69 protein-coding genes (2 of these 69 only partly in view) are annotated in these 56,106 nt (G+C 35.3%); 19 read left to right on the forward strand and 50 right to left on the reverse strand.

The features are described 5' to 3' along the window. The 7 genes in view from FH036_RS08620 to FH036_RS08640 are tightly spaced (at most 56 nt apart) and all read right to left on the reverse strand, a layout consistent with a single transcriptional unit that may run on beyond the window. Positions 1-141, reverse strand: the 5' portion of a protein-coding gene (locus FH036_RS08620; protein ID WP_000332466.1) for a hypothetical protein. The gene continues 54 nt to the left of window position 1, outside the view; the window shows 141 of its 195 coding nt (coding positions 1-141); its start codon is at positions 139-141; its stop codon lies beyond the left edge, outside the window. A 14-nt stretch (positions 142-155) separates the two neighbouring features. Beyond that, entirely contained in the window at positions 156-959 is an 804-nt protein-coding gene (locus tag FH036_RS08625) for an ATP-binding protein (protein WP_074544102.1), read from the reverse strand. Then, entirely contained in the window at positions 928-1,803 is an 876-nt protein-coding gene (locus tag FH036_RS08630; RefSeq protein WP_080494087.1) for a DnaD domain protein, read from the reverse strand. Before FH036_RS08630 ends, FH036_RS08625 begins: the two co-directional genes overlap by 32 nt. A 6-nt stretch (positions 1,804-1,809) precedes the next feature. Further along, complete coding sequence (locus FH036_RS27040; protein WP_042512232.1) at positions 1,810-1,986, reverse strand: hypothetical protein; 177 nt, start codon at positions 1,984-1,986, stop codon at positions 1,810-1,812. Between the two features lie 29 nt (positions 1,987-2,015). Further along, complete coding sequence (locus FH036_RS27045; RefSeq protein ID WP_042512231.1) at positions 2,016-2,180, reverse strand: hypothetical protein; 165 nt, start codon at positions 2,178-2,180, stop codon at positions 2,016-2,018. A gap of 56 nt (positions 2,181-2,236) precedes the next feature. Continuing rightward, positions 2,237-2,437: a helix-turn-helix domain-containing protein gene (locus tag FH036_RS08635; RefSeq protein WP_000284333.1), complete on the reverse strand. Its 201-nt coding sequence runs from the start codon at positions 2,435-2,437 to the stop codon at positions 2,237-2,239. Positions 2,438-2,488: 51 nt separating this feature from the next. After that, complete coding sequence (locus FH036_RS08640) at positions 2,489-2,716, reverse strand: helix-turn-helix transcriptional regulator (RefSeq protein WP_000516834.1); 228 nt, start codon at positions 2,714-2,716, stop codon at positions 2,489-2,491. A 218-nt stretch (positions 2,717-2,934) separates the two neighbouring features. Between FH036_RS08640 and FH036_RS08645 the strand changes: the two genes are divergently transcribed. Next, positions 2,935-3,303, forward strand: coding sequence for a helix-turn-helix domain-containing protein (locus tag FH036_RS08645; RefSeq protein ID WP_074544101.1), 369 nt, complete (start codon positions 2,935-2,937; stop codon positions 3,301-3,303). A gap of 15 nt (positions 3,304-3,318) precedes the next feature. Here FH036_RS08645 and FH036_RS27375 read toward each other — a convergent pair whose 3' ends face one another. The 3 genes from FH036_RS27375 to FH036_RS08650 form a co-directional block, all read right to left on the reverse strand. Continuing rightward, positions 3,319-3,447 (reverse strand): hypothetical protein, encoded by a 129-nt coding sequence (locus FH036_RS27375; RefSeq protein ID WP_257469573.1) that lies wholly within the window; start codon positions 3,445-3,447, stop codon positions 3,319-3,321. Positions 3,448-3,565: 118 nt separating this feature from the next. After that, positions 3,566-3,715, reverse strand: coding sequence for a hypothetical protein (locus FH036_RS27050; RefSeq protein WP_074544100.1), 150 nt, complete (start codon positions 3,713-3,715; stop codon positions 3,566-3,568). A 12-nt stretch (positions 3,716-3,727) separates the two neighbouring features. Next, entirely contained in the window at positions 3,728-4,825 is a 1,098-nt protein-coding gene (locus FH036_RS08650) for an AimR family lysis-lysogeny pheromone receptor (protein WP_074544099.1), read from the reverse strand. 436 nt (positions 4,826-5,261) lie between these two features. Here FH036_RS08650 and FH036_RS08655 point away from each other — a divergent pair, with 436 nt between their 5' ends. After that, positions 5,262-5,606, forward strand: coding sequence for a helix-turn-helix domain-containing protein (locus FH036_RS08655; RefSeq protein ID WP_042512229.1), 345 nt, complete (start codon positions 5,262-5,264; stop codon positions 5,604-5,606). A gap of 87 nt (positions 5,607-5,693) precedes the next feature. Here FH036_RS08655 and FH036_RS08660 read toward each other — a convergent pair whose 3' ends face one another. Together FH036_RS08660 and FH036_RS08665 are read right to left on the reverse strand one after the other, a co-directional pair. Next, positions 5,694-6,557 (reverse strand): DUF3037 domain-containing protein, encoded by an 864-nt coding sequence (locus FH036_RS08660; RefSeq protein WP_042512228.1) that lies wholly within the window; start codon positions 6,555-6,557, stop codon positions 5,694-5,696. Next, complete coding sequence (locus tag FH036_RS08665; protein ID WP_074544098.1) at positions 6,558-7,367, reverse strand: HipA family kinase; 810 nt, start codon at positions 7,365-7,367, stop codon at positions 6,558-6,560. It abuts the gene before it with no gap. Between the two features lie 338 nt (positions 7,368-7,705). Between FH036_RS08665 and FH036_RS08670 the strand changes: the two genes are divergently transcribed. Further along, a complete protein-coding gene (locus tag FH036_RS08670; RefSeq protein ID WP_074544097.1) occupies positions 7,706-8,836 on the forward strand; it encodes a site-specific integrase in 1,131 nt (376 codons plus the stop codon). A gap of 134 nt (positions 8,837-8,970) precedes the next feature. Next, complete coding sequence (locus FH036_RS08675) at positions 8,971-10,212, forward strand: nucleotidyltransferase (protein ID WP_162837648.1); 1,242 nt, start codon at positions 8,971-8,973, stop codon at positions 10,210-10,212. 28 nt (positions 10,213-10,240) lie between these two features. On the opposite strand, the gene FH036_RS08680 is transcribed toward FH036_RS08675, so the two are convergent. Both FH036_RS08680 and FH036_RS08685 read right to left on the reverse strand, forming a co-directional pair. After that, positions 10,241-11,263: a SepM family pheromone-processing serine protease gene (locus FH036_RS08680; RefSeq protein WP_000476306.1), complete on the reverse strand. Its 1,023-nt coding sequence runs from the start codon at positions 11,261-11,263 to the stop codon at positions 10,241-10,243. Then, entirely contained in the window at positions 11,256-12,047 is a 792-nt protein-coding gene (locus FH036_RS08685) for a patatin-like phospholipase family protein (protein ID WP_139895613.1), read from the reverse strand. The genes FH036_RS08680 and FH036_RS08685 overlap by 8 nt, the downstream gene beginning before the upstream one ends. Positions 12,048-12,160: 113 nt before the next feature. Between FH036_RS08685 and ylbJ the strand changes: the two genes are divergently transcribed. Continuing rightward, the gene (ylbJ, locus tag FH036_RS08690; protein WP_000273105.1) at positions 12,161-13,390 is read left to right on the forward strand and encodes a sporulation integral membrane protein YlbJ; all 1,230 of its coding nucleotides are present in this window, start codon (positions 12,161-12,163) and stop codon (positions 13,388-13,390) included. Here ylbJ and coaD read toward each other — a convergent pair. Further along, positions 13,382-13,873 carry a pantetheine-phosphate adenylyltransferase gene (gene coaD / locus FH036_RS08695; protein ID WP_000200598.1) on the reverse strand — a complete coding sequence of 164 codons (492 nt, stop codon included), beginning with the start codon at positions 13,871-13,873 and terminating at the stop codon, positions 13,382-13,384. The genes ylbJ and coaD overlap by 9 nt on opposite strands. Then, positions 13,870-14,436, reverse strand: coding sequence for a 16S rRNA (guanine(966)-N(2))-methyltransferase RsmD (gene rsmD, locus FH036_RS08700; RefSeq protein ID WP_001266987.1), 567 nt, complete (start codon positions 14,434-14,436; stop codon positions 13,870-13,872). Before rsmD ends, coaD begins: the two co-directional genes overlap by 4 nt. 503 nt (positions 14,437-14,939) lie before the next feature. Here rsmD and FH036_RS08705 point away from each other — a divergent pair. Beyond that, a complete protein-coding gene (locus tag FH036_RS08705; RefSeq protein ID WP_000616011.1) occupies positions 14,940-15,329 on the forward strand; it encodes a DUF7147 family protein in 390 nt (129 codons plus the stop codon). 202 nt (positions 15,330-15,531) lie between these two features. On the opposite strand, the gene FH036_RS08710 is transcribed toward FH036_RS08705, so the two are convergent. From FH036_RS08710 to FH036_RS08735, 6 genes are all read right to left on the reverse strand, one after another. Further along, positions 15,532-15,798 carry a YlbG family protein gene (locus tag FH036_RS08710; protein ID WP_002080814.1) on the reverse strand — a complete coding sequence of 89 codons (267 nt, stop codon included), beginning with the start codon at positions 15,796-15,798 and terminating at the stop codon, positions 15,532-15,534. A gap of 126 nt (positions 15,799-15,924) precedes the next feature. After that, positions 15,925-16,377: a YlbF/YmcA family competence regulator gene (locus tag FH036_RS08715; RefSeq protein ID WP_044791463.1), complete on the reverse strand. Its 453-nt coding sequence runs from the start codon at positions 16,375-16,377 to the stop codon at positions 15,925-15,927. Between the two features lie 115 nt (positions 16,378-16,492). Beyond that, entirely contained in the window at positions 16,493-17,065 is a 573-nt protein-coding gene (locus FH036_RS08720) for a histidine phosphatase family protein (protein WP_001998138.1), read from the reverse strand. Between the two features lie 82 nt (positions 17,066-17,147). Continuing rightward, a complete protein-coding gene (locus tag FH036_RS08725) occupies positions 17,148-17,393 on the reverse strand; it encodes a YlbE-like family protein (protein ID WP_001200990.1) in 246 nt (81 codons plus the stop codon). Between the two features lie 11 nt (positions 17,394-17,404). Further along, positions 17,405-17,854, reverse strand: coding sequence for a YlbD family protein (ylbD, locus tag FH036_RS08730; RefSeq protein ID WP_001143335.1), 450 nt, complete (start codon positions 17,852-17,854; stop codon positions 17,405-17,407). A gap of 141 nt (positions 17,855-17,995) precedes the next feature. Next, complete coding sequence (locus FH036_RS08735) at positions 17,996-19,030, reverse strand: CAP domain-containing protein (protein ID WP_000735391.1); 1,035 nt, start codon at positions 19,028-19,030, stop codon at positions 17,996-17,998. Positions 19,031-19,237: 207 nt separating this feature from the next. Here FH036_RS08735 and FH036_RS08740 point away from each other — a divergent pair, with 207 nt between their 5' ends. Continuing rightward, positions 19,238-19,603, forward strand: coding sequence for a YugN family protein (locus FH036_RS08740; RefSeq protein ID WP_001160940.1), 366 nt, complete (start codon positions 19,238-19,240; stop codon positions 19,601-19,603). A 46-nt stretch (positions 19,604-19,649) separates the two neighbouring features. Here the strand turns inward: FH036_RS08740 and FH036_RS08745 are convergent, their stop codons facing one another. From FH036_RS08745 to ctaB, 7 genes are all read right to left on the reverse strand, one after another. Continuing rightward, positions 19,650-20,648 carry a formamidase gene (locus FH036_RS08745; protein WP_000535781.1) on the reverse strand — a complete coding sequence of 333 codons (999 nt, stop codon included), beginning with the start codon at positions 20,646-20,648 and terminating at the stop codon, positions 19,650-19,652. Between the two features lie 228 nt (positions 20,649-20,876). Beyond that, positions 20,877-21,782, reverse strand: coding sequence for a cytochrome c oxidase assembly factor CtaG (gene ctaG / locus FH036_RS08750; protein WP_000069012.1), 906 nt, complete (start codon positions 21,780-21,782; stop codon positions 20,877-20,879). Positions 21,783-21,867: 85 nt separating this feature from the next. Next, on the reverse strand, positions 21,868-22,200 hold the full coding sequence (gene ctaF / locus FH036_RS08755) for a cytochrome c oxidase subunit IVB (RefSeq protein ID WP_000985699.1): 333 nt from the start codon (positions 22,198-22,200) through the stop codon (positions 21,868-21,870). A 3-nt stretch (positions 22,201-22,203) separates the two neighbouring features. Next, positions 22,204-22,827: a cytochrome c oxidase subunit III gene (gene ctaE / locus FH036_RS08760; RefSeq protein ID WP_000557861.1), complete on the reverse strand. Its 624-nt coding sequence runs from the start codon at positions 22,825-22,827 to the stop codon at positions 22,204-22,206. Then, complete coding sequence (gene ctaD, locus FH036_RS08765) at positions 22,827-24,662, reverse strand: cytochrome c oxidase subunit I (RefSeq protein WP_011040617.1); 1,836 nt, start codon at positions 24,660-24,662, stop codon at positions 22,827-22,829. Before ctaD ends, ctaE begins: the two co-directional genes overlap by 1 nt. Before the next feature lie 60 nt (positions 24,663-24,722). Next, complete coding sequence (gene coxB, locus FH036_RS08770; protein WP_000745271.1) at positions 24,723-25,772, reverse strand: cytochrome c oxidase subunit II; 1,050 nt, start codon at positions 25,770-25,772, stop codon at positions 24,723-24,725. Between the two features lie 93 nt (positions 25,773-25,865). Next, positions 25,866-26,789, reverse strand: a complete 924-nt coding sequence (gene ctaB, locus FH036_RS08775) for a protoheme IX farnesyltransferase (RefSeq protein WP_001015058.1) — start codon at positions 26,787-26,789, stop codon at positions 25,866-25,868. A 498-nt stretch (positions 26,790-27,287) separates the two neighbouring features. On the opposite strand from ctaB, the gene ctaA reads away from it, so the two are divergent. Further along, entirely contained in the window at positions 27,288-28,223 is a 936-nt protein-coding gene (ctaA, locus tag FH036_RS08780) for a heme A synthase (RefSeq protein ID WP_001188736.1), read from the forward strand. 78 nt (positions 28,224-28,301) lie between these two features. Here the strand turns inward: ctaA and pyc are convergent, their stop codons facing one another. The 3 genes from pyc to FH036_RS08800 all read right to left on the reverse strand — a co-directional run bounded on the left by pyc (position 28,302) and on the right by FH036_RS08800 (position 33,677). Next, complete coding sequence (gene pyc, locus FH036_RS08785; RefSeq protein ID WP_074606308.1) at positions 28,302-31,748, reverse strand: pyruvate carboxylase; 3,447 nt, start codon at positions 31,746-31,748, stop codon at positions 28,302-28,304. A gap of 334 nt (positions 31,749-32,082) precedes the next feature. Continuing rightward, complete coding sequence (gene ftsW / locus FH036_RS08795; protein WP_000832780.1) at positions 32,083-33,264, reverse strand: putative lipid II flippase FtsW; 1,182 nt, start codon at positions 33,262-33,264, stop codon at positions 32,083-32,085. Positions 33,265-33,389: 125 nt separating this feature from the next. Then, positions 33,390-33,677, reverse strand: coding sequence for an Fpa/YlaN family protein (locus FH036_RS08800; RefSeq protein WP_000135695.1), 288 nt, complete (start codon positions 33,675-33,677; stop codon positions 33,390-33,392). 150 nt (positions 33,678-33,827) lie between these two features. Between FH036_RS08800 and FH036_RS08805 the strand changes: the two genes are divergently transcribed. Next, positions 33,828-34,325 (forward strand): molybdopterin-binding protein, encoded by a 498-nt coding sequence (locus FH036_RS08805; RefSeq protein ID WP_001289788.1) that lies wholly within the window; start codon positions 33,828-33,830, stop codon positions 34,323-34,325. 31 nt (positions 34,326-34,356) lie between these two features. Here the strand turns inward: FH036_RS08805 and FH036_RS08810 are convergent, their stop codons facing one another. Together FH036_RS08810 and FH036_RS08815 are read right to left on the reverse strand one after the other, a co-directional pair. Further along, positions 34,357-35,685, reverse strand: a complete 1,329-nt coding sequence (locus FH036_RS08810; protein ID WP_000358083.1) for a PhoH family protein — start codon at positions 35,683-35,685, stop codon at positions 34,357-34,359. 246 nt (positions 35,686-35,931) lie between these two features. Then, positions 35,932-36,387: a pyridoxamine 5'-phosphate oxidase family protein gene (locus FH036_RS08815; protein WP_044790726.1), complete on the reverse strand. Its 456-nt coding sequence runs from the start codon at positions 36,385-36,387 to the stop codon at positions 35,932-35,934. A 145-nt stretch (positions 36,388-36,532) separates the two neighbouring features. On the opposite strand from FH036_RS08815, the gene FH036_RS08820 reads away from it, so the two are divergent. Next, positions 36,533-36,733 carry a YlaI family protein gene (locus tag FH036_RS08820; RefSeq protein ID WP_001995040.1) on the forward strand — a complete coding sequence of 67 codons (201 nt, stop codon included), beginning with the start codon at positions 36,533-36,535 and terminating at the stop codon, positions 36,731-36,733. Between the two features lie 37 nt (positions 36,734-36,770). Here the strand turns inward: FH036_RS08820 and FH036_RS08825 are convergent, their stop codons facing one another. The 3 genes from FH036_RS08825 to typA all read right to left on the reverse strand — a co-directional run bounded on the left by FH036_RS08825 (position 36,771) and on the right by typA (position 39,364). Next, positions 36,771-37,046, reverse strand: coding sequence for a hypothetical protein (locus tag FH036_RS08825; protein ID WP_001258148.1), 276 nt, complete (start codon positions 37,044-37,046; stop codon positions 36,771-36,773). Positions 37,047-37,058: 12 nt separating this feature from the next. Further along, complete coding sequence (locus tag FH036_RS08830; protein WP_000893666.1) at positions 37,059-37,361, reverse strand: YlaH-like family protein; 303 nt, start codon at positions 37,359-37,361, stop codon at positions 37,059-37,061. A 158-nt stretch (positions 37,362-37,519) separates the two neighbouring features. Beyond that, complete coding sequence (gene typA / locus FH036_RS08835) at positions 37,520-39,364, reverse strand: translational GTPase TypA (RefSeq protein ID WP_000914763.1); 1,845 nt, start codon at positions 39,362-39,364, stop codon at positions 37,520-37,522. 140 nt (positions 39,365-39,504) lie between these two features. On the opposite strand from typA, the gene FH036_RS08840 reads away from it, so the two are divergent. Then, positions 39,505-39,684 (forward strand): DUF5325 family protein, encoded by a 180-nt coding sequence (locus FH036_RS08840; protein WP_000400127.1) that lies wholly within the window; start codon positions 39,505-39,507, stop codon positions 39,682-39,684. 105 nt (positions 39,685-39,789) lie between these two features. Here the strand turns inward: FH036_RS08840 and FH036_RS08845 are convergent, their stop codons facing one another. Next, positions 39,790-40,590, reverse strand: coding sequence for an inositol monophosphatase family protein (locus FH036_RS08845; RefSeq protein ID WP_001158694.1), 801 nt, complete (start codon positions 40,588-40,590; stop codon positions 39,790-39,792). 88 nt (positions 40,591-40,678) lie between these two features. After that, positions 40,679-40,867: a hypothetical protein gene (locus FH036_RS08850; protein ID WP_001250164.1), complete on the reverse strand. Its 189-nt coding sequence runs from the start codon at positions 40,865-40,867 to the stop codon at positions 40,679-40,681. A 206-nt stretch (positions 40,868-41,073) separates the two neighbouring features. Between FH036_RS08850 and FH036_RS08855 the strand changes: the two genes are divergently transcribed. Next, positions 41,074-41,700: a YktB family protein gene (locus FH036_RS08855; RefSeq protein WP_044790725.1), complete on the forward strand. Its 627-nt coding sequence runs from the start codon at positions 41,074-41,076 to the stop codon at positions 41,698-41,700. Between the two features lie 81 nt (positions 41,701-41,781). Here the strand turns inward: FH036_RS08855 and FH036_RS08860 are convergent, their stop codons facing one another. Next, positions 41,782-42,051, reverse strand: coding sequence for a UPF0223 family protein (locus FH036_RS08860; RefSeq protein WP_000456550.1), 270 nt, complete (start codon positions 42,049-42,051; stop codon positions 41,782-41,784). Between the two features lie 367 nt (positions 42,052-42,418). Between FH036_RS08860 and speA the strand changes: the two genes are divergently transcribed. Beyond that, complete coding sequence (gene speA / locus FH036_RS08865) at positions 42,419-43,891, forward strand: arginine decarboxylase (protein ID WP_000084888.1); 1,473 nt, start codon at positions 42,419-42,421, stop codon at positions 43,889-43,891. A 75-nt stretch (positions 43,892-43,966) separates the two neighbouring features. Further along, a complete protein-coding gene (locus tag FH036_RS08870; RefSeq protein WP_000635349.1) occupies positions 43,967-44,797 on the forward strand; it encodes a protein-glutamine gamma-glutamyltransferase in 831 nt (276 codons plus the stop codon). A 34-nt stretch (positions 44,798-44,831) separates the two neighbouring features. Here FH036_RS08870 and FH036_RS08875 read toward each other — a convergent pair whose 3' ends face one another. From FH036_RS08875 to FH036_RS08890, 4 genes are all read right to left on the reverse strand, one after another. Further along, positions 44,832-44,960 (reverse strand): GapA-binding peptide SR1P, encoded by a 129-nt coding sequence (locus tag FH036_RS08875; RefSeq protein ID WP_000536793.1) that lies wholly within the window; start codon positions 44,958-44,960, stop codon positions 44,832-44,834. Between the two features lie 45 nt (positions 44,961-45,005). Continuing rightward, positions 45,006-45,134 (reverse strand): GapA-binding peptide SR1P, encoded by a 129-nt coding sequence (locus FH036_RS08880; protein WP_000536805.1) that lies wholly within the window; start codon positions 45,132-45,134, stop codon positions 45,006-45,008. 59 nt (positions 45,135-45,193) lie between these two features. Then, positions 45,194-45,322, reverse strand: coding sequence for a GapA-binding peptide SR1P (locus tag FH036_RS08885; protein WP_044790724.1), 129 nt, complete (start codon positions 45,320-45,322; stop codon positions 45,194-45,196). A 196-nt stretch (positions 45,323-45,518) separates the two neighbouring features. Beyond that, complete coding sequence (locus FH036_RS08890; protein ID WP_011040622.1) at positions 45,519-45,815, reverse strand: DUF3055 domain-containing protein; 297 nt, start codon at positions 45,813-45,815, stop codon at positions 45,519-45,521. 127 nt (positions 45,816-45,942) lie between these two features. Between FH036_RS08890 and FH036_RS08895 the strand changes: the two genes are divergently transcribed. Further along, positions 45,943-46,335: a DUF1885 family protein gene (locus FH036_RS08895; RefSeq protein WP_001163309.1), complete on the forward strand. Its 393-nt coding sequence runs from the start codon at positions 45,943-45,945 to the stop codon at positions 46,333-46,335. Position 46,336: 1 nt separating this feature from the next. On the opposite strand, the gene FH036_RS08900 is transcribed toward FH036_RS08895, so the two are convergent. From FH036_RS08900 to pdhA, 5 genes are all read right to left on the reverse strand, one after another. Then, a complete protein-coding gene (locus FH036_RS08900; protein ID WP_001221351.1) occupies positions 46,337-46,564 on the reverse strand; it encodes a hypothetical protein in 228 nt (75 codons plus the stop codon). 239 nt (positions 46,565-46,803) lie between these two features. Then, on the reverse strand, positions 46,804-48,216 hold the full coding sequence (gene lpdA / locus FH036_RS08905) for a dihydrolipoyl dehydrogenase (RefSeq protein ID WP_000260111.1): 1,413 nt from the start codon (positions 48,214-48,216) through the stop codon (positions 46,804-46,806). Between the two features lie 5 nt (positions 48,217-48,221). After that, on the reverse strand, positions 48,222-49,511 hold the full coding sequence (gene pdhC / locus FH036_RS08910; protein ID WP_000863427.1) for a pyruvate dehydrogenase complex dihydrolipoyllysine-residue acetyltransferase: 1,290 nt from the start codon (positions 49,509-49,511) through the stop codon (positions 48,222-48,224). A 92-nt stretch (positions 49,512-49,603) separates the two neighbouring features. Beyond that, positions 49,604-50,581 (reverse strand): pyruvate dehydrogenase complex E1 component subunit beta, encoded by a 978-nt coding sequence (pdhB, locus tag FH036_RS08915; protein WP_000068166.1) that lies wholly within the window; start codon positions 50,579-50,581, stop codon positions 49,604-49,606. A 3-nt stretch (positions 50,582-50,584) separates the two neighbouring features. Continuing rightward, positions 50,585-51,700 (reverse strand): pyruvate dehydrogenase E1 component subunit alpha, encoded by a 1,116-nt coding sequence (pdhA, locus tag FH036_RS08920; protein ID WP_000536893.1) that lies wholly within the window; start codon positions 51,698-51,700, stop codon positions 50,585-50,587. 513 nt (positions 51,701-52,213) lie between these two features. Between pdhA and FH036_RS08925 the strand changes: the two genes are divergently transcribed. Then, positions 52,214-52,360, forward strand: a complete 147-nt coding sequence (locus FH036_RS08925) for a YjcZ family sporulation protein (RefSeq protein ID WP_000274562.1) — start codon at positions 52,214-52,216, stop codon at positions 52,358-52,360. A gap of 147 nt (positions 52,361-52,507) precedes the next feature. After that, complete coding sequence (def, locus tag FH036_RS08930) at positions 52,508-53,062, forward strand: peptide deformylase (protein WP_000957059.1); 555 nt, start codon at positions 52,508-52,510, stop codon at positions 53,060-53,062. A 60-nt stretch (positions 53,063-53,122) separates the two neighbouring features. Here the strand turns inward: def and FH036_RS08935 are convergent, their stop codons facing one another. Then, positions 53,123-53,896 (reverse strand): Cof-type HAD-IIB family hydrolase, encoded by a 774-nt coding sequence (locus FH036_RS08935; RefSeq protein ID WP_000998290.1) that lies wholly within the window; start codon positions 53,894-53,896, stop codon positions 53,123-53,125. 547 nt (positions 53,897-54,443) lie between these two features. Here FH036_RS08935 and FH036_RS08945 point away from each other — a divergent pair. Beyond that, positions 54,444-54,656: a DNA-dependent RNA polymerase subunit epsilon gene (locus FH036_RS08945; protein WP_000576444.1), complete on the forward strand. Its 213-nt coding sequence runs from the start codon at positions 54,444-54,446 to the stop codon at positions 54,654-54,656. A 4-nt stretch (positions 54,657-54,660) separates the two neighbouring features. Further along, on the forward strand, positions 54,661-56,106 hold the 5' portion of the coding sequence (gene rnjA, locus FH036_RS08950) for a ribonuclease J1 (RefSeq protein ID WP_000670368.1). Its footprint extends 222 nt past the window's final position; the window shows 1,446 of its 1,668 coding nt (coding positions 1-1,446); its start codon is at positions 54,661-54,663; its stop codon lies beyond the right edge, outside the window.

Below are 56,106 nucleotides of genomic sequence, written 5' to 3' on the forward strand. Positions count from 1 at the left end.
TTTTATTAACCATGCTTGCCAACGCTTATCGTTTTCTTCTTGCTGTTGCTTTGCCACTTCACAATTACAACCTTCCGTTAGAGTTACACCTGAATAAATTTCTTTACGAATAATTCCTGTATTACGACATAATGCACACATATTTTTTCCTCCTTTTATGCTTCTATAAATCTTTGTAAACGTTGCTTCGCTATCTCTCTTCTATAACTAGCGGCTTCATTTTTTACAGTTAGACTTGTTTCAACCATTCGGTCATATGAACGTTTGCCAACTTGATTTTTCAGTTCTTTTGGTTCTAAATTACTCGTATACAGAGTAGGAAGTTCTTTTCTATACCGACCATCAATGATATTGAACAATTTTTCTTCGACCCATTCCGTAGTTTTTTCTGCTCCAATATCATCTAATATAAGTAAGTCGCATTCTAAAAGTGCTCTCATAATATGTGTTTCATTTTCTTTGTTTTCACTATTGAATGTGCTGCGAATACGTTGTAATAATTCTGGAACGCTTTGAAATACGACAATGTATCCTTTTTTAGAAAGCTCATTTACAATCGCGGCTGCTAAGTGTGTTTTACCATTACCAGGTTCTCCCCAAAGCAGTAACGATTCCCCGTTCCACTCTTTAAAAGTCTTCACGTATTTCACTGCAACTTTATAAGCTATCTCTGATCCGTTTCTATCTAGAAACGATTCAAATGTACTTTTGGAGAACCTTTCTCCTAAGTTACTAATGCTGAACAACTTTTCTATTTCTCTCTTCTTAGCAAAGTTTTGAGCTTCACGTATTTTTGCTTCTTCACGTTCTACAACACATTCACATGTAGGAAGTATTTTGTTTTTAATACGTAACTGCGGAACTTCTACAGTGATTGCCGCGATATATTTATTGCAATGTTCACATGTATACCCTTCTGTTTCTTCACTACAAGCCGATGTATTCACTATCCGAGTCATCACTCTTCCGATTGATTCCGACACGTTTTTTCACTCCTTTATTTCGTTGATATTCCGTTTCTAAAGCATCCACATCTTTTAAGGTCTTCACGTTATTGTTAACCCACTGTTTTAAAATGCCCTCAGCATAATTCCATTTCTTCTGCTGTTTCAAAGCACGCTCCATAGCTGCTTGTACAAGTTCTTCGTTTGTATCGTTTACCCATTGTGAAATACTTTCAGCGATGAATGTATTTAAAATACCGAAATTATTTTCATAGAAAGAGAAGATGCTACTACTACTTACATTCTCTGTAGTATTCTTTGTAGTAATCTCTGTATTTGTCTTTACTTTAAAGTCAGGAGCTTCATTACTTTCATGTGAAGAGGTACCTGATTTTGAAGTGACTACCCTCTTTACTTCAAAGTCAACAGGGTCTTCTTCAACTTCTTGATACATACTTGATATGCTTTTTATTCCACTTACTATAGGTTCAACGAACATTACATTATTTAAAGTAATTTCATTTACAATGATTGTTCTAAATTCGATTATGATTAAATTCATATCCACTAATAAGTCACAAGCTCGTTTAACTTGTAGTTTTGAAAATCCAAATGTCTCTGCTAATTGCTGATAACTCTTTTGTAACTTATCTGATTTGAATTTTTTCTTATAAGTAACCTTGCCAGTATATTCATCTCGAATAACTGTAGGACGATACCAATAGACGATTTCGCTCAATACCATAATTGCTACAATGTGAGGCTTACCATTACTAAAAGTGATGTAATTAAACCATTCATGATCCACTACATTACCTTTGAAATTTAATCCACCAATTTCAGTTACTACGTTTGCCATAAATATTTACCTCCTAATACAAACTGCTACATATGCTTGTCCGCTTTTGATTATTCGTTGAATTTCATAATGCGGATAACCAACTTTGAAATACTGTTCAATCATTTCCTTTAATTCGTCCTTGTTCTCTGCTAAGTTCCAGAATTTATTAGGTAATAGCACTTGATATTCAGTTAAACGCATGTACTATTTCCCTACTTTCCGTGATATACTTATAACAAGTGTTTTTTCTTAAAGGACCCACTGCCATGGGTCTTTTTATTTTGTTCTACGTCACCCCAAGCCCACCGTTTTATTGGTTCGTAAGTAATGTAAAGTAGCAATATACTAAATGCGATAAACATTGCGAATGCTACTAATGATGTTGTATCTTCCACTAGATCACCTCCTTATTTATCAAACGGTAATTTTGTTAAACACCTGAAATTCTGTTTTAACTAGCATTTGTTCCTACCTTTTGTGCTTCTACCCATTTAAGAAAGTCTTCCGCTTTAACACGTTTGCTTTTTCCAATTACGATTGTCGGAAAGTCCTTTCTCTTCATAAGTGCATATGCAGCTGATCGAGAAATATTTAAGAATTCTTGTACATCCTCTGCTTTCAGTGAGAATGGTAATTGTTTTATCTGGTACATGTTTTTAGCTCCTTTTCATTTTTTATTTAATTCATCCTACAATTGAACTTTTCAAAATAAAGTTTGATTTTCTTGAACTTCAACACCTAAAAAAAGATTATATATGTCTTCTTCTAATATTTGCGCTATTTGCATTGCATCATCTAATGTTGGAGTTGCGTAGCCAGTTTCCCAATTACTGATTACCGTTTTCTGTTTATTTATCAATGCCCCTAGTTGTTCCTGAGTAAAATTTTTACGTTTGCGAGCTTTAATTAAATTATGTCGTTTCTTTCCCATGATGACACCTCCTAAAATCCAACTTTCTTGAACTTGTTACACTTATTATATATCCAAGTTTTTTGTACTGTCAATAATAATATTTGAGTTTTTTGGATTTTTAAACAAAGTTTCAAAAAACTAATGCAAAACTTTTACAAACAAAGTACAATTTAGTTGTACTTTCAAATTAGAAAAACAGTTTATAGTTTTGGATATAATATATATGGGGTGAATTTATGACTATTTTAGGGCAAAGGATAAAACTTTCTAGAAAGAAACGTGGATTAACACAAGATGCATTAGCATTAAAGATAAAAGAAAAGATGGATGCAGAAACTAAAGTAACAAAAACTACAATTTCTAATTATGAAACAGGCTATAGTTCGCCATCTAATGAAACTTTAGTTATCATTTCAGATGTATTAAACGTATCTGTCGATTATTTATTAGGTCGATCTGATGATCCAGAATTAAATGCAGTTCAATTCACTGAATTAAGAAAAGAATTTAACGAGCTAATTGACATGTTAGAAAAAATGCCAAAAGAAAAACAAGATATGTTACTGGATATGATGAAAGCTGCTGTAGGCCATAACAAAAAATGATTGTCAGCAATTGGGCTAACAATCATTTTTTTCTTTTTTAACAATATTTTTTATGTTCTCTACCATTTTTCTTTCATTCTCATCTGTAGTTAATACACCTAATTTTAACATTTCCCATAATGTGCTCTCTAGTACATTTTCCATCGTCGGTTCCCCCATCATCCTTAATTATTCAAAAATATCAAAATGTAGAAAATGAATAACCCCTTAAACGTACGAAATGCCATTGCACCTTTTGATGCAATGGCATTTTCTTTATTTATTATCCTAAAGTACCTGGGTCCATTTTCATTAGTTGTACTTCTTTTACTTTTCCTGCTGCTTGATTATCTTTAGCTGATACCGAACCAATCGATAACACTGATAATGCGAGCGTACATGCAATAACCACACTAGCAATTATTTTTTTCATTCTCACTGTCCCTCACTTTAAGATATCAAAAATTTTTATGTAGAATAAGTTTCCGTCCTTTAAGAACCGGTGATATGCCTTTCTTCTCAATTCTTCATCATTCATTGCAATTGATAAATAAAAATCTTGAATTGCAGTTCGATTACTGATTTGATTTAATATTTCGCAAGCTTCACTGTTCTTGTTATGACGAATGCACTGTAACGCAATTTCAGCGTCGTCATGTATATATTCTGATTTTACAGGAATATTATGAATAATACAACAAAAGGCAGTTGTATTTTCCACTAATTTTCTTTTTAGTAATGATTTGTTATTCTTAATCTTTCTTAATTCTGAAAGCGATAATTCAAAAAAATACAAAGCTTTATCGGGATTACTGAAAATATAACTCTCAGCAAAAATACTAAGTGCTGTAGCTTTCAATAAACGCGGAATCTCTTGTTTTTCTAATACATGCATTAATAATCCCCTTGCCGTTTTTACTTCGTCTTGCATTAAACTTGCATATGCACAGATAATATTTAATTCTACTTCGTTTAATGTCTTTTCTAAGCCTTTTGGCATTTCATCGATTTTCTCCTGAATAATTCCTTGGAGAATAGTTAATACATTATATGCCCCTAAGTCAAAATAACCATATACGCTTAAGGTATTCACAAGAATATTCACACCTGTTTTATTTAAATTCACTTTTGTACGTAATGTTTCGATTTCTTTAAGAAACGCTCCCGATCTCAATGATTGAGTTTGTCTATCTAAACAAACTCGGAATATATCTCTGTAATTATTAGTTACAGGTTGTTTATAATTTTTCTCAACAAGATCATGAAGTAATTCCGTATAACCTGACTGATATAAATAATACATTGCAGTTCTTATATCTGCTTCTTTATCTGTATACTTTAAAAATTCTTGAACCACTGCCATCTTCTGTTCTTCAGAGTCAAGACCACTCAATATCTTAACTAATTTTGCGAAAGTCATAGGTACTTTTCCATTCAGTGTTTTCCATAAATTTGATTGTGATAAATTTGTGATTTTTGAAAGCTTTACTGAATTTAATTCATCCTCTAAAACAATACCACCTAAACAAGATACTTTATTCATAACGAAGCCTCCTTTGAACGCGAGACACCTTCCCTGAATTTTCTCAATAGAAACACTATACCATTTAAGTTTTTTTTAGTTTAATATGTTATACTTATGCTGACTCATGGCAAGCGTTTTCCCTACCGTATTAGGGGAACAGCAGAAGAGTGGCTGCACACTACTTTTGCTGCGCTATGGGTCTTTTTTTGCTCTTATTTTTATCGTTAAAATCAGTTTATCACAAGATTTAGAATCTTCATTCCTTTTATAGTCAAATCATGTTGAGAAATTTTTTTCGAAAAGTCCATTTTTTCACTAAGAATATTTTACCATTAAAAGAACATTTGTTCTACATTTTTTAGAATTAATTCCAAAAAATTAAGCGAATGCAATATTTAAACCAAATTATTTGGTATATATAGTCTAAAAATAATGCCTTATTTATAATAAAGGCATGAATACATTTGGAGAAAATTTAAAAAAGTTTAGAAATACTCGTTCTTTAACGCAAGCTGAATTAGGCGATAAAGTTCAATTAAGCCGTAGCCAGATTAGTAATCTGGAAACAAACTTCAATGAGCCCGATTTGGATTCGTTAGATCGTATCGCGTCATTCTTTAATATTTCTGTCGATACACTAATGGGGCGAAAATTCACAACCAGTGAAAAGAACTTAAAAAATGTTCTCGATGAAATTCAAACGGTTTTCGCAGGCCTGGATGAATCCCAACGAGAACAGTTCTGTAAACAACTCAAGTTTTACACGCAATTCTTAAACGAGAAAAAAGAATTGTTATAAGTCGATTGTAGTAGAAAACATTTCCAATCACAACGGTAAAAATTGACAAAAAACTAATAAAAAAAGAGCCATGTGGCTCTTTTTTTATTAGTTACTAATGGGAGCTGAAATAGTCCCTATAATTTCATCAGCAAAAGCTATAATTTTCTCTTCGTTCGTTGCCTCTACAATATGAGAAACTTCACTTAAAATATCTAAAGCAGCTTTAATATTTTTATTCTCAGATTTGAAGTAAATGACTGTCACAATATCAAATTCATCTTCGGTTATTAAATTACTATTTATTTTGTATTTATCCTTTAACATTTTCTCATAATTCCATGCCCACTCTTTTGCTAATTGTGTAGCTTTTTTACTATTTCTTAAAGCATAATCAAAAGATAATGTTTTTACAAATTGAGCTTTGCAATTCTTTTTAAAAGCAAAATCTAACTTTATATCTTCAGCCCCGATATCCACCTCAACATTACGTTCTAAATTCCCAGATATATTCTTTTCATGATTCCTAAATACTCGACTCATAATGCTCTTAACTTCAGTATCCGTTATACGTTTTGATTTATGAGGATCGAAATATACATATGTTCTAAAAAGGTCTATTTCATCTTTTAAATAATCTCGACTTCTAATAGTTCTGATTGGAGAAAACTGAAGTTGGTTGACATATATCGATGTTGCCTTTTCTAAAAATTTAGGATCTTTTGCTTGTTGAAGAGAAGGACCGTCAGTAATGGACTGTGTAAAATCATCTTTTACTCCTTCTAGTACCAATTTCAAGAACTTGACATCCGATTCATCATCAAATTGACTAACACGACTAAAATTAGTCGTTAACTGTAAATTCACATAAGCATCTTCTGGAGAATGAAAAACTAAACCGATATTAATAAATTCTTCTCTAATATCATCTGGTACATATCTAAGAACAGCATACTTACACATACGTTCCATCTATGACCCTCCTTTCCAATAAGGTAATCCTGGTTTTAATACAGGTAAAGCTGTTTCAATTCTATTCAGCCTATCCCCTATATATTCAAGTAGTTTTTCTTTTTGCACTCCTGTAACGCCCCATTCTTCCGGAATGTTATTTATAATATTCCACAAAGAATTATCATCTAGCCTTTCCATTTTTTCTAAAATTGAGTTAAACGGATTATGCCCTTTTACATGGGGGATTAATTTTCTATATACATATCCATCTGGTTGAAGGGGCTTGAAAGCTTCCCCAATTTTAAAGTTCAAATTATGTTCATCCCACAATGGTCCTATATCAAATGCGTGCGTATGATCAAGAACTACTATTTCCATTTTAGATTGGTCAAACAATAGATTACCACCATTACACTCTCTATCGCAATTACAAACTAACTGATCGAATAAAATTATACCTGGTATACACTCAATATTCTTCGCTAATTCCAGCATACCTGCTGAAGAAATTTGGAATGCTTTTTTTATTCTTTTTGTTCCGAAATGAAGCCCTACAGTCACATCTTCTTCTGTATGTTTCGAAATTTGTTCTCCGAAATCTTCAATAAATTCTTCATTAACTTGTACCAAAGACGGAGAAGCAAGGGGCAACTCAAGAATTTCTGCTATCTTCGCACATACATATTCATTTGCTAATATTCTTTTTCCCTCTGGATTTTCTTTAAATTTAACAACGTACTGTTCACTATTATCACATGTAATAATATATGGTTTTGTAACACCATTGGTGATTTCTTTGTGTGCTATTTTTGCTGTCACGATTTCCATTTAACTATGTCCCCTTTTGCATGTCAATCATAATTATTTTTTCATTCTGTATTCTCCTTTTTATATATAATGCTAATTAGTTTTCAATTTAAAACGCGTAGTAATGGGAGTTTTACAAAATTTTTCTTACTTTCTAATTAACTTTATTTTTTCATTTTATATTATCCGCAATTATATATATAATCCATTATATCCATTTTGTACTAATATGTAGAGTACTTTCATTCAAATTCAGCTATATTTTTACAAAAAACTAATCATCTATGCTATTATTTCTTATACCACTACCACATATCACAACTTGTATCTAGAAAACGATTATGACGAGGTGAAAAATCATGGCATACTTTCGTAAACGTGGTGAGAAGTGGTCTTTTACCATGGATGTCGGCAAAGACCCTATCACAGGTAAACGGAAACAAATCACTAAAGGTGGTTTTAAAACAAAGAAAGCTGCTCAAGAAGAAGTGGCTAGAGTCACAAATGATTTAGCAAATGGAGAATATGAGAATAGTGATATTCGCTTTTCTCAGCTCGTAGAAATCTGGATGCAAGAGAAAGAATCATCATGTAGACCATCAACATTATATCAATACAAACGCATTCTACGCTCACGTGTTATGCCTGAATTTGGTGAAAAGAGGTTATCGGATATAAAACCTCTAACTGTTCATAATTTTCATCAGAAGCTACTTAAAGAGGGTCTAACTACGAAATACATTTCATCCGTTGATGTTATGTTAAAACAAATCCTCGATAAAGGCGTAGAACTAGAAATGATTAACTCTAATCCTGCTAAGAAAGCTAAGCGGCCTAAAGTTAAAAAGAAGTCGCAAGCTAGTTGGACAGTTGAACAAGCCATGAAGTTTATGGAGTATGCAAAAATACAAGGAAGTTACTATATTGCATTTATTTTAGCTTTGCATACAGGCATGCGGATCGGAGAAGTATTAGCTTTACAGTGGGACGATATTAATTTCAAAAATAAGACTATTCATGTACAAAGAACATTAACGCTTGTTGATGGGAAGTATGAATTAGGTGAGACAAAAACCGAAGCATCTAATCGTATAATTCCGATGACGGAAGAATTAATGGAAGAGTTGTTAGAATATCAAAGTCATAAGAAGGAGAATTCTTTCGACTTATTAATTTGTACAAGAAATAAAAAAATCGTGCATCCATATACGATACGCTACCAAATGAAAGCTTTGTGCGAAGCAATTGACGTACCGTATATTAGATTCCACGATATCCGAAGAACGTTTACAACTATTTTAATCGATTCTGGCGCAAATGCAAAGGTTGTTTCAAAATTGCTTGGTCATACAAATGTTTCTACAACTTTAAATATTTATACTGATGTTTATGAAGAGCGTCAAATTGAAGTAACTGAAATGCTAGGAAATGTACTGAAAAGTGGGCAAAGTGGGCAAAAAGTGGGCAACGAGGAAAAACAAGATGGTTAAACCCTGCGGTATAAGTGATATAATGCATTTATAGTGTAAGTTTTTTCTTTACACTATAATGAAGTCATCATAGTAAATAATATATAGAGTATCACGTTTTTCAAAAAGATGCTACATCGAAAGGAGAGATTACCATAAAAGCCAGTGGTATTGTTGTTGAATATAACCCTTTTCATAACGGTCATGCTTATCATGTGCAACAAACAAAAAAGTTAACACACTCTGATATTACAATCGCTGTTATGAGTGGCCCTTTTTTACAACGTGGTGAGCCAGCACTCGTATCCAAATGGTATCGTACCAAAATGGCCTTAGCATGCGGTGTAGACCTCGTTGTAGAGCTTCCTTATGCCTTTTCAACGCAAAAGGCCGAAACCTTTGCAAATGGCGCTATTTCTATTTTAAACGCCCTACACGTTTCTGAAATTTGTTTCGGCAGTGAAGATGGACAAATCGAAAATTTTTATAACACCATCTCTGTGCAGAAAAATGAAGAAGAGACTTTCAATCGTCTTGTAAAGCAATTTATGAACGCAGGTAATAGTTACGCAAAAGCTACATCTGAAGCTTTTCTACACATTTTATCTTCTGAAAAAAATATAGACATGTCACAACCAAATAACATTTTAGGCTTCCAATACATAAAAGCAATTCTAATGCAAAATAGTTCTATGCAAGCACAAACGATAAAAAGGTTCGCATCTCATTATCATGATGAAACATTTAACGACCAACATATTGCAAGCGCAACAAGTATTCGCAAACAACTTTTTAGTGAAAATAGTTCCTTTACAGAAATTGAGCCTTTCATCCCAAAAGCGACTGCTTCTCTTTTAGCAAGTTATAAACAAAACTACGGGACATTACATAATTGGGAACAATACTTTTCATTTTTTAAATACAAACTTATGACAATGTCTCCAGAAGACTTACGACATATATATGAAATTGAGGAAGGTTTAGAGCATCGTATTTTATCAAAAATACAAACCAGTTCCTCCTTCCATTCATTCATGGAAGCATTAAAAACGAAACGTTATACGTGGACTAGATTACAAAGAGCTTGTACACATATTTTAACAAATACAACAAAAGAAGAAATACATTGCGCAAATATAGAGCAACATGCACCATACATTCGTCTATTAGGCATGTCACAAAAAGGACAAACGTACCTTTCAAAAAACAAGAAAAAAATAGAGCTTCCAATCCTTACCCATACAAAAACATTTGACCACCCTACTTTACACATAGATCGAAAAGCCAATTCTGTATATTTCTCCATCATACAAGAACCATTACGAACACAACTACTAAAACAAGATGCAACACATCACCCAATTCGTTACGATGAAACAACTGCAAAATTCCTATAAAAAAATCTCTCTTTTCAGAGAGATTTTTTTATTTCTTGCCCATTTTTTCCAAATACATTAATGCATCATCCAACGTATCAACTGGCACAACTTTCATTTTCGTTTTAATATCTTTCGCAGCCTCAAGTGCATCTTTATAATTCGATTTCTCCGCACCTTTTTCATTTGGTGCAAAGAACACTTCAGCACCAGCATCACTTGCAGCAACCACTTTTTGCTGAATACCACCAATCGGGCCAACTTCTCCCTTTTCATTGATCGTCCCTGTTCCAGCTATTTCATGCCCTCTTGTTAAATCATCTTCCACCAGTTGATTATATATTTCTAATGTAAACATTAGGCCTGCCGATGGTCCGCCTATTTCATGAGAGTCAATTTTCACTTTCGGATCTACCACTAGTTCTCTTTCCGTAACGATAGAAACACCTATACCAACACGTCCATTTCCATTCGGAATAGTCTTTACATTTAAATTTTCTTTTAACTGTTTCCCATCCCTCTTGTACTCAATATTTACTGTATCTCCTTCTTTTTTCCCTGTCATATATTCAATAAATTGTTCTGTCTTTTCAAATGTTTTTCCATCGACGGCAATGATAACATCTCCAAGTTTAAGCTTTCCTTCTGAAGGCATCCCTTTCGCTACACCAGCAACCAACACACCCTTATTTTCAAAAGAAACAGTACGATTTGCACGTTTATAAGCATTATAAATCGCTGCATTTTGCGAATCTTTCATCGCATAATTTTGGCGAAATTGATATTCTTCATCACTTTCACCCTTTTGCAATATTTCTTCCGCTTTTGAAATATGTGTATATTTATTAAACTGTGCCGCTATTAAATTCACTACATTTGCCGGTCCCATTGAAACCGTAACAAGCATAAAATCACCTGATTCTTTTGTTCCCCCTTCAACTTGAACGTAAGGCTCTAATTTGGCAGCCATTCCTGGTTTCGTTACATAATACGGCAGACGTACATAAACAAGTAACATTGCCAATATAACCCCTATTAAAATTGCATATATAAACCGAAAACGCTTAAACATTATGTTTCTCCTTCCACTGCTCAATTAATAAATGAATATTTGCAACATGCTTTTCCGCTTCTACCTCTCCAACTCGAATAATGTCTTCAATGTTTGTAAAAGCCCGGGAACTAAATTGTTCTACAGCTGGTCGCATCATTAAATCAGATGCAATTTGCCGATTTATCACAAGCTCATATTGCATAATTTCAATACTCTGCATAATTACATCATAAATAGACGTAACCTCTCCATTTACTTTAATCGGGGATACATCAACAGCAATGACAATATCGGCACCTAACTCTTTCACAACCGATACTGGGATGCGATCAATTACTCCGCCATCTACCAATAATCGTCCATCTATTTTCTCTGGCACAAACACTCCAGGTACAGAAATACTTGCTCTCACCGCCTCTGCAACTGGACCACTTGTAAAAACTACTTTTTCCCCCTTTAAGATATCAGTAGCCACAACAGCCGTCGGGATATCTAATTCTTCTAAATTTTTATTATATGTAAACATTTTAATCATATCTTTGACACGTTTTCCAGAAATAAATCCCATTTTCGGAACCGTAAAATCTAAATAATATTTCCTCTTAAAAACATTTGCCAGTTTATACAGTCTTTCAACGTTTGAACTAGCCGCATAAAATGTACCTACTAAAGCCCCCATACTACTTCCTGCAATCATATGAATCGGTATATCATTTTCCCTTAAAACCTTTATAACACCAATATGAGCAAAACCTTTTGCGCCCCCAGATCCAAGAGCTAAGCCAATTTTCGGTTTTTTCACTTTTCTCACCCTTTAATTTTTTTCGTTCCTTTTTCATACTTATGGTCTAAATTCACTACGTATCCACGTATACTGAAATGAACGTTTTTTGGGACAAAGGGGGATTTACTTACATGTATGAAAAATGGAAAACGGCTTTCCTTACCATATCAACACTTTTTTTAACCTTTTCTCTTGTACTCCACCCCCAAGCTGCTTTACAAGCTTCCATTCGAGGGTTAAATATATGGTGGGAAGTTGTATTCCCTTCACTTTTACCGTTTTTCATCATTGCCGAACTTCTCATTAGTATTGGTGTTGTAAAATTTATAGGCGTTATATTAGAACCACTTATGCGACCACTTTTCCGCGTTCCAGGAATAGGCGGATTTGTTTGGGCAATGGGAATGGCTTCAGGCTTTCCCGCTGGCGCCAAATTAAGCGCTAGACTGCGCAAAAGCAATCAGCTAACACAAATTGAAGCAGAGCGCCTCGTATCTTTTACAAACTCATCCAATCCACTTTTTATTTTTGGCGCTGTTTCTATCGGTTTTTTCAATAATCCGAAATTAGGAATCGTATTAGCTGCTGCACATTATGTAAGTAATTTTGCTGTCGGGTTACTGATGCGTTTTTATGGCAATAACAACAGTTCCACGCATGATAAACATGTTACTAAAAAACACCCTTTTCAAAACCCTTTTTCAATTCTACACGAGACACGTATGCAAGAAAAAAGACCAATAGGAAAATTACTTGGGGACGCTATCGTTTCTTCTATTCAAACGCTACTTATGATTGGTGGATTTATTATTTTATTCTCTGTTTTAAATAAAATGATTACTGTATTTCATATTACAGCAGCCCTTTCTTTTATTATGCAACATATTTTATCATTCTTCCAACTAACTACTGAATTTAGTATCCCCATATTATCTGGCATGTTTGAAATGACACTTGGAAGCCAAATGATTAGTCAAATAACTGAAACACCCCTCCTGCAGCAAGCTATGGTAACAAGCTTTATTTTAGCATTTAGCGGCCTTTCTATTCAGGCACAAGTCGCTAGCATATTAGCTGAAACAGACATTAGATTTAAGCCCTATTTTTTCGCACGAATTATCCAAAGTATTCTTGCCCCTATTTTTACTTTTATATTTTGGAAACCATTTTATGAAAAAGTAAGCTCTTTTTCACCTATGCAAAAAGATATCCCTGTCTTTTTATCGAATCATTCTTCTATTCTGCATGAAATTTGGACATCTTTTATACACTACGGACCGATATTTACATTATTTTGCTTATATGTATATGTCATCTTATTATTTTTTCGGAGCAACAAAGAAAAACCCCGTTCACTTTAACGGGGTTTGAAACTTTTCTTTTAAAGCACGTTCTACAACAGGAGGTACAAGATCTACTACACTTCCTCCATATCTCGCAACTTCTTTCACAATGCTCGAGCTTAAAAATGAGTATTGATTGTTTGTCATAATAAAAAAGGTTTCAATGTTTTCATCTAACTTTCGATTCATAGAAGTAATTTGCATCTCATATTCAAAATCAGAAACTGCTCGTAATCCACGTAAAATCGCGTTCGCATTACGCATTTTTGCATACTCAACTAGTAGTCCACTATGTGAATCTACTTTGACATTAGGAATATCCTTTGTTGCTTCTCGAATTAAATCTAAACGCTCTTCCACTGAAAAGAACGGTTTTTTTGACGAGTTGTTTAAAACTACTACGTATACCTCGTCAAATACTTTTGCTCCCCTTTTAATAATATCCAGATGCCCAAGGGTAATTGGATCAAAACTTCCCGAAGAAATAGCTATACTTGTCATTCCGTCCCCTCACCTTCATACTTATAAATCGATATCGCTGTAATGCCATAATTTTCAGCTCGCACTTTTACAAGTCTTCCTATAGCCTCAGGTAAAACTACATCATTACCATGCTCCGCCATAATTAAACCATCGTTATGTAGTAATCCATGTTGATCCATTACACTAATTAAAGATACAATTTTTTGATCTTTATATGGAGGATCAATTAATATAAGATCAAATGATATTTCACGTTTTATAAGTGCTTTTATCGCACGTTCTGCATCATTCCGATATACTTCAGCTTGTTCCTGTATTCTACAACTTTCTAAATTTTGATGGATTACCTTTATCGCTTTATTGTCTCGATCAACAAAAATTGCTTTATCAATCCCTCTACTTATAGCTTCGATTCCAAGACCACCGCTACCACCAAATAAATCAAGAGCGACACCCCCATCAAAATAAGGGCCTATCATATTAAAAATGGATTCTTTTACTTTATCAGTCGTTGGACGTGTTGTATTACCTGGCACCGCTTTAAGTGGGTGTCCTTTACATTTTCCTGAAACTACTCTCATCTGTTGTCACTACCTTTATTTCAATCTATCGAGCAATTATAGAAAGCCTTTCTCCATTCGGTAACCGCTACCAAACTTTACGATTCCATTCATCTTCCAACGAAGACTAGAAGAACTTAGCTTAAAATAACCGCTCTGCATTTTTATGTATTCATCTCACCATTCGCTAACACGAACTATTCGTTTCACTTTATCTTTTTTATCCTATCATAAAATAAAAAAAAGAAAAATAAAAAGCCCAACATAAAATTTAATTTCATCATGTATATCTTCATTTAGATTGGACATAAATAACTATAACAACATCACCTTCGATGTTGTTGCCAACCGCGGAGAAGACTTACGTTTCCCCATAAGTTCTTCCTCCGGTTTCTCCTCTCCCTTTGCCTTCTTACTAGTACATGCTAGTATAAGAAGGGCCCTGCTTTGCAGGGTTTTTTTTCTTTGTCTACTTTTCATTTAAAAAGTGAGATGGTACAGTAAAAGAAAGAGGAGGAAAAGATATGATTCAACGCTTTATAGAACTCGGAGAGGGCTACTCTGATTTATATGAATTACTTGAAATTGCCAAAGCAAATCAAGAACGTATAACACATATGTTACAATTTGAAACAATTAAAAATGAAAAAAAAGTGTGCTCACTTGTTGTAATATTAAAACCAACTACTACTGGTGATTTCCAACCATTATACATATGTCGTGAAGGCATTCCTGTACTTGAAAATAAAAAAAGTAAACGCGTCATTTTATTTGAAGAAACGGCAGAACAACTTGGAAAAAAAGTGACTACCTTTACGGTAAAACCGTCCACAACTTTCCCAGAAAAAGAACTGTTTTTCAATCATTTAATTGGTATTTTACGAATGAATAATTTTATTCCTCCAATGAAATAATGTGTTATTTCAAATAAAAAATCCCCTGTTAAAATTAGAGGGCACTGAAAAACTCCACTTCATAAGAAAAAGGATCCCATCACCTACTATATACAGATGACGGGATCCTTTTTAATTTCAACATATTGATGAAATATGTGTTATTTTTTCAAAGCAACCACTTTTTCAGTGGCCTCTTAAAATTAGCAGGGGATTTTTTCTATTAGCTATAATCGTATTCTTTTGCCCGATCAGGACGTGAATTTTCAAATTCCGTTTTTAAATACGGGCGGTACGACTGTTCTATCTTTTTCACAAAAGGAAGTTTGTTCAACTTTTGCATCATATGCTCAATTTGTTCCATATCACAATATACTACTGCATATTTTAAACGTTTTGATATGTAATGTATGTTACCATATTTTCTTAAAATCTTGGCATGTTTCAATGAATGTAAATAAACAATCATACTTTGTCGTTGCCCGAACATAATCTTCTCCATCTTCTCCTTTTAAAAACATATATTTTATATTTTATGAAAACCAATCAGAAATTTATGACATTACAGGACAAACTCTGTATACGTTTTCTTCTATCTTCTAAAAAACGGGGTGATTTACCCCGTTTTTTTACAACCGCAACCTCCGCCGGTACCACAACCGCCACCACAGCCACCAGCATCAAAAAATGGATTTCCTGTTGGAACTTTGATGGAAGAGGACACCTCAGAACCGATTGCTACACTAACTTCATCTAACAACTTTTGTAAAGCCGTTTCTACTCGTTTAAAAGCTGCAATCTTATCATGTAAATCTACAGAACGCTTCAATTCCCTCATTTTCGTCGAAACGAAAGTATAGTCAGGATGATATTTACCGAAACGTTGCACTTCCTCATATCGTTCTTTCATCGCTGTAAATTGCTGAATTAACGTCTGAACTTCCATATCTTCATGCAAGTCTTTATAATATTTACGGTAATCTTCTGCTATATCTGAACAGATGATCGCTTTTGCAAGCTGCTCTGCCTTATCTAATATTAATACGCTTTCTAGCGTCGCTACAATCATGAGAGACACCTCCGAGTATTTATCATACCACATTTAGAATAGAACTACTAATTGAAGTGTCTCACTAAACAGAAAGATATCATTCTAACTATTTTTTAATAATTTCAGTACACATTTATACATTAATATGTTCCGCGATGTTGTATTTAACAACATCCCACTTCCCACTATTTTCATTCACATAACTAATACATGCGTTTTTTAACGGTGTCTTAAACGAAATATCTTCCGGAGCAATTGCATGTAAAATTGCTTTTATCGCATGAGAATGGGCTACAATAATAATACGTTTGCCAGAATGAGTTTCTGCAACATCTTTTACCGCAGCAAAACAACGAGCTACAATTTCTTCATCTTGCTCCATACCTTCTACTTTACCTTCTGCAATTAATTCCCTAACAGTCGCAACTGGCTTCCCAGAAGCTTCACCAAAATTACGTTCAACAAATCGCTCATCTAATAAAATTGATTGTAATCCAGTTGCCTCTGCAATTTCCTTAGCTGTTTCTTGCGCTCTAATTAATGGGCTACTTATAATTATATCCCATGCCTCCGCTTGCAAAGCAGCTGCACTTTGACTCGCTTGCTTCTTCCCCACTTCATTAAGCGGAATATCTTCACGTCCCTGAATAATCTCTTGAAAATTCCAATCAGTTTGTCCATGTCGTACTAAACAAATTTCCGTCATGCTCATGCTGCAACTCCTTTTTAAATAATCCGCTTCTATTGTATCAAAAGTTCTGCATGACGGACATAGTTTTCCCTTCCAATTATGTTGCATTTTGCTGCTTCATATACTGAAACATATCAATCATAATGGAAGCAACTGCCAATTGATTTTGAAATTTCTCAACTTTATCTGGTATCGTTTTTTTGAAATGTTGCATAGCTGCTAACTCAAATGCCTCTTTTTCTTCAGGGTTTCGCGTTAATTTTCTATACCAGTAAGGTTGCTCCCTAATATAGCGAGATAAATCCTCATCAGCCTTTATAAACTCCATAATTTCTGCTCTCATCCGCTTTCCTCCTAATCCTTCTGAAAGAAAAATGGATTATTTTCTGAAGTACTCTCTTCTTGCTGCGTGCGTTTTCCTTGAAATTGTTGAAAAACTTGTTGCACACTCCCAATAGCACTCGTCACATTGGCTAAATGATGTTGCATTTGTTCCACGTCTAACTTTTTAAAGAAAGAAAGCATTTGTCCCATCACATCAGCAGTTTTTTCCTCTTCAGTTCGAGTATCCTTTTCTTTTCCATTTTCTTTTTTCTTTTCTTTTACCGAAGAAAAAGCAGGCGCTCCATCCGGTCTAAAAGTTGCCCATATTGGATCTTCTTCACCAAGTAAGTACCATTCCTCATAAAACTGTTGCCAAGTTTTATGACCACTTCGAACTTCATGAACCATTTTAGGGTGATGGTTTACAAACTCTTTAAACTGTTGAACCGATGGATGTAACGGTCCTTTTGTTGTCGGCATAATCCTCACCTCTTCATGTATATCTACTATATAATAAGAAAAAAAAGGCGCATGGTTCGCCTATTTTTAGACGATTCATGCACCTTTTTATCCTACTATTTGCATAGGGGAAGATTCCCATCCACAATTTACAGTTTCATTTTATTTCCGAATAAAATTTTGTGTATAAAACTTATCATATACGCCAACACCTAATCCTGTAAATTGTTCATTCAATAAATTTTTTCGATGTCCCTCACTATTTAACCAACCTTGCAATGCCGCAACCCCATCACTATGTTGCGCCGCTATGTTCTCACCGGCAAGTTGAAATCCTACTTTCCCGCGCTGTAAACGATCTCCTAACGTACCTAATGTAGGTGAATCGTGTGAAAAGTAATTATTATCCTTCATATCTTTACTATGACCGATTGCCACCTCTGCCGTTTGTTGGTCCCACGCTAATAACGGTAAATTATGACGGCTTCGAATAATATTTGTTAAATCAAAAATTTGTTGCATATTCCCATTCTCTATTTGTTTCATTTTATCTGGAGTTAATGGTTGTTCTGCTAATAATTCACCCGAATAAACGAGCTGATACGGTCTTTGACGTAATAACGTTTCGTCATCCATATAACGAACACCGACAAGCTCATGCGTAAAATGATCAAAATATAATTGTGCCCAACCATCTTCTACTGGTACTAATGGTTGTTCCATCACTTCGGTATCAGATAACTCAAATTGATAACTATTCTTTCCTCTTTTTAACGAAATCTCATGAGAAAGTGGATTCTTTTTATACACATCTTCATACTTTTCATTTATATAATAAGGTGGCACCTTAACTTGCTCACCAGCGACATACGCCGTTACAATTTTACGTTCAGCAACCCCAAATTGAACATACTGAGCTAAATCTTGATTGTATACCCACCATTCATATCCGTAAGCAGATGGTTCTATTCGAGAAGGTTCGCCCCATTTTGCTAATAAATTTTCAGAGTCCCCACCAATCATATTTAAAACCGTATCAGAAGAGTCTTCATTTACTTGTTTTTTCTTTTTCACAATTTTATTTTCTTGCTTTGATTGAGATGGGGTTAATATATATTGTGAAACGAGTAATTTCCCGTATAAATCAACAGCTAAAATTAAAATTGTAATCATTACGATACGCAATAATTTCTTCAATCGATATACCTCCTGCAAAAAACATAAAATTGAGATATACACAAATCCTTTTCTTTCCTTTTTTTGTGTGTACCGTACTCTTTTCACTATATCATATTTTCGCAAAAAAAGTCTGGATTATCCCTTTTCTCTCAATATGAATTGCACTTTCTTATTATTCATACTATTATAAAAATAATGGTGTAACATTAAAAAAGGAGGTATTTTATGCAATTTACAAATACGAAATTTAATGGGGCAGTCGTTGATTTAACACTATTAACAGAGATTATGGAAAAGAACCATTTTGTACTTGCTGGACAGTGGGATTATGAACGAGTTACATACGATTATAAATTCGAAATATTAAACGATGTTTATTATTTACGTGTACAAGGTTTAGCTGTTGAAGGTGACATTGGCAGCAGACACGCTGAAATAAAGCTACTCCCTCCCTTATTAGGTAAACATTATTATCCTCACGGCGTTGAATATGGTGATGGTGAAACTTTCCCAACGAATGTCATTCAAAAAAGCGAACAACTCCTACAAAATATCGAAAAAGAGTTAAAAGAATTCCAAATCATTGAGTAAATAGAACAAGCGCATCAATATGATGCGCTTGTTCTATTTATCTTACTTAAGAATGAATCGTCTTTTTGACTGGATACCCATAAATAGTTCCATCCTTTACTTTAATCTCATCTTCCCAAGGAACCTTATATTTACCTTCAGCTAAATCTTTTACAAACGTATATGGGTTTTCTTTCACCCCACCAGGAGTCGCTACATATCCCCTTGAACCTAGATTATATATATTATTTTCGAGACCCCATCCTAATCTAGCTTGATCTGCTAGCTCTGGATATACTTCAGCAGTAACAATCTCCCAAGGATTTCGGTGTCCCTGCACTAAAGTAGTCCCATCAAAATTACATACTTGTCCTTCACCAAAATAATAAAATACACCATCATAACCCGCTAAGTTCACCGACAATGTATACATTAAATTTTGCCATGCATTCGAACGATTAGTTAACATCCATTGTTCACTAACTTGTGTGCTATATCCAGAAATACGAATCAAGACATTTGCACCTTTATAAGCTGCTTCACGAGCTACTTCAGGAAACATACCATCATGACAAATACAAACAGCTAATTTACTTCCTCCTGGTCCATCACAAACAGGTAAACCTAAATCTCCAGCCTTCCAAGGTTCAACTGGCACCCAAGGATTTAGCTTACGATACTTCAAAATCATTTCACCTTGTGGATCAATAATTATTGCTGTATTATACGGTTCTCCACCATCAGGATTTCTTTCCATTATAGAAAAAACACCATATACTTCAGACTCTTTACATGCCTCAGCAAACAAGTCTGTTTCTGGCCCAGGGACCGTACATAAAAACTCTTCTGTAGTCCATTTTTTTGTATTAAGCCCTTGCGTACTATATTCTGGAAATACTATCAATTCCAAACCAGGATACCCTGCTTTAGTTGAATGAATTGTTTTTATGATCTGTTTAATTTGTTTATCAATGTCTGCACGTGACTCTACTACCGGTACTGGATATTGTATTAATGCTGCTAAAAAACCACTAATTGGCTTTACCATACTTCCACTACTACCCATTTAAATTCCCCCTTAAAATAGTCCTTGTTTTATTAAAGATAACAATATAAATTTGTAACTCTCTAAAAAACTTGTACTACACATGGAATTATTATGCATTAAAGCTAGTAGTAAATCTTATATCCACTTTTAGTACATGCCTACACTAACTTAACATAAATAATTAGAAAATTCAATCTATTAAAGTTTAGTAAAACTAAAAAAGTGTATGGAAACCCATACACTTTTTTACTTCGTTTGTAAATACGGCGGCAATTGTTGTAACTGCTCTTTATCCTTTTCACGCTCTCGACGCGCCCATCGAAAGAACACATAACCAATAATTGTACCGTACACTATTTCCTGGACAATTTTCATAATGATGCCGCCTGTTTGTTGGTCTTGTACGATTGGCATCCAGTGTAAAAATTCTGGTCCAGTTATATTTAAATCAGATAAAGTTCCCGCTGGTACACATAGTTCCATCGCCTTCATCCAAGCAGCCGGATCCGTATACGTTGCAAACAACGGCGCCGTTGCAAAAATAATTAACGCGCAAGCTGGCGTTAATAATATACCGTTAGCAAACATATAACCAAGTTTCTTTATATCACTTAACGTTTGATATTCTGGTAATGGATTTAGCATCGGCCACCACATCATGATTGCCGTAAAGAACAATATAGCGAGACAGATAGGATGAGCAATTTGACTTTGTTTTACTGCATCAAAAACAACTGGTAAATGATAAAAAGAAAACAGGCCATTAAATACAAACAATGCAATAAGTGGCTTAGCAAATATCTTTAATATAATTTGAACGAACTTAAAAGAAGTAATATAACGATATAACCAAACTGGTATACCAAGCAACAACAAAGGCGGAACGGCAATATACATAACTGCCATTTCAAACATATGTGCACTAAATATAATATGACCAATTAAATCAATAGGCCCTCCCTTTACAAAATACAAAAGAACAATTCCAGTCGTAAAATAAAAAACTTGCTTCTTACTTACCTTTGTCGCATGTTCAAATCGCATTCTATACGGCCCAATAATTAAAAAATATCCAATGAGGATCGAAAGCATAAATAATAAAAAGATTGGACTCCATAGCGCTTGAAAACCAAATATCCACAAGTTACTCATTTTCACACCTACCTTCTTAAGGTTATCCGTTCACATAACATGAAGAGGGAGCTGTGTCAACACAAGCTCCCTTATTCTTCACTTTTCAAATCCACACAATTGTCATAAAAGCTAAAATTGTAATTAATCCGATCAGCAGACCAGAATAAAGAAAGAAACTTGCCGCTTCATGTCCTTTATGACTCATATGCATAAAATAATACAATTGAAAAATTACTTGTACCACCGCTAATAGTAAAATAAATGGTACTGAAAAAGTCGGACTAAAAGTTTTCGGATATGCTACCGCTGCAAATGCAACTAATGTTAAAAAAATCATTAATGCAAATGTAATAACTTGATGCTTCATTTCCTCCGCACTTTTTCTTTTCCGATAAACAAGATCAACTTTAGGATTATTCGTTTGCTTTATCGCCATTGTTTATCCCACCATTCCCATTAAATATACTACAGTGAAAATAAACACCCAAACTACGTCAATAAAGTGCCAATAAATCGATGCAACATAAAACTTCGGTGCATTGTATAAATTTAGACCTCTCTTCGCATTCCTAAAGATTAATGTTAAAATCCAACACAATCCAAACAATACGTGGAGTCCATGTGTACCAACAAGAGCATAAAACGCGGAACCAAATGCGCTACTTCTCATAGTATGCTTAAATTCATGCGTATAATGATAAAACTCATATATCTCAAATCCTAAAAACCCTAAACCTAGCAGCACTGTTACTAGTAGCCAAAGTTGCATTTTCTTAAAATTAAAGTTTTTCATATGATACATCGCATATACGCTCGTTAAGCTACTCGTTAATAAAAGCATCGTCATAATGAAAACGAGTGGCATTTGGAACATCTCTTGAGATGTTGGTCCGCCATTTGTAGAATTCTTTAACGCTAAATATGTGCCAAATAAGGAAGCGAACAATACTGTTTCGCCTCCAAGAAATAACCAAAAACCGACAAACTTATTTTTCCCCTCAAGGGTTGCTTTTTCAGGCTCTGCCGGAAATGTTTCATTCGTTAATTTTTCATCTACATGCATTACGCCTTGCCCCCCTTATCTTCTAAATCTTCTTTATGAATATGATATCCATGATCATCAATTACTGAACGTAGGAACATTGTACCAAACGTAATAATTAAACCGATAATTGCTACTAATAACCAAAACTTATCTTTTCCACCCTGCATATACATTGCACCGAATGCCGCTATAAACAATCCTAAAGAAATGATAAATGGTGAAAATGATGGATTTGGCATATGAATATCACCCACTGGTTCCGCCGCTGTCATCTCTTTATTCCCTTCACGTTTTTCAATCCAAAACGGATCTAACCCGCGAACAAATGGTAATTGTTTAAAGTTATATTCTGGTGTAGGTGCTGGCATTGTCCATTCTAATGTACGTCCATCCCACGGATCACGACCAGCCTTTTCTTTTGATACTGTTGTTTTAATTACATTGAATAGAAGAACAATCGTTCCAAGAGCCATAAATACCGCTCCAATAGAACTAATCATATTGCCCATTTCCAACCCTTGACCTTCAAGATATGTGTAGTAACGACGTGGCATACCAATTAAGCCAAGGAAATGCTGAATGAAGAACGTTAAATGGAAACCGATAAAGAATAACCAAAATGTTATCTTTCCTAACGTTTCATTCAATACTTTATTAAACATCAGCGGCCAATAATAATGGGCTCCTGCAAGTAAACCAAATACAACACCACCGACAATTACATAATGAAAGTGAGCTACTACGAAATAGTTATCATGAAATTGATAATCAGCTGGTGCAGATGCTAGCATAACACCTGTAACTCCTCCCATTACGAATGATGGAATGAAGGCTACTGCCCACATCATCGGTGTCGTAAAACGAATACTTCCGCCCCACATTGTAAAGAGCCAGTTGAATATTTTAATACCGGTCGGAACCGCAATCGCCATTGTTGCAACTGAGAAAATAGCATTTGCAACTGGACCAAGCCCAACAGTAAACATATGATGCGCCCATACCATAAACCCTAAAAATCCAATTAATACTGTCGCAAACACCATCGATGAATAACCAAATAATCGTTTTTTCGAAAACGTCGCAAAGATTTCCGAGAATATTCCGAAAGCTGGGAGTATAAGAATGTATACTTCTGGATGACCGAAAATCCAGAATAAGTGCTCCCATATAATTGTATTCCCGCCCAGTGCTGGATTAAAGAAACTTGTTCCAAATAAGCGGTCTAACATTAAAAGTCCTAATCCTACAGTTAACGGCGGAAAAGCAAATAATATTAATGAAGATGTTACAAATGTCGTCCACGTAAACATCGGCATACGCATATACGTCATCCCTGGCGCACGCATATTAATAATGGTTACAAGGAAGTTAATACCTCCAATTAATGTACCTATACCGGAGATTTGCAAGCCAAGCACATAAAAATCAACACCATGGCCTTTAGAGGCTAAAGCTAAAGATGCATAAGATGTCCATCCTGCATCAGGCGCTCCACCTAAAAACCAACTTAAATTTAAAAATACTCCACCAAAGAAAAATAACCAAAATCCGAGTGAATTCAAAAACGGGAACGCTACATCACGTGCACCAATTTGAAGTGGTACAGCGGCGTTCATAAATGCAAACACGAGTGGCATAGCTGCGAGGAAAATCATTGTTGTACCGTGCATAGTTAATACTTGATTATAAGCATCCCCAACAAGAAAAGCGTTGTTAGGAATCGCTAATTGAAGGCGAATAAATAGAGCTTCTATTCCGCCTATTATAAAAAACAATCCACCTGCAATTAAATAGAGAATGGCAATCTTTTTATGGTCTACTGTCGTTAAATAATCCCATATGACAGCACCCATCCCCTGTTTTTTTGCTACAGAACTCACGTTTTCAACCTCCCCTTCGCGAATAATCCCTCTTTACTTTTCAACTTTTAACGTTTGTAAGTATGCATTTAGTGCATCAATTTGATCGTCTGTTAAGTTGCCATATTTACCAGTCATTTTATTTCCTGGTTTCATATTTTCAGGATCTTTCAGCCATTTTTTTAAGTTTTCTTCATTGTTTTCAGCAATGCCGGCAACTGTATCGCGATCCGCAAAGTTTGCTAAGTTTGGTGCGATACGAGCGGAAGGTGGTCTACTATCATTAGATCCAACTGCGTGACAACCAATACAGCTTTTATTAAATATTTCTTGGCCTTCTTGCGCCTTTGTTGAAGCTACTTCTTTCTTCCCATCAATTTTCTTCATATCAGCAAGCCACTTTTTGTACTCGCTTTCATCTAAAGCTTTCACTTTGAATTGCATTAAAGAATGTGATGGGCCGCAAAATTCTGTACAAAAACCATTATAAGTGCCCGATTTATCTGCCTTTAACCACATTTTGTTCACATTATCTGTATTTGTATCCATTTTCCCAGCTAAAGATGGAACCCAAAACGAATGTTTAATATCGGCACCCTTCAAATTCAAATACACTTTCTTACCTGTGGGGATGACTAAATCTTGAGAAGTTACTATCTTTTCTGATTTATAAGAAAATTCCCACCAATAAAGATTCGCTGTTACATCAACAACGATAGTATCTTTATCAATATTCTTTTTCTCCATCGCACTTACATCAGCAAGTTTGAATGTATATGTAACCGTCGGAACAGCTAAGATTAGCAAAAGAATAATCGGAATAACTGTCCATATAATTTCTAGTTTGTGATTCCCTTCAACTTGCTCCGGAATATAATCTTCCTGACCTTTCTTTTGTCGGAAACGCACAATTACATATAAGAAAATAATAGTAACTACTAGTACTACTCCTACCATGATCGCACTTGCTAGTAAGAGCAGATCATATTGCATTTTTGCTACTTCTCCTTGCGGAATTAAAGTAGATTGAAAGGCTTTACCGCATCCCCCTAACAGTAAAGCCAGCAGTGAAACGAACGAAAGCAGTCGCCACTGTTTCTTCATACAAACAACCCCCACTTTCCTTGTGAATTAGATTGTACTTTATAGTTAAGTAAAGTAAATCTCAACGTAAAGAAATCCAATTATGTCGTTGTCTTAGAAGAATGTAACTACAATCATTGATACAAATAAGATTGTTAAATAATTTAGGGAATAAACAAACATTTGCACAGACCATTTGATGTCATCTTTCTTACGGAAGCCATAAAAACCTAAAACGATCCATCCGATGTTAAGCAGTGTTGCAATTACCATAAATGTTATCCCTAGTCCACTCATATAAAATGGTAGTGGTAATAAACATACTGTCCAAATCATAATTTGGCGTTTCGTAATTTCAAATCCATGAACTACAGGAAGCATTGGAATTCCTGCGTTTCGATATTCATCAACACGTTTCATTGCTAATGCAAGGAAATGTGGGATTTGCCAAATAAACATAATTAAAAATAACATCCAAGCAATTGGATGGCCTAAAGATGGATCGATTGCTGCCCATCCAATTAAAGGTGGAACTGCACCAGATATACTACCTACAACAGTATTTAGTGTATACTTTCTCTTTGTCCATAAACTATATAGAACAACATATGTGAAAGCACCAATAAATCCCATTAAGACTGCCATTGGTGTTGTTAATAATAAAAATACAAAACCAAGAAGTAATATAACTAGTCCAAATGTAAGTGCAAATCCTGGTTTATACTTTCCAGTAACCGTTGGACGGGTCTTTGTTCTTTCCATTAATGGATCGATGTCTCGATCAATGTAGTTGTTTAAACAACATACCCCTGCCATAACTAATCCAGAACCAACGATTGTAAAGAATAACTTATCCAGATTGTCCATTACACTTAATCCATTAAAGTGTAATGCCAACCAAAATCCTGTAAATACAGTAAGTGTATTTGAATTTACAATCCCCATTTTAACGAGCGCTTTTAAATCTTGTAACCGAGTTGTTTCCGGTACGCTTGTAACAGCAGACTCATCATGCAGCTCACTTGTTGCATGGTTCATCACTTTAACCCCCTCTTAAAACTTTCATCTTTCTTTTTGCGCCTATTTCAAATTGAAATATTTCGCTTCTATATAGCAATATTATTACAGTAGAAACATTGTTAACCCATTCTACTACTAATCTACGCCCATACTCCAATATATTAAATCATATTTCCCGAACATTTTGTGAAGAAAACATGAACTTTTTGTGTCGAACATAAAAAACTTAATTGTTACTTATCCATATCATAACATGATGTTACCTTCTATAATAAACTTTTTTGTCATATTTAACACGTATTCTCCCCATTTCTTTTCAAAATAGCCTATTTTTCACCTAAAAATTTCCTTATAAACCTTATTTCCACACCCGTTTTCTCTTCCCTGTCTTCCCCCTCCATTTCTTTGCTATTTTATTATTTTTTATATATCATAGGAACTAGCGCGTTTTATTCTATACATAATGGAATGAAAATATTTCGCAATAACTTCATAGCAGAAAGATGGTGAAAGAGATTGCAACGCTTTATTAAATGGTTAGCAGTCATTACGAGTCTTGATTTATTAATAGTTTTATTAGGAGGCGCCTTAGTTACAAAAACAGGCTCTGGCCAAGGATGCGGTAAATCATGGCCACTTTGTAACGGTGAATTTGTTCCATCTAATTTATCAATGGAAACTATTATTGAACTAAGTCATCGCCTTACATCAGGATCAGCAGGAATTCTTGTTACTCTCCTTTGTATTTTGTCCTGGAAATATTATAAACATGTGCGCGAAACAAAAACGTTAGCAATTTTATCCTTCGTATTTTTAGTTGCACAAGCATTAATGGGAGCCGCAGCGGTTGTTTGGGGGCAAATGCCAGCTGTACTTGCTATCCATTTCGGTATTTCCTTAATTTCATTTGCTTCTGTCATTTTATTAACGTGTCTTATCTTTGAAATTGACCAAAAATTTGATGCACGTTCACTTATTATGGACAAAAAAATGAAATTTCATATTTATGGTGTAACAATTTACAGTTATATTGTCGTCTACACAGGGGCTTTAGTACGTCACGAACGAGCTAGCTTAGCCTGTCCAGACTTTCCTTTATGTAGCAAAAATAGACCTATGCCAACTCAATTACATGAATGGGTTCAAATGGGACATAGAGTTGCAGCGATGTTAATTTTCGCTTGGATACTATACGCGATGATTCTCGCTATCCGCCATTACAAACAGCAGCCTGTCGTATACTGGGGATGGATCATCTCATTTATCCTTGTTACACTTCAAGCTATCGTAGGAATTTTAGTCGTATTTACAAATGCTAGTTTATCAATGGCATTATTACATTCCCTATTCATTTCTTGCTTGTTTGCTGTACTATGCTATTTAGTTATGTTAGGTACAAGAAGTAAAGTGAATGCAAAAGAAGCTGCATCAATTTCTAAACAAACAAAATAAATGAAAATACCTTGCCCGAATTGGCAAGGTATTTTTTCGTAATAAAAAAGAGCTGTGTTTCCACAACTCTTTTTTATTTTAGTGATCTAATTCAATGAGTAAGTCACCCGTTTGAATTGCATCTCCATCGTTAACATATACTTTTTTCACTTTACCATTAAACGGCGCTTGAACTGTCGTTTCCATTTTCATCGCTTCTGTAATTGCCATAGAATCGCCTTTTTTCACTTCATCGCCTTCTTTTACAACTACTTTAATAACCGTTCCTGGCATTGTTGCGCTAATGTGGTTTGGATTTTCACGGTTTCCTTTCACACGTTGTGCAACTGTCGCTTTCACACTTTCGTCTTTCACAACAATCTCACGTGGTTGACCGTTAAACTCCAAGTAAAGCACACGATTTCCATCTGGCTGAGGCTCTCCAATTGATACTAGTTTAACCATCAATGTTTTACCTTGTTCAATTTCCACATCGATTTCTTCACCAAGTCTCATACCATAGAAGAATGTCGGTGTATCAAGCACAGATACATTTCCATAAATCTCAGCAACTTTTTCGTAATCCATAAATACTTTTGGATATAATGCATATGCAACTACATCAAACATCGTCACTTCGCGTCCAAGTTTATGGAATAGCTCTTCTTTTAACGCGTCGAAATCTACTGGTTCTAATAATTCACCTGGTCTTACTGTTAATGGTTCTTTCCCTTTTAAAATAATTTCTTGTAACTTTTTCGGGAAACCACCATATGGTTGTCCTAAATCTCCAGAGAACATTTCAACAACAGATCCTGGGAAGTCCATAGAATGTCCACGCTCTAAAACATCTTGTTCTGTTAAGTGATTTTGAACCATGAATAATGCCATATCACCAACAACTTTAGATGATGGTGTTACTTTAACAATATCACCAAACATGTCATTCACACGGCGGTACATTACTTTCACTTCATCGAAACGATCGCCTAAGCCAACCGCTTTCGCTTGTTGTTGTAAATTACTATACTGTCCGCCTGGCATTTCGTGCATATATACCTCTGTATGAGGAGCATTCATACCACTTTCAAACGGTGCGTAGTATTTACGTACATCTTCCCAGTAATGAGATAATTTTTCTAATGAATCTATATTAACATCTGGCTGTCTTTCGTTTCCACCTAACGCATAGTATAGCGTGTTCGCACTTGGTTGTGACGTTTGACCAGCCATAGAACTTACTGCTACATCGACAATGTCAACACCTGCTTCAATTGCCTTCGTATACGTTAATATACCATTTCCACTCGTATCGTGTGTGTGCAGGTGAATCGGAATCGATACCGTCTCTTTTAATGCTGAGACTAAATCATATGCTGCATTTGGTTTTAGTAAGCCCGCCATATCTTTAATACCTAAAATGTGAGCTCCTGATGCTTCTAATTCTTTTGCTAAATTTTTATAGTAATTTAAATCATATTTACTACGCAGTGGATCATGAATATCCCCTGTGTAACACATCGTTGCTTCTGCAATTTTACCAGTATCTCGTACAGCATCAATCGCAACTCTCATACCTTCTACCCAGTTTAAGCTATCAAAAATACGGAACACATCAATTCCAGCTTGGGCAGAACACTCCACAAACTTTTGAATTAAATTATCCGGATAGTTTTTGTAACCAACCGCATTTGAAGAACGAAGTAACATTTGGAATAAAACATTTGGCATTTTTTCACGAAGATCTAGTAATCGTTCCCACGGATCTTCTTTTAAGAAACGATATGCAACATCAAACGTTGCACCGCCCCACATTTCTGCTGAGAATAAGTTCGGTAACATTCTCGCTGTCGGCTCTGCAATTTGGTGTAAATCTTTTGTGCGAATACGCGTTGCAAGTAATGACTGATGCGCATCACGGAATGTTGTATCCGTTAAAAGTACACGTTTTTGATCTTGTACCCATTTTACTAATCCGTCTGCTCCACGCTCATCCAAAATTTGTTTCGTTCCATTTTTGATTGGCTCTGAGTGTAATACATTCGGTATACGAGCATCTGGGAAAATTGGTTTCTCTTTTTTCCCTACTCCTGGGAAGCCATTTACTGTTACTGTCCCGATGTAATTTAACATTTTCGTTCCTCGGTCTTTACGTTTCGAGAACAAGAATAGTTCAGGTGACGCATCAATAAATGAAGTGTCATATTCCCCTGATAAGAAGTTTTTATGTTTTACTACATTCTCTAGGAATGGAATATTCGTTTTAATACCACGGATACGGAATTCTTTTAAGTTACGTTCCATTTTTGCAGCAGCTTGTTCAAAAGTAAGCGCCCATGTTGTAACTTTTACAAGTAAAGAATCATAGTACGGTGTAATAACAGCACCTTGGAAACTATTACCTGTATCAAGACGAACTCCAAAGCCACCACCTGATCGATATGCCATAATTTTCCCTGTATCCGGCATGAAATTATTTAGTGGATCCTCAGTCGTTACTCGAGATTGTATTGCAAATCCATGTACAACAACTTCCTCTTGCTTTGGAACACCCACCATTTTACTATGTAATGCATGTCCATCAGCTATTAAAATTTGTGATTGAACGATATCGACTCCTGTAATCATTTCTGTAATTGTATGTTCTACTTGAACACGCGGATTCACTTCAATGAAATAGAAATTATCATCTTTTACAAGAAATTCAACTGTTCCTGCGTTTAAATAATTTACATTTTTCGTTAATTTCACAGCAGCATCACAAATACGCTGACGCAAATCATCTGAAAGCGACACACTAGGTGCAATTTCTACTACTTTTTGATGACGACGTTGTACAGAACAGTCTCGCTCGTATAAATGAACAACATTGCCCTCTTCATCTGCTAAAATTTGAACTTCTATATGTTTAGGTTTTTCAACGAATTTTTCTACGTATACTTCATCATTACCAAAGGCTGCTTTTGCTTCTGACTTTGCTCGATTATACGATTCTCTTAATTCTTCACTAGTACGTACAATACGCATACCACGACCGCCCCCGCCAAGGGAAGCTTTAATAATAATCGGGTAATCATACTTTTCAGCAAATTTTTCGACTTCTTCTAATGAATCTACTGGCCCATCACTACCAGGAATAACTGGAATTTGTGCTAGCTGCGCTTGTGTTCTTGCTTTTACTTTATCTCCAAACATATCTAAATGCTTACTTTTTGGACCGATAAAGATAATCCCTTCTTCTTCACAACGTTTTGCGAATTGAATATTTTCTGACAAGAAACCATATCCAGGGTGGATTGCATCTACATGATTACTTTTCGCAATCTCAATAATGCCCTCAATATCTAGATAAGCATCAATTGGCTTTTTTCCTTCCCCAACTAAATAGGATTCATCGGCTTTATAACGATGATAAGAACCACTATCCTCTTTAGAATAGATTGCAACTGTTTTTAATCCCAGTTCCGAACAAGCTCGAAACACACGAATTGCAATCTCTCCACGGTTAGCTACCAATACTTTTTGAATACGTTGCAGCTTTGTCATGATTTTCCCCCTCTACTTTCCTACCACTCTAGAGATAAAATATATACACACCATAAAGAGCGTGAAGTTCTTCACTTTCTACATTATATTATACTTAGAAAGCTTCACTTTATTTTTATCCATCATACCTTATTTTTTAACAAATGATAAGTTTTCTGAGCAATTTGTCTCACAAAAATAGTATAGCATACCTCTTCCTTTTCTAACAACTTAATTGTATATCACATTAAATTAAATGTGATATATCTTTTGATATTAAAGTCAATTAATACATCACATTTAACTTGTCTTAAAAATAAAAAAACACATCGCGCTCTAAAGCACAATGTGTTTTTTATTTTACAACTACAAGACGTGGTCCATCTTGTTCTCTTTCTTTCATTATCGTATTTTGCTCTTTTTCTTGTCGTTTCACATAACTAGCAATATTCAACAATATACCCATCGCAATTAAATTAGCCAATAAAGAACTACCACCATAACTAATAAACGGTAAAGGTACGCCTGTAAGCGGGATTAATCCAGACATACCACCAACATTAACAAAAGTTTGTATGCCAATTAAACTTGCAATTCCGATTGCAATTAAACTACCAAATGGATCTTTACATTTTTGTGCTACCCTAAACGAACGAATAATAATAAGTAATAAACAGATTAAAATGATAGCTACACCTATAAAACCTAGTTCTTCAGATATAATTGCCATAATAAAATCCGTTTGCGGCTCTGGTAAGTAGCCATACTTTTGTATACTATTCCCTAATCCTCTACCATTTAACCCACCTGAGGCAATTCCAATAAATGAATTAACTAATTGGAATCCATCATTTTGAGGATCGTTAAACGGGTCAAGAAAAACTGAAAATCGGGCTTTTTGGTAATTATTCAATTTATAATTCCCAATAAAATACAATGCAGGAACCCATACGATAGATGTTAATATAAACCTTTTTATCCACAGGTTAACATTAACTCCTGAACAGAAGAACATAATTAACACTGTTCCACCTATTAATATGTCAGTCCCTAAGTCATTTTGTAATAAAATTAATACCATCGATCCACCCACCACAAATAAGGGGGGGATTATCCCTTGTAAAAAAGGGGTTTGCCTCTCTTGTTTCTTAGCAAAAAAACTTGCTAACGTAATAATTACTGCTATTTTTACAAACTCAGCTGGTTGTATACCTAGTATCCATCCTTTTGCACCATTGATTACCTTACCGAAAAGGAAGGCTGCTGTTAATAAGCCAATCCCCCCTAACCCCATAGCTGCAAGAACTATTTTCTTCCTCCAAAATTTGTAAGGTACTACAGCGACAATCACTAGCATTACCGTTCCAATAGCAAGAGAAACTAATTGTTTTTTAAAAAAGTGATCTGCCGGCCAGTTATATTTCGATGAAATCGCAACAATGGAACTAGAACTATATACCATTATAACTCCCAGCACACATAAGATAACAAGAGGAAGTAATAATGAATAATCCATTGATTTCCATACTCTTTTCATTTCATTTCCTCTCTCTGTTTCAATTTAATTATTGTTGTATTCCATATGTACATTGGTTCTTCCTGCTTTATTATACAAATAAAAAGCTCAAACTTTTTCAGTTTGAGCCCCCTTATTTGAACCCGTTATTGTTGTTTGTTTGTAAATGCTTCATGAAGTGCAGATAACTCACGTTCAAGCTCTCCTAACATTGCTTTCCCTTGTTCTTCTGCAATAAGACCAAGGCGAACTGCAAAATCGACTTCGCGGGATAGTCCAAACATTTGTGTGTCTAACACTTCTTCATATAATGGACATTGCGGCATTGTAAGATGGTCCATTTGCACCTTAATAAGTCTTAAAATCTTCTCCGCATCCGCTTGTAGAAGGGCTAGTGCCTTTTCCTGATGATTTGATACTGTCTCAGACGCCAAATTGATTCCCTCCGTTTCCGTCCTACTCTCTCCTATCTATTAATATTAGCGATAGTTTTAATAAATTGCAATAGAAACATTTTTTGTGACAATAGTGTCTAATACTATTATACTGAAAAGTGGGAGTATAACACAAATGGGGGAACAACAATGAGCGAAATTTTATTTATTAATGGAAAAGTTCGTTTTCCAATCACTATCGATCCAACCGTTTGGATCTTTGATGATCGAAAAGTAGATTTGACAACTTACTTTGATGAAACGAGAGAAAACACTTCAGAACTAGAAGCTTATTTAAAAAACACTTCGGAACATTGGGATCGCGAAATCCGTGATGGTGCTGCTTTCCCGCCGATACAACAAAGTGTAAAGAAATTTAAAAAAGAACAGCTAATTACTGGAACGTTCGGTATACCATTTCAACCTTTTCTTGCTAACGCCGAAATTTCAGATGACGCTACGCAAGTCGAGATCGAAACAGTAGATGATACAATAACGCTTCCATTAGAAACTGTCAAACATGCTATTCTTGGTTTTTCAAAAGAAGGAAAACCATTAAAAGAAGATGGACCTGTTCATTTATATTACAATGATGGATCTAATAGACAAAATCCAATCCGTAACATCCGCAAATTTACAATTATTTAAAGAAAAGGAGTGAGCTTCAGCTCACTCCTTTTTATAATAAATCTGCTGCTAGTTGAGCTAAATTAGATCGCTCCCCTTTTACAAATTTCACATGACCACTAATACGTTGCTCTTTAAATTTCTCTACAACATATGTTAAACCGTTATTATACTCATCCAAATACGGATGATCAATTTGCTGAGGATCTCCCATTAATACGATTTTACTTTTTTCTCCTACCCTCGTTAGTATCGTTTTCACTTCATGCTTCGTTAAATTTTGTGCTTCGTCAATTATAATGAATTGATCTGGAATACTTCTCCCGCGTATATACGTAAGAGCTTCTACTTCTATCGAACCCATTCCAGCTAAAATAGCATCTAACTCTCCTGGTTTTTTCGTATTAAATAAATACTCTAGATTATCAAAAATCGGTTGCATCCACGGTCTTAACTTTTCTTCTTTTTCTCCCGGTAAATAACCGATATCTTTCCCAACTGGAACAATTGGCCGTGCAACGAGTAGTTTTTTGTATAACCCTAAATCTTCCGTTTGCATGAGCCCCGAAGCTAAAGCTAGTAATGTCTTTCCTGTACCAGCTTTCCCTGTTAGCGTGACTAGCGGAATATCTTCACGAAGCAACAATTCTAATCCCATAATTTGCTGCACATTTCGTGGTCGTATTCCCCATACTTGTTCATTATGAAAAATAAGTTTCTTTACCTTCTTACCTAAATGATCCACAATACCTAGTGCTGAACTAGATCCACCTAACGCATCTTTCATTACTACAAACTGATTTGGATAAAAAGGATGATTTGCAATTTCGGATAAAGGCAATTCGCCTTTTTCATAAAAATAATCCAATTGTTCTTTTGATATATATCCTTCTAAAAATCCTGAATATATATTTTCCACTTCAATAACCCGATCACTTAAATAATCTTCCGCCTTTAAACCTATTGCATCTGCTTTTACCCTTACGAGCACGTCTTTACTTACTAAAATAACAGACTTCCCGTCCTCTTTTTCTTGTTCTTCTAAAGATAGATTTTTTGCTACAGCTAAAATTCGATTATCATTTGTTTTTTCTACAAAAATATCTTGTAGTTGGACAAACGAACGATGATTTAATTCAATACGAAATGTACCGCCGTTTTCTAGCGGGATACTTTCATGCAGTTTTCCTATTTCACGAAATTTGTCTATTAACTTAGATACATAACGAGCGTTTCGTCCTACTTCATCCATATAACGTTTTTTCGAATCAACCTCTTCTAATACAACTGCTGGAATCACTACTTCATTGGTTTCAAATGAAAAAATAGATAAAGGATCCTGCAAAAGTACATTCGTATCTAACACATAAATTTTATCCAACCTGTTACCCCCTGACTCCACTTTTAAATTTGTAGAACAAGGGTTTCATCCATAAAATATGGACGAACCATTGTTATAATTATATGTACCGTATAAACGAGGTAGAATCGAAATTTATAGCCATTAAACCTTTTATTTATTTTTTATTCATTTCTATTCAATATATTACTTTTAATTATAATTATTAACATAAAATCACAATAAGTAATTACAAAAGTTAATAACTGACTTTCTTATTTATCACATTTATAATTCTTTCATTCCTGCTAACACTTGGTTATCAAGCTTTTTAGCTGCACGAAGATCATACGTTTTTTCATATGTTGGCTCAATTGCAAGTTTTGCACCATAAAACATAACATCACGTACTTCTTGTACATTTACTTCTATTACAGTTAATTTTAGAGGAATGTCTTCCATTCTATCAGTCAAAATTTCACCTGCACCACTTATGGAAAATACGGATTCATTCGCCATTATAGTCAATACCACTCCAGTACTATGTCTTATATTTTCCACAATACGTGAACGTTGATCTACTGCAAATCGAATACTAGTTTTACTCACTGCATACACCCAAGAAATAGCACTTACGTTAGGAACTTGTTTTTCAAAATCTGTTGTTGCTACCATAACAATACACTCTTTACGTAACGTTTGTACTAAATCATCTGTTAATGTGGGCTCTACTACATTCGCCATATTTCCACCTCCAAATATACTTCATATATCCTTATCATAACCTATTTTTTGAATTGCGAAAATATTATTTTTTCCCACTATTATTCAAAAACATTACACTTCCATGATATACTTATACTGATAGAATTCGTATTGAGGTGACGAAATGAGAGTCAAATGTATGATTTGTGATAAAAAAGATATGTTAGATGATGAAAATCCTATGGCAAAAAAACTGCGTAATCGCCCTATTCATACATATATGTGCATGGAATGTTCGGAACGAATTGCTGAACGTACGATGGAACGTCATGCAAGTGGTAATTTCCGATTATATCGTGATAAAAAAGTCGAAGACGATTGGTAAAATATAAATAAGTCCTTTATCAATATTGATAAAGGACTTATTTATATTTTTCAGGTTCGCGATTCATTTGATCCAAAAAACAATCAATAGCTTCTAATGGAAACCTTGCAGATTTTCTTTCTCCATTTATTTCATATGTAACTAAATACATTTCCTCGTTCTTCTTAACTTCCACATTTCTCAATTTATGTTCTTCATATATCATATTTTGAAATAACAAATACGTTTCTTTTGCAGCACTATCATCCGGACGTGCTTCGGCAACTGTTTTAATTGTTAACCAATTATATAACGCATCTTGTACGGAACGCATAAAACTCCCCCCTCATCCTGCTTTTTGTTGTCTTGCTTGACGTAATCGCAACCTATAAATCCCAAGTACAATTGCTGCTACAACAAGCCCCTCTCCAACAGGTAAGAAAACTGCAAAGAAAGTTAACACTGTACACCCAATCGCTAACGATATATATATCACTATATTTTTTATTATAGATAGTTTTCTTGCAAAACCTAAATTATACACAAGTGCACTTAATATAATAATGACGCCATACAGTAACCACATCCCTAGCTCTGGATTTTCATCAACTTTACATAACTTCGCAAAAAACGACATTCTTTCTAACACCATTTATCCCCCTTCCTCATAAATCAAACCATTTTTCTTTATGTACTTAATACAAGAGTAACCTGTGAAAAAAATACTGTCCACAAAAAGAGTAAATATTCTAAAAAATAAACATAAAAAAAACAGCTACCTTAATTAAAGGTAGCTGTTTTACTATTTTACGCTTCTACAGATTTCTTTTTCTTAGCAGCTCTTTCACGTTCGCTCTTATCAAGAATCTTTTTACGTAAACGAATTGATTCTGGAGTTACTTCACAGAACTCGTCATCGTTTAAGTACTCTAATGATTCTTCTAAAGTCATTAAGCGTGGTTTTTTCATTGTTGAAGTTTGATCTTTCGTCGCAGAACGAATGTTAGTTTGTTGTTTCATTTTCACAACGTTAACTGTTAAGTCATTCTCACGAGTGTGTTCTCCGACAATCATACCAGCATATACTTCTGTACCTGGTTCAACGAAGATTACACCACGATCTTCAACTTGCATAATACCGTATTGTGATGCTTTTCCTGTTTCAAGTGAAACTAGAACACCTTGACGACGTCCACCAACTTGTCCAGCGTGTACTGGTTGGTAGCAATCGAATGTATGGTTTAAAATACCGTAACCACGAGTTAATGTTAAGAATTCTGTTGTGTAACCAATTAAACCACGTGCTGGAACCATGAAAGTAAGGCGAACTTGACCGTTTCCGTTATTCACCATATCTAACATTTCACCTTTACGTGCACCCATAGATTCCATAATAGAACCAGTGTATTCTTCAGGTACATCGATTTGTACACGCTCTACAGGCTCACATCTTACGCCATCAACTTCTTTAATAATTACTTCTGGCTTAGATACTTGTAGTTCATAACCTTCACGACGCATGTTTTCAATTAAGATAGATAAATGTAGTTCCCCACGTCCAGATACGATCCATGCATCAGGAGACTCTGTATTATCTACACGTAAACTTACATCTGTTTCTAATTGTGAACGAAGACGCTCTTCAATTTTACGAGATGTAATGTATTTACCTTCACGACCTGCAAATGGACTGTTATTTACAAGGAACGTCATTTGTAGTGTTGGCTCATCAATACGTAATAATGGTAACGCATCTTGATGTTCAACTGGACATACTGTTTCACCAACGTTAATGTCTTCCATACCAGAAACAGCTACTAAGTCTCCAGCTTTTGCTTCTTCAATTTCTTGACGTTTTAATCCCATGTAACCAAATAATTTTGTTACGCGGAATTGTTTTACGCTTCCGTCTACTTTCATTAAAGCAACTTGTTGTCCAACCTTCATTGTACCGCGGAATACGCGTCCAACTCCAATACGTCCAACATAGTCGTTGTAATCAAGAAGTGCTACTTGGAATTGAAGTGGCTCTTCGCTGTTATCAATTGGTGCAGGAATATGTTCAATAATTGTATCAAATAATGATTTCATATTCTCTTCTTGATTTGCTGGGTTTGAATCTAAGCTTGCTGTTCCGTTCATTGCTGATGCAAATACAACTGGGAACTCTAATTGATCTTCGTTTGCACCAAGTTCGATGAATAAGTCGATTACTTCATCAACTACTTCATCAGGGCGAGCGAAGTCACGGTCAATTTTATTTACTACTACGATTGGAGTTAAGTTTTGCTCAAGAGCTTTCTTTAAAACAAATCGTGTTTGTGGCATACAACCTTCATATGCATCAACAACAAGTAAAACACCATCAACCATTTTCATAATACGTTCTACTTCTCCACCGAAGTCAGCGTGACCTGGTGTATCTAAAATGTTAATTCTTTTATCTTCATAGTGAATCGCAGTATTTTTCGCTAAAATTGTAATACCGCGCTCTCTTTCTAGATCATTTGAATCCATTGCGCGCTCTTCAACGTGTTCGTTCGCACGGAAAGTCCCCGCTTGACGTAATAACTGGTCAACAAGTGTTGTTTTACCATGGTCAACGTGGGCAATAATTGCTATATTACGTAAATCTTGTCGTTTTTTCAACATGTCCAACTCCTAATGTCTTTTTAATCCTTCTCTATTATAAGAGCGAAGGGGATACAATAGCAATTAAAATAAAATCAAGAATGAAAATATAGTTGTATTCTTACTTTTGTGAAAGTAAAATGAGATTGGAGGGTGAAGAAATGGAACACATTCAATATCGCTTTTTGTTAACTGCAATTATCGGTGTTATTTTCTTAATTGGTATCGGCATTATGATTGCTGAAAATAGTCCAATCGGTATTATTATTTGCATTATCGGCACATTTGTTACAGTTGGATACGGTTTTGTAACAAAAAGAAAAATGCGTAAATCGCAATAACGTCAAAAAGTAAGAAGCCTGTATACAGCCTCTTACTTTTTTTGTTACTTGGATATAAAGTGAAACTTTAATCAGTGGGGTTTTTCTTCATCCCCCCACTGATTATCAGCCCTCACCAATCGGGATAAACGATAACACTTCTTCATACACCCCTGGCTTCGCAACTAATACGCTACTCTTCTCTACGATAGAAAGTGGCACTCCGGAGAATGTTGTTACCTTGCCTCCAACTTCCTCTACAATTATCTGTCCCCCACCAAAGTCCCATGGTGATAATCTAGGCGTTACATATGCATCGATTCTTCCAGTTGCAACGTATACCATCTCTAATGCTGCACAGCCATATGATCTCGTGCCTCTTGCTTTCTTAACAAGTGCCATCATACTTTCCATATTAAGCAATGGATTGTCGGTAAGCCATATCGCATTTAAAGCTACAATACCTTGCTCTACAGTACCTTTTTCTAATAAAGGTATCGGTACTTCATTACAAAATGCTCCAGCCCCTTTTAACGCATGATATAATTCATCATGAACTGGATCATAAATAAGTCCAATCTTTCCGATACCGTTCTCATAAATTCCAATTGAAATTGCAAAATTTCTTTTTTGGTGAACAAAGTTCATCGTGCCGTCAATTGGATCAATTAACCAAACAACCCCGTCAGAAGAAGTTACCTCGTCTCCATAGCCCTCTTCACCTAAAATATGATGATGTGGGAATGTTTCTTTAATTTTCCCAATTAAAAACTGTTCTATTTCTCGGTCCATATTTGTTACTAAATCAGCTGCATTTGATTTTGTTTCTATAATAAGTGCTTTTTTCATTGATGCCATTAAATGCTCTCCCGCATCCCGAATCCACTGTTTGGCGTGTGCATCGATGTCTTTCCATACTTCTTGCATGTTTAAACACTCCGATCTATACTGTTCACAGAAAAAACGAACCCTTTATAAGGTTCGCACCAACTAATTTTTTATACATATACTATTATTACGCTTCTAAACGAATCATTTCAAGTCTTAACACTTCTAACTTTTGTACACACTCTTCTTTTTTCTGTTTATCATCTTCCATCATCGCATCATATAAAGTTGCTAATTCATAATCTAGCTCCAAACGTAGCACCGGTATTCTCTTTTCAGCATCTGTTCTCTTTAACGCATTAATCACCTGTCTCATATTATTTGCCTCCTCCCAATATTCGTCTGCCCTCGGACTAGAATTAATTCAATTTTCTGATTTTTTGTTTTATACTATACTATGTTGGATAAATCATCTATGCAACAAAATTATATTTTTTTATTTAAATTTTTTTGTGCTGTTTTTTTTATGAATAGTACAAGCTATGCTAAAATAAAAGCAAAATAGGAGTTGGAGGAACAATCATGACACTACAAACATTCAAATCAACTGATTTTGAGGTCTTTACAGTTGATGGTCTCGAAGAACGAATGAGTGCAATTAAAACGAACATTCATCCTAAGCTAGAAGCTTTAGGGGAACAGTTTGCAGCTTATTTATCCAAACAAACTGATGAGAACTTTTTTTATCATGTAGCAAAACACGCACGTCGCAAAGTCAATCCACCAAACGATACTTGGGTTGCTTTTTCAACAAATAAACGCGGATATAAAATGCTACCACATTTCCAAATTGGATTATGGGGTACTCATGCCTTCATATACTTTGGTTTAATCTATGAGTGTCCACAAAAAGTGGAGACGGCTCACGCCTTCTTAGAACATATAAATGATTTAAAAACAAATATTCCAAATGACTTCGTTTGGTCCATTGACCATACTAAACCAAGTGTAAAATTACATAAAACACTTGAAACAAATGATTTACAAAAGATGATTGAACGTCTAGCTACTGTAAAAAAAGCAGAATTATTAGTTGGTATTCATATATTACCAGAGGAGTTTTCAGCAATGACCAACGAACAATTCCTTGCTAAGATTGAATCTACGATGCAATCACTCCTTCCTTTATATGCACTTTGTAATCGATAGTAGAAAACGGACAATTTATATTGTCCGTTTTTAGTTGTTATCACATTATATCACTTCAGTTTTTATTTTTCAAAATATTTTTTACATTTTCACAAGCTTTTCTTCTTCAATTTCTTTAGCCTTCTGAATCGCACGGTATATAGAATATCCACTTACTTCTTGAAACTCTTTATCAATTTTCTTTTCTTCTGCTTTCGATGGAACAATCTCTTTAAAACGACGATATAACCCCATTAATTCTTCTCTTATAATTCCTTTTTCATATGCTTTCTCAATCGCTTCATAAAACTTCACAATTGTAACCATTTCCTCATTTGACCAATCATAATCTAACGGATATTGATATTCCATTTCGCACCTCATTTATCTTTTCTTCTTATTTCAATACGCTATCTTAAAGTGATTTTTTTCTACTTCATTATAGCCACTTTGCATTATACACTATTTATTCATTTTAATGGAATTGCCTTCCACTAGAAGTTAGTAGGCAGCTACTATTTAACATACTCACCGTAAAAATATTTTTTGCTATACATCTATAATTATTGGTGATATAATGCTTTTGTTTTATAGAAAATAAAGTGAAGCTCCCATCTCAAAAAAGCTTTTGTGAATGGCAGAAAAACAAGTCTCATTCTAAAAAAGAACGTAACTTTTTTAGAACAAGATTATATAAAACAAACTCTAATAAATATTAAAAAAAGAAGGGGTGTATAGATTGTCCCAATACGAAACACCATTGTTTACCGCTTTAGTTGAGCACAGTAAGCGAAATCCAATTCAATTCCATATTCCAGGGCATAAAAAAGGACAGGGCATGGATCCTGAATTTCGCGAATTTATTGGGCATAATGCATTAGCAATTGATTTAATTAATATTGCGCCGCTCGATGATTTACATCATCCAAAAGGTATGATTAAAGAAGCACAGGATTTAGCAGCCGCTGCATTTGGTGCGGATCATACTTTCTTTTCTATTCAAGGTACAAGTGGCGCAATTATGACAATGGTGATGAGCGTTTGCGGTCCTGGTGACAAAATACTAGTACCACGAAACGTGCATAAATCAGTAATGTCAGCTATTATTTTCTCAGGTGCAAAACCTATTTTCATGCATCCTGAAATTGATCCAAAACTTGGTATTTCACATGGAATCACAATTCAATCTGTCAAAAAGGCACTTGAAGAGCACTCAGATGCGAAAGGCCTACTTGTTATTAACCCAACATACTTTGGCTTTGCTGCGGACTTAGAACAGATTGTACAATTAGCACATTCTTACGATATCCCTGTACTCGTTGATGAGGCTCATGGTGTTCATATTCATTTTCACGATGAACTGCCGATGTCAGCGATGCAAGCCGGTGCAGATATGGCAGCAACAAGTGTTCACAAATTAGGTGGGTCTTTAACGCAAAGTTCTATTCTTAATGTAAAAGAAGGCCTTGTGAACGTAAAACATGTTCAATCTATTATTAGCATGCTTACGACTACATCAACGTCTTACATCTTGTTAGCCTCCCTAGATGTCGCTAGAAAACGTCTTGCTACAGAAGGAACGGTACTCATAGAACAAACAATACAATTAGCGGAACAAGTTCGTGATGCTATAAATGATATCGAACATCTTTACTGTCCAGGGAAAGAAATGCTAGGTACGGATGCTACTTTTAACTATGATCCTACAAAGATAATTGTATCTGTAAAAGATTTAGGTATTACAGGCCATCAGGCTGAAGTATGGCTTAGAGAGCAATATAACATTGAAGTAGAGCTCTCAGATTTATACAACATACTATGTCTTGTCACTTTTGGGGATACAGAAAGTGAGACAAATACACTTATTGCAGCATTACAAGATTTATCAGCAACATTTAAAAATAAAGCTGATAAAGGTGTTCAAGTGCAAGTAGAAATTCCAGAAATACCTGTTTTAGCACTTTCTCCTCGAGATGCTTTTTATTCGGAAACAGAAGTCATCCCATTTGAAAATGCAGCAGGTCGTATTATAGCTGATTTCGTTATGGTTTATCCGCCAGGGATTCCAATCTTTACTCCGGGGGAAATTATTACACAAGATAACTTAGAGTATATTCGTAAAAACTTAGAAGCAGGTTTACCTGTACAAGGTCCTGAAGATATGACATTACAAACATTACGCGTGATTAAAGAGTACAAGCCTATCAGTTGATAGGCTTTTCTTTCACCCTTTTGGCCTTTTATCATACGATATTATGTAATGTAACGTATAGGTGGGGATACTATTATGATTGTAATAGGCCGTTCTATTGTACATCCTTATATCACAAATGAATATGAGCCATTTGCAAATGAGAAACAACAAATTTTATCTATCATGGCAGGAAATCAAGAAATCTATTCCTTCCGAACATCTGATGAACTCAGCTTTGATTTAAACTTGCGCGTTAATATTATTACTTCTGCATTAGAACTTTTTCAAAGTGGATTTCAGTTTCGCACATTTCAACAATCTTTTTGCAACCCTCAGTATTGGAAAAGAACGTCCCTTGGAGGATTCGAGCTCCTTCCAAACATACCCCCTTCCATTGCCATACAAGATATTTTCAAAAACGGAAAACTATATGGAACTGAATGTGCCACCGCAATGATTATTATTTTTTACAAAGCTTTACTATCATTGTATGACGAAGAAACCTTCAACCGTCTCTTTGCAAACCTTTTACTTTATACGTGGGACTACGATCAAGATTTAAAGCTCATAACAAAGACGGGTGGCGATCTTGTCCCAGGTGATCTCGTTTACTTTAAAAATCCACAAGTGAACCCAGCTACAATCGAGTGGCAAGGAGAAAATACAATCTATCTAGGAAATTTCTTTTTTTATGGGCATGGCGTAGGTGTAAAAACAAAAGAAGAAATTATATACGCGTTAAATGAACGACGAGTCCCTTACGCTTTTATTTCCGCTTTCTTAACCGATACTATTACCCGTATCGATAGCCGTCTTATGAGCTACCACGCTTCTCCTAGCACACCACAGACATCCATAGGATTTATCCCGATTAGAGATGATGCAATTGTTGCAACAGTTGGCAACACAACTACAGTTTATTAAAAAAAGCACCTACATATGTAGGCGCTTTTTTTATTTAAGCTTTTGAATGTTCTTTATGGTCACAGTCGCAATGAGATCCACATTTCCCGTATAGTACTGTTGATTTTTCATCTTCAAAATGTCCGATTGTTCCTTCACATACTTGGCATACGATTGTTCCCATTTTTCATTTCCCCCTGAGTTTTAATAGTAATCTATTTATTTATCATTAAGCTTTCGCATTATCCCTACTAGCACAGTCACAATTTGTTCCGCATTTTCCGTAAAGCACTGTCGTTTTTTCATCTTCAAAATGTCCGATTGTTCCTTCACATACTTGGCATACGATTGTTCCCATTTTTCATTTCCCCCTAAGTTTATGGTCCTAAAAACTTTCAGCTGTCCATTTCCTATCAATTATTGGGCTTTTGTATGCTCTATGTGATCACATCCGCAAGATCCACATTTCCCGTAAAGTACCGTTACTTTCTCATCCTCGAAGTGTGCAATTGTACCTTCACAATCTTGACATACGATTGTTCCCATTTTTCATTTCCCCCTAAGTTTATAATCCCAAAAACTTTTTTGTAACCGCTTAACTTTCTGTCTTTATTTTAATATGTTATACTTTTTGCGTCAATAGGTTTTTAGTATAACACATTAAATATTTTAATTTTAAATTAGTATGCGATATTTAAACAAAAAAACAGCCATATTTATACGTACGACTGTTTTACATTATTTATTCTTCGTATTCCGCATGCAAAGATGTAGATGGAACTAGAAATGAGAAGAACTGAGCTAACTCAGCTGCTTCCTCTTCTGAACCTAATTTGAACACTTCCTGCAAATGTTGAACATTCTCTACATCATCTCGTCCAAGTAAAGTAGACCTTCCTGTTTGCATGCAAACAATAAGTGGCTTTCCAAAAAACATATTTGTATAAATAACACCAAAATCATAACGAGTATCATGTGTCATAAACCCCAAAAATCGTACCTTCACACTTTCATGCTCATCATACAATTTTTCAAACATCGGTTTCCACCTTTCTACATCACCTTTCATTAGTATATTAAACAAAAAAAGGAATACTCCTTTTAATTGTCAAAAAATTCAGCAGGATGTAGAATGAGAGTATTCTACTAAGTTAGGGGGAACTTATATGCAACATGCCTTTATTACGCTTGTACCTAAATCCAACCAACAATCTGTTTCAATAGATGATATAAAACAACTTTTTCATTATTATAAAACAGTTACTTCCAAAACTGGTGTTCAAATTAATTACGCTTATACAAATACCGCTTTTCCGTATGAAATTTTAGATACATCAGCAACAACATTCAAACTACAATCTACTCACGATCGATATGACTCCATTTATGTTGGTGTCGGTATAGAAAAGGAACAAACTTATATTCAAGTTTCTTTACCACCTAATGCAACATTTGGTGATAAAGGAAAAGCAAATGAATTTTGCCGTTTTCTAGCGAAGAAATTAGAAGGAGAGTTAAAATTATTTAATGGAAGAACAATGTATTTCTATAAACGTTAATTTAAAAAATAGAAAATATAATTAAGAAAAGTATGCAATTTGAACACGTAAGGAATAATGCCTGCTTTCTAATTTGCAATACAAAATATGCGATCACATATGCTAAATAAAGAAATACAAAAAATAGAATAACTTTATAATGCAACTTATCACCATTTGACAATGATAATACAACGGAAAAACCACTCCATAATAAAAAATGATAAAATATAACATGTAATATTCTCATGGAACCTTCTCCTTTGACATGCTCTATTTTATTACTATATGGGATTAAGTTTGAATCAATTACATATTACACGAAAGCATATATATGGCTTTTGGATTTATATATGTTCTAACAATTCAATTAAATTATTATATATTCATTCGACAAGTACGTATAAAGACCTTGCAAGCCACTTTTATTATAAAATAAAAAATAGCCCATCTCTTTAAATAAGAGATGGGCTATTTTCATTACTTAAATTATTTTACAATGTGAATTGGCATTCCAAGAGCAACTTCAGCTGCTTCCATTGTGATTTCACCTAATGTTGGGTGAGCGTGGATTGTTTGAGCGATATCTTCTGCTGTCATTCCAGCTTCGATAGCTAAACCAATCTCAGAAATAATATCAGAAGCGCCTGCACCTGCAACTTGAGCACCTACAAGAAGACCATCTTCTTTACGTGTTACAAGTTGTAAGAAACCGTCAGTGCTGTTTAATGATAATGCACGACCGTTAGCAGCGAATGGGAACTTAGATACAGTTACAGTCATTCCAGCTTCTTCAGCTTGTTTCTTAGTGTAACCAACAGATGCTAATTCTGGATCAGTGAAGCATACTGCAGGAATTCCGATGTAATCGATAGCTGACGCATGGCCACTAATTGCTTCTACAGCTACTTTACCTTCGTAAGAAGCTTTGTGAGCTAATGGTGGTCCAGGAACGATATCACCGATTGCATAGATGTTTGGTACATTTGTACGACATTGCTCATCGATTTCGATGATGCCGCGGTCAGTCATTTTAACTCCAACTTGCTCAAGACCGATTTCTTGAGTGTTTGGACGACGACCTACAGTTACTAATACGTAATCTGCTTCTACAGTTTGGATTTCACCTTTAACTTCGAAGCTAACTTTTACGCCAGTTTCTGTTTCTTCAACGCCTTTAGCCATAGCTTTTGTATGGATTGTTACGTTACCTTTTTTCTGTAGAGCACGTTTAACAACAGAGCTCATAGCTTTTTCGAAACCAGCTAAGATTTCGTCGCCAGCTTCTACTACAGTAACTTCTGTACCGAAGTTAGCATATGCAGTACCTAATTCCATACCGATGTAACCGCCGCCGATTACAACAAGTTTTTTAGGAATTTCAGGTAAGCTTAAAGCACCTGTAGAGTTGATAACACGTTTAGAGTATTTGAATCCTGGAATTTCGATTGGTGTAGAACCAGTTGCAAGAACAGCATTTTTAAACGTATAAGTTTGAGCTGCATCTTCAGTCATTACGCGTAATGTGTTAGCATCTACGAAGTAAGCTTCACCGCGAATGATTTCAACTTTGTTACCTTTAAGAAGGCCTTCAACACCGCCAGTTAATTTCTTAACTACGCCGTTTTTCCATTCTTGAACTTTTGTAAAGTCAACTTTTACGTTCTCTGCAGTGATACCCATGTCATCAGAATGCATTGCATTCTCATAACGATGACCTGCATTGATTAACGCTTTTGAAGGAATACATCCAACGTTTAAGCATACGCCACCAAGGTTAGCTTTTTCAATGATCGCTACCTTTTGACCTAATTGTGCTGCACGAATTGCCGCAACGTATCCACCAGGACCTGCACCAACAACGACTGTATCTAATTCAATTGGGAAATCTCCTACTACCATTGTTATTACGCCTCCATTACTAATAATTGTGGGTCATTCAATAGACGTTTAATTTGGTTTAATGCTTTTTGAGCAGTTGCGCCGTCAATTAAACGATGGTCAAAGCTTAGAGATAATGCTAATACTGGAGCTGCAACGATCTCACCGTTTTTCACAACTGGTTTCTCAGCGATACGGCCGATACCAAGGATTGCTACTTCTGGGTGATTGATAACTGGAGTGAACCATTGTCCACCTGCAGAACCAATGTTTGTAATTGTGCAAGAAGCGCCTTTCATTTCAGCAGGAGCTAAACGACCTTCACGTGCTTTACCAGCAAGATCATTGATCTCGTTAGAAATTGTGAAGATAGACTTGCGATCTGTATCTTTAACAACTGGTACTAATAGACCTTTGTCTGTATCAGCTGCGATACCGATGTTGAAGTAATGTTTATGAACTACTTCTTGAGAAGCATCATCTAAAGAAGTGTTTAACATTGGATATTCACGTAATGCAGATGTTAAAGCTTTAACAACGTATGGAAGGTAAGTTAATTTAATACCTTTGTCAGCTGCAACAGCTTTGAACTTCTTACGGTGAGCAACAAGTTCAGTTACATCTACTTCATCCATTAATGTTACGTGAGGAGCTGTATGTTTAGAGTTAACCATTGCTTTCGCAATTGCTTTACGGATACCACTCATTTTCTCACGAGTTTCTGGATATTCACCAGCTGGGATTGGTTGTGCTTTTGGTGCTTCTTCTTTCGCTGCTGCTGGAGTAGCTTCTACTGCTGCTGGAGCCTCAGTTGCTGCTACCGCTTGTCCACCATTTGCAAATGCATCGATGTCAGCTTTTACGATACGACCGTTCTTACCAGAACCAGCTACTTTATGAATGTCTACGCCGTTTTCACGAGCATATTTACGAACAGATGGCATAGCGATTACGCGCTCATTTACTACTTCTGCAGTTGCTGCTGGAGTAGCTTCAGCTTTAGGAGCTTCTTCTTTTGCTTCTTCAGCTTTAGGAGCTTCGTCATGATCGTCGCCTTTAAATTTAAGGTTTTCGTATCCAGGAGCATCAAATTTAATTAATGTATCTCCAACTACTGCAACCGTACCTTCTTCTACAAGTACTTCAAGTACTTTACCTTTAACAGGAGAAGGAATTTCTACTACTGCTTTATCATTTTGTACTTCAAGAAGTACGTCGTCTTCGTTTACTTCGTCGCCTGGTTTAATAAACCATTTTACGATTTCACCTTCGTGGATACCTTCACCGATATCTGGTAGTTTAAATTCAAATGCCACGGAATTCAGCCCCCTGATTCATTTCTTTATTATGGAATATGGCAAAAGAAATCAGCATGTGCTGATTTCTTTTGCACATGAATAAGTAAAAATTAGAAGTTCATTACTTTGTTAACAGCTTCAACAATATCTTTGTGGTTTGGTAACCATACGCTCTCAGCTTGAGAGAATGGGAATACTGTATCAGCAGCTGCAACACGTACAACTGGAGCTTCTAAGTTTAAAATTGCACGGTCGTTAATTTCCGCTACAACGTTAGCTGCAATACCAGCTTGTTTTTGAGCTTCTTGAACTACAACTACGCGGCCTGTTTTTTCAACAGAAGCGATGATTGTTTCGATATCTAATGGTTGAACTGTACGTAAGTCAACAACTTCTAAAGAGATACCTTCTTTTTCAAGTTCTTCAGCAGCTTTTAATGCAGCGTGAACCATAGCACCGTAAGCGATAACAGATACATCTGTACCTTCACGTTTGATGTCAGCTTTGCCTAAATCAATTGTGTATTCGCCTTCTGGTACATCTTGACGGAATGAACGGTACAATTTCATATGCTCTAAGTAGATAACTGGATCGTTGTCACGAATCGCAGAGATTAAAAGACCTTTTGCATCGTATGGAGTAGATGGAATAACAACTTTTAGACCAGGTTGTTGAGCCACTAAACCTTCTAAGCTATCAGCATGTAGTTCAGGAGTATGAACACCACCACCGAATGGAGAACGAACTGTTACTGGAGCAGTCCAACGTCCACCAGAACGGTAACGCATACGAGCTAATTGACCAGAAATTGAATCCATTACTTCATAAACGAAACCGAAGAATTGGATTTCTGGAACTGGACGGAATCCTTCAAGTGCAAGTCCAACTGCAAGTCCACCAATACCAGACTCTGCAAGTGGAGTATCCATTACACGGTCTTCACCGAATTCAGCTTGTAAACCTTCAGTAGCACGGAATACACCGCCGTTTACACCAACGTCTTCACCAAACACAAGTACGTTAGGGTCATTTTTCATTTCAACGCGTAAAGCATCAGTGATTGCTTGAATCATTGTCATTTGAGCCATGGCTTACTTCGACTCCTTTTCTTTGTAAATTTCATATTGTTCAGCTAAGTTGTAAGGCATTTTTTCGTACATGATTTCCATTAAATCAGTAACTTTTTGTTTTGGAGCTTGGTCAGCCTTAGCAATTGCTTGTTTGATATCTTCTTTTGCTTCTTCGATTACTTTCTCTTCAACTTCTTGTGACCATAGGCCTTTGTTTTCTAAGAATGCACGGAAGCGTACGATTGGATCTTTTTGTTCCCATTCGTTCTCGATATCTTTTGTACGGTAACGAGTTGGATCATCACCAGCCATTGTATGTGGACCGTAACGGAATGTTAAAGTCTCGATTAAAGTAGGACCTTCGCCATTTACTGCACGCTCACGAGCGAAAGCAGTTGCTGCGTATACAGCTAATGGATCCATACCGTCTACTTGAATTCCGTAAATACCTGCTGCTACTGCTTTTTGTGCTACAGTTTTAGCTGCAGATTGCTTTTCTACTGGAGTAGAGATTGCATAACGGTTGTTTTGTACAACGAAGATTGCTGGAGCTTTGAATGCGCCCGCAAAGTTCATACCTTCATAGAAGTCACCTTGTGAAGCACCACCGTCACCAGTGTAAGTAATTGCAACAGATTTTTTACCACGTAATTTCATACCTAACGCAACACCAGCAGTTTGGATGATTTGCGCACCGATGATGATTTGTGGAGCAAGTGCATTTACGTTCTCAGGCATTTGGTTACCCATGAAATGTCCACGAGAGAATAAGAATGCTTGGTATAATGGTAAACCGTGCCATACTAATTGTGGCACATCACGATATCCTGGTAAGATGAAATCTTCTGCTTCAAGTGCGAAATGACTTGCTAATTGAGAAGCCTCTTGTCCAGCTGTTGGTGCGTAGAAACCTAAACGTCCTTGACGGTTTAAAGAAATAGAACGTTGATCTAGTACGCGAGTATACACCATACGGCGCATTAATTCTTTTAATTGATCATCAGATAATTCAGGCATAGCTGCTTCATTCACAACTTCGCCTTTTTCATTTAAAATTTGTAATGTTTCAAATTGAGCTGCGATAGCTTTCATTTGCTCATCAACATTAAATAGGGTCTTTTTTGTTTTAGTACCCATTCCGTTCACCTCTTCCTCTCTTGAACCATATTCTGAAACGCTTTCACTACCTATTAGCTAGATGGAAACCGCAACAATGTAAACCAACAAATTTATTTGTCGGTTGAGAATAATTTTGTGTACCTAACAATCTGTACTAATGTTTTTTCAGAAACATATTAATACAATCTTGATCACGTTTTTTAGTTTACAACTATTCTAATTACGATGTCAATTACTTTGAATACGTTTTTTTATAAATAATCTGCAGGTTTCTCCCACACAAACGTGTTTTTATTTTTCACATCTGTATTAGTAAGCATTAACCTACTGTTATATTATTCCCTTTTTAACTTGTTTTTTCTCTTAGAATAATATGTAAACGATTTAATTCCCTTTAGTTTTTCTCTCTTCTTAGCAAAAATATACAAACTCTTCTTCCTTTTATAGGTAATTACCCATACATTTCTACTCTTCCCTCCATACATTATAGTAACCGCAGTATTAGCGGGAAATGATAAAGGAGGTCATCTCATGTACGGATATTCATATTGCTATCCAACTTGTTCATATCCTTCCTACGGTTATGGCGGTTCTTGTGGTGGGTCTGGACGCGGCTTCGCCTTAATCGTTGTGTTGTTTATTCTTTTAATTATCGTTGGTGCTGCTTGCATTCGCTAATGTAAAAATGAAACAACTATGGAAAGAAAGAGACGGCTCTGCCGTCTCTTTCTTTTTATTCCTACATAACCGATCTATCTTCCCCTTACTTGCCGATGACTTTTTCCATCTCCTTTGGTAGACTAAAAGGGAAAGGAGAGATTACATATGCTTACAATGAAAGATGTAATTCGCGAAGGAGATCCTATTTTGCGAAACGTTGCAGAAGAGGTAGTACTACCAGCGAGCGAAGAAGATACAAATACTCTTAAAGAAATGATTGAATTTGTAATAAATAGCCAAGATCCTGAAATGGCTGAAAAATATAGTTTACGCCCTGGAATCGGATTAGCGGCTCCGCAAATCGGTATTTCAAAAAGAATGATTGCGGTTCATGTAACAGATACGGACGGTACGTTATATAGTCATGCATTATTCAATCCAAAAATCATTAGCCATTCTGTTGAACGTACATATTTACAAAGTGGTGAAGGCTGTCTATCAGTAGACCGTGAAGTACCTGGTTATGTCCCTCGTTATACAAGAATTACAGTGAAAGCAACTTCTATTAACGGCGAAGAAGTAAAATTACGTTTAAAAGGGTTACCAGCAATTGTATTTCAACATGAAATTGACCATTTAAATGGTGTTATGTTCTATGACCATATTAATAAAGAAAATCCATTTGCCGCTCCTGACGATTCAAAACCTCTGGAGCGATAGTAAAAAAGGCGGAATATACTCTTCCGCCTTTTTACTATATGAAATAGATTCCATATTCACTTATAGCAATCCAGCCCATTTTAAACCGTGATATATACCGTCTTCACTAACATCCTTTGTCACATGATTTGCAAGTTTTTTCAAGTCTTCATGCCCATTCCCCATCACAATACCTGTCCCAACTGCTTCAATCATTTCTAAATCATTTAAGCCATCCCCAAATGCATACACTTGTTCACGGTTAAATCCTAGCTTTTCAATGAATTTCTCAATCCCTTTTGCCTTAGAACCACCATTTGGAATAATATCCATTGAATACGCATGCCAGCGAATAAAATGAAAGTCTGGGTACTGATTTATAAACTTTTCTTCTTCATTTACTTCACAGAAAAGAAGTGTTTGATAAATATTACGCTTCTCATAAAAATCAGGTTCATATGCCGGATGCTCAAAATGTAAACTTCCAAAACCTTCTTTCACATAATCATGATATTCCACTGATGCTCTCATTTGTTGATGATCAAGATATACAAGTGGATATCCTTCTTGTTTTGCAAACTGAGTAAACTTATGTAGAGCAGCTGGATGTAATGGGTTATTAAATACTACCTCATCTTCAAATACAACGTACTGTCCATTAAAGCTAACATAATTGTGGATATTAAGTTCCTTACGAATATCTTCGAACATAAATGGCGCACGTCCTGTCGCAATTGCTACATGCACGCCTTTTTCTTGTAACTGCCTTACTGCGTCTCGCGTAGATTGCGGAATCTTCTTATCATGATCTAATAATGTTCCATCAATATCAAAAAAGACAATTTTATCATTCATTTGTCAAAATCCTTTCTGTTACTCTATATTCCTATTTTGATTATCGCTTTTCAAATGCTAAAAAAAAGTATAACATATTAAACATCTGTGAAGAAAGCGTTCACTTTCTGACCTTATTTATGAAACCTGCATATATATATTAGTAAAAAATGTGGATACTTGTTCGTATGAATTTTCTTTTCTATTCTTTCTCATACTATAGCTATAACTAACGGCTACTAATCGTTACTATAGAATAACTTTCTCTGTATGAGAAAAGACAAGATTCAACATTCACTTTTATCCTCTTTCTTATATCAGAGACGGCGTTTTCACTAGTAATATGCATGTTTAAAATAAGGAAAGGAAGGAGTAATCATGCTGAAGAAGCTGAAGAAAAAGCTGAAGCGTTATTTAAAAGATCTAGTCCGTAAAAAGACGATCGCTTAAATTGTGCCCATTTCGGGCTTTTTCTTCATTCTCATTCGAAAAAACATGAAAATCGTGACTGTTTGCTTTATAATAAGTAACAGATAATGCAAAACATAGACAAGGAGAGGTTTTCCAAATGATTTTTAAAGTATTTTATCAAGAAAAAATGACTGAGGTTCCAGTACGTGAAAATACAAAAGTTTTATATTTAGAGGCTACGTCTGAGAAGGATGTTCGTACAAAATTAAATAAGTTCGCATATAATATCGAATTCGTTCAGTCTGTTACTGGCAATCATCTTGAATATGAAAAAGAAAACGCTGATTTAACATTAGCGGAAATCGTATAGCCATATGAAATTTCTAAAGAATGATCAAGCAGCCGTTTTTGCTTTAGGTGGTCTTGGTGAAATCGGTAAAAATACATATGCTGTTCAATTTCAAGATGAAATTATTATAATTGACGCTGGAATTAAGTTTCCAGAAGACGAACTCCTCGGAATCGATTATGTAATACCAGATTACACTTATTTTGTGCGAAACGAAGATAAAATTAAAGGGCTATTCATTACACATGGTCACGAAGATCATATCGGTGGAATTCCTTACTTATTACGTCAAGTGAACATTCCGATTTATGGCGGAAAATTAGCAATTGCACTAATCAAAAACAAATTAGAAGAGCACGGATTACTTCGTAAAGCCAAGCTTTATGAAATTCAAGAAGATGATGTTATTAAATTTAAAAAGACATCTGTTTCCTTCTTCCGTACAACTCACAGTATCCCAGATTCATACGGAGTTGTTGTGAAAACACCTCAAGGACAAGTAGTTCATACTGGAGATTTCAAATTTGACTTCACACCGGTTGGTGAACCAGCGGACTTAACAAAAATGGCTGAAATCGGAAAAGACGGTGTACTTTGTCTCTTATCTGACAGTACAAACAGTGAAGTTCCAAACTTTACAATGTCTGAGCGCCGTGTTGGTGATAGTATTCAAGATATTTTCCGCAAAGTAGAAGGTCGTATTATCTTCGCAACCTTTGCATCAAATATCCATCGCTTGCAACAAGTCGTTGAAGCGGCTGTTGAAAACAATCGTAAAGTGGCTGTATTTGGCCGAAGTATGGAGGCAGCGATTGAAATCGGACAAAACCTCGGTTATATTCGCTGTCCGAAAGATACATTCATAGATGCATCTCAATTAAATCGTCTACCGGCTAATAAAGTTGTTATTTTATGTACAGGTAGTCAAGGGGAGCCAATGGCAGCACTTTCACGTATTGCTAATGGTACCCATCGTCAAATTCAAATTATTCCTGGCGACACAGTTGTGTTCTCTTCTTCACCAATCCCTGGTAATACAATTAGTGTAAGCCGTACAATTAATATGTTGTACCGTGCTGGTGCTGATGTAATCCACGGAAAACTGTCAAACATTCATACGAGTGGACACGGTGGACAAGAAGAACAAAAACTAATGCTTCGTCTAATTAAACCGAAGTATTTCATGCCAATTCATGGTGAATATCGTATGCAACGTATGCATATGAAATTAGCAAATGATTGTGGTATTCCAGAAGAAAACTGTTTCATTATGGATAATGGTGATGTTCTTGCCTTACGTTCAGATGAAGCAAGTGTAGCTGGTAAAATACCATCTGGATCTGTTTATATTGACGGAAATGGTATTGGAGATATCGGTAATATCGTATTACGCGATCGTCGTATCCTTTCTGAAGAAGGACTTGTCATTGTCGTTGTAAGCATTGATATGAAAGAATTTAAAGTTGCAGCA

The sequence above is a fragment of the Bacillus sp. CD3-5 genome, assembly GCF_006349665.1.
In the GTDB taxonomy this organism is placed as follows: Bacteria; Bacillota; Bacilli; order Bacillales; family Bacillaceae_G; genus Bacillus_A; species Bacillus_A paranthracis.

What these genes read in the sequence shown, in the direction of transcription:
- FH036_RS08710 (WP_002080814.1), bottom strand. Translation starts at nt 15,798, where the DNA reads ATGTTCGGGCAACGACAAAGTATGATTGTTTATTTACATTCATTGAAA.
- FH036_RS08670 (WP_074544097.1), top strand. Translation starts at nt 7,706, where the DNA reads ATGGCATACTTTCGTAAACGTGGTGAGAAGTGGTCTTTTACCATGGAT.
- FH036_RS08645 (WP_074544101.1), top strand. Translation starts at nt 2,935, where the DNA reads ATGACTATTTTAGGGCAAAGGATAAAACTTTCTAGAAAGAAACGTGGA.
- pdhA (WP_000536893.1), bottom strand. Translation starts at nt 51,700, where the DNA reads ATGGGTACTAAAACAAAAAAGACCCTATTTAATGTTGATGAGCAAATG.
- FH036_RS08820 (WP_001995040.1), top strand. Translation starts at nt 36,533, where the DNA reads ATGAGAGTCAAATGTATGATTTGTGATAAAAAAGATATGTTAGATGAT.
- typA (WP_000914763.1), bottom strand. Translation starts at nt 39,364, where the DNA reads ATGTTGAAAAAACGACAAGATTTACGTAATATAGCAATTATTGCCCAC.
- FH036_RS08945 (WP_000576444.1), top strand. Translation starts at nt 54,444, where the DNA reads ATGATTTTTAAAGTATTTTATCAAGAAAAAATGACTGAGGTTCCAGTA.
- rsmD (WP_001266987.1), bottom strand. Translation starts at nt 14,436, where the DNA reads ATGAGAGTAGTTTCAGGAAAATGTAAAGGACACCCACTTAAAGCGGTG.
- FH036_RS08715 (WP_044791463.1), bottom strand. Translation starts at nt 16,377, where the DNA reads ATGATTGTAGCGACGCTAGAAAGCGTATTAATATTAGATAAGGCAGAG.
- FH036_RS08860 (WP_000456550.1), bottom strand. Translation starts at nt 42,051, where the DNA reads ATGGAATATCAATATCCGTTAGATTATGATTGGTCAAATGAGGAAATG.
- FH036_RS08745 (WP_000535781.1), bottom strand. Translation starts at nt 20,648, where the DNA reads ATGGGTAGTAGTGGAAGTATGGTAAAGCCAATTAGTGGTTTTTTAGCA.
- ctaB (WP_001015058.1), bottom strand. Translation starts at nt 26,789, where the DNA reads ATGAACCATGCAACAAGTGAGCTGCATGATGAGTCTGCTGTTACAAGC.
- FH036_RS08680 (WP_000476306.1), bottom strand. Translation starts at nt 11,263, where the DNA reads ATGTTTAAGCGTTTTCGGTTTATATATGCAATTTTAATAGGGGTTATA.
- FH036_RS08840 (WP_000400127.1), top strand. Translation starts at nt 39,505, where the DNA reads ATGGAACACATTCAATATCGCTTTTTGTTAACTGCAATTATCGGTGTT.
- FH036_RS08705 (WP_000616011.1), top strand. Translation starts at nt 14,940, where the DNA reads ATGATTCAACGCTTTATAGAACTCGGAGAGGGCTACTCTGATTTATAT.
- FH036_RS08725 (WP_001200990.1), bottom strand. Translation starts at nt 17,393, where the DNA reads ATGAGAGCAGAAATTATGGAGTTTATAAAGGCTGATGAGGATTTATCT.
- def (WP_000957059.1), top strand. Translation starts at nt 52,508, where the DNA reads ATGCTTACAATGAAAGATGTAATTCGCGAAGGAGATCCTATTTTGCGA.
- FH036_RS08630 (WP_080494087.1), bottom strand. Translation starts at nt 1,803, where the DNA reads ATGGCAAACGTAGTAACTGAAATTGGTGGATTAAATTTCAAAGGTAAT.
- ftsW (WP_000832780.1), bottom strand. Translation starts at nt 33,264, where the DNA reads ATGAAAAGAGTATGGAAATCAATGGATTATTCATTATTACTTCCTCTT.
- ylbJ (WP_000273105.1), top strand. Translation starts at nt 12,161, where the DNA reads ATGTATGAAAAATGGAAAACGGCTTTCCTTACCATATCAACACTTTTT.
- lpdA (WP_000260111.1), bottom strand. Translation starts at nt 48,216, where the DNA reads ATGGTAGTAGGAGATTTCCCAATTGAATTAGATACAGTCGTTGTTGGT.
- FH036_RS08900 (WP_001221351.1), bottom strand. Translation starts at nt 46,564, where the DNA reads ATGAGAATATTACATGTTATATTTTATCATTTTTTATTATGGAGTGGT.
- FH036_RS08870 (WP_000635349.1), top strand. Translation starts at nt 43,967, where the DNA reads ATGATTGTAATAGGCCGTTCTATTGTACATCCTTATATCACAAATGAA.
- FH036_RS27375 (WP_257469573.1), bottom strand. Translation starts at nt 3,447, where the DNA reads ATGGAAAATGTACTAGAGAGCACATTATGGGAAATGTTAAAATTAGGT.
- ctaG (WP_000069012.1), bottom strand. Translation starts at nt 21,782, where the DNA reads ATGAGTAACTTGTGGATATTTGGTTTTCAAGCGCTATGGAGTCCAATC.
- coxB (WP_000745271.1), bottom strand. Translation starts at nt 25,772, where the DNA reads ATGAAGAAACAGTGGCGACTGCTTTCGTTCGTTTCACTGCTGGCTTTA.
- FH036_RS08935 (WP_000998290.1), bottom strand. Translation starts at nt 53,896, where the DNA reads ATGAATGATAAAATTGTCTTTTTTGATATTGATGGAACATTATTAGAT.
- FH036_RS27050 (WP_074544100.1), bottom strand. Translation starts at nt 3,715, where the DNA reads ATGAAAAAAATAATTGCTAGTGTGGTTATTGCATGTACGCTCGCATTA.
- FH036_RS08720 (WP_001998138.1), bottom strand. Translation starts at nt 17,065, where the DNA reads ATGACGGAAATTTGTTTAGTACGACATGGACAAACTGATTGGAATTTT.
- FH036_RS08875 (WP_000536793.1), bottom strand. Translation starts at nt 44,960, where the DNA reads ATGGGAACAATCGTATGCCAAGTATGTGAAGGAACAATCGGACATTTT.
- ctaD (WP_011040617.1), bottom strand. Translation starts at nt 24,662, where the DNA reads ATGGGTGCTGTCATATGGGATTATTTAACGACAGTAGACCATAAAAAG.
- FH036_RS08855 (WP_044790725.1), top strand. Translation starts at nt 41,074, where the DNA reads ATGACACTACAAACATTCAAATCAACTGATTTTGAGGTCTTTACAGTT.
- FH036_RS08640 (WP_000516834.1), bottom strand. Translation starts at nt 2,716, where the DNA reads ATGGGAAAGAAACGACATAATTTAATTAAAGCTCGCAAACGTAAAAAT.
- pyc (WP_074606308.1), bottom strand. Translation starts at nt 31,748, where the DNA reads ATGACAAAGCTGCAACGTATTCAAAAAGTATTGGTAGCTAACCGTGGA.
- FH036_RS08845 (WP_001158694.1), bottom strand. Translation starts at nt 40,590, where the DNA reads ATGCAAGAAGTATGGAAAGACATCGATGCACACGCCAAACAGTGGATT.
- FH036_RS08650 (WP_074544099.1), bottom strand. Translation starts at nt 4,825, where the DNA reads ATGAATAAAGTATCTTGTTTAGGTGGTATTGTTTTAGAGGATGAATTA.
- FH036_RS08805 (WP_001289788.1), top strand. Translation starts at nt 33,828, where the DNA reads ATGAGCGAAATTTTATTTATTAATGGAAAAGTTCGTTTTCCAATCACT.
- FH036_RS08635 (WP_000284333.1), bottom strand. Translation starts at nt 2,437, where the DNA reads ATGTACCAGATAAAACAATTACCATTCTCACTGAAAGCAGAGGATGTA.
- coaD (WP_000200598.1), bottom strand. Translation starts at nt 13,873, where the DNA reads ATGACAAGTATAGCTATTTCTTCGGGAAGTTTTGATCCAATTACCCTT.
- FH036_RS08880 (WP_000536805.1), bottom strand. Translation starts at nt 45,134, where the DNA reads ATGGGAACAATCGTATGCCAAGTATGTGAAGGAACAATCGGACATTTT.
- pdhB (WP_000068166.1), bottom strand. Translation starts at nt 50,581, where the DNA reads ATGGCTCAAATGACAATGATTCAAGCAATCACTGATGCTTTACGCGTT.
- FH036_RS08925 (WP_000274562.1), top strand. Translation starts at nt 52,214, where the DNA reads ATGTACGGATATTCATATTGCTATCCAACTTGTTCATATCCTTCCTAC.
- FH036_RS08885 (WP_044790724.1), bottom strand. Translation starts at nt 45,322, where the DNA reads ATGGGAACAATCGTATGTCAAGATTGTGAAGGTACAATTGCACACTTC.
- FH036_RS08825 (WP_001258148.1), bottom strand. Translation starts at nt 37,046, where the DNA reads ATGCGTTCCGTACAAGATGCGTTATATAATTGGTTAACAATTAAAACA.
- FH036_RS08665 (WP_074544098.1), bottom strand. Translation starts at nt 7,367, where the DNA reads ATGGAAATCGTGACAGCAAAAATAGCACACAAAGAAATCACCAATGGT.
- FH036_RS08625 (WP_074544102.1), bottom strand. Translation starts at nt 959, where the DNA reads ATGACTCGGATAGTGAATACATCGGCTTGTAGTGAAGAAACAGAAGGG.
- FH036_RS08660 (WP_042512228.1), bottom strand. Translation starts at nt 6,557, where the DNA reads ATGGAACGTATGTGTAAGTATGCTGTTCTTAGATATGTACCAGATGAT.
- FH036_RS08850 (WP_001250164.1), bottom strand. Translation starts at nt 40,867, where the DNA reads ATGAGACAGGTGATTAATGCGTTAAAGAGAACAGATGCTGAAAAGAGA.
- FH036_RS08815 (WP_044790726.1), bottom strand. Translation starts at nt 36,387, where the DNA reads ATGGCGAATGTAGTAGAGCCCACATTAACAGATGATTTAGTACAAACG.
- ctaF (WP_000985699.1), bottom strand. Translation starts at nt 22,200, where the DNA reads ATGGCGATAAAGCAAACGAATAATCCTAAAGTTGATCTTGTTTATCGG.
- ylbD (WP_001143335.1), bottom strand. Translation starts at nt 17,854, where the DNA reads ATGCCGACAACAAAAGGACCGTTACATCCATCGGTTCAACAGTTTAAA.
- ctaE (WP_000557861.1), bottom strand. Translation starts at nt 22,827, where the DNA reads ATGCATGTAGATGAAAAATTAACGAATGAAACATTTCCGGCAGAGCCT.
- FH036_RS08655 (WP_042512229.1), top strand. Translation starts at nt 5,262, where the DNA reads ATGAATACATTTGGAGAAAATTTAAAAAAGTTTAGAAATACTCGTTCT.
- FH036_RS27040 (WP_042512232.1), bottom strand. Translation starts at nt 1,986, where the DNA reads ATGCGTTTAACTGAATATCAAGTGCTATTACCTAATAAATTCTGGAAC.
- FH036_RS08890 (WP_011040622.1), bottom strand. Translation starts at nt 45,815, where the DNA reads ATGTTTGAAAAATTGTATGATGAGCATGAAAGTGTGAAGGTACGATTT.
- FH036_RS08895 (WP_001163309.1), top strand. Translation starts at nt 45,943, where the DNA reads ATGCAACATGCCTTTATTACGCTTGTACCTAAATCCAACCAACAATCT.
- FH036_RS08740 (WP_001160940.1), top strand. Translation starts at nt 19,238, where the DNA reads ATGCAATTTACAAATACGAAATTTAATGGGGCAGTCGTTGATTTAACA.